Genomic DNA, 57,671 nt, shown 5'->3' with positions numbered 1-57,671 from the left:
GCTTCGTAGTACTTCATCCGTATGTTCTGACAACTTAGGATAAATTAATGAACTAACCAAGTCCGTAATAGGGCGACCGACATCACTAGGAATGAGTTTGAAAATTTTAACCGTTTCAGGGGTAAAACGACGAACATTGAGCTCATTGTCTAAAAAAAGCGTGGCGATACTAGTACTATTAAGTAGATTTTTTAAGTCGTCTCTGGCTAGAGACAACTCATTGACTTTGATATTTAGTTCATGATTAACCGCTCTTAACTCCTCATTCATCGACTGCATTTCTTCTTTGGAGGTTGTAAGCTCTTCGTTAGTGCTTTGAAACTCCTCATTCGTACTTTGTAATTCTTCGTTGGTAGATTTAAGATTCTCTTGTGCAACCTGCATTTCGTTAGTCGTAAGTCGCAGTTCTTCCCTCCCCTGCGACAATACATTTTTTAGTTTTTCTATTTCATTACTATGCTCTTTGGCTAAATTACCTTTGAGCGATGTTTTAATGGGTGCAATGGGCGTTGTAGAAGTCGTAAACAACACTAGAACCATAGGGCCTAATGTTGATGAATCTAATAGTGGTTGTACCCTTACATCGACCAGAATAATATTACCGTTACTGACAACCTCAACGTTCGTTATATCTAACTTTTTCTTCAGGCGCACCGCGCGATTAAATATTTCGTTCAATGGTGCTGCCAAACCTTCACGTGCCATTGAAAAAAGGTTGTAATTCACCTTGCCTACCGCTGGCTCTAAATATTTCCCGGTTTTTCCGTTGATATAAATGACATCCGCTTTTTCAGTGGTTAGTAGAGCCGCCGGAGTAAAATTCTCTTGTAATAAGGATTGGAGTAAATCTTCTAAGTTCATAGTAACTGTATCTTGGGGGTTAACGGGCACATTTTTTTCTGGCTTTAACTCATGAGAATAACTATTCACTTCGTTAACCGGAAATTTCATTACATTAAAAGGCTGTGATGTCTCACGTCGTTTGTAAATACGCTGTTTTCCCTCTAAAAGAGTAAACAGTGACTCTTCGTTTCCAATGGTTTCAGACGTTCCTAAAACAAGCACTCCAGACGGTTTTAAACTGTAATGAAATAAGGGAAACAGTTTCTTTTGTAACTCTGGCTCTAGATAGATGAGCAAGTTACGACAACTGATGATATCAAGTTTGGTAAATGGGGGATCCATCACCAAATTTTGTTGGGCGAAAATAACACTTTCTCGTGCCTGTTGGCCTATTTGATAGCCACCGTCTACTTTCACAAAATATAGGTCTAATAGTTCCTTGGAAATATCGGCGCGAATACTATTGCTGTAAATCCCCATTCTAGCTTTGTTTACGGCATCTATATCGAGGTCAGTAGCAAAAATCTGTAGTTCAAAATGTTTGGTCGAGTTAAATTTTTTAAAAGCTTCTTGAAACACAATTGAGAGGGTATAGGCTTCTTCTCCGGTAGAGCAAGCAGGAACCCAAGCACGCAATGTACCTCCCTCTGGATATTCAGAAAAAAGCGAGGGGATCACCTCATTTTCTAGTTTTTTCCAAACAGTATTGTCGCGAAAAAAGTTAGTAACACCAATCAGTAATTCCTTAAGGAGTAATTCATTTTCTTGGGGATTAGTCCGTAAATAACGTACGTAGTCGGGTATGTTGGAAAGCTGATGCAAGGCCATACGTCTTTCAACACGACGATTAATAGTGGTTTTTTTATAAAGCGAGAAATCTTGTCCGGTATGAGCACGTAGTAATACCATCACCTTTTCAATATCTTCTTTATTTTTATTGTAATCTTCAATCGGCAACGGCACTTTATTTACATAGTTAACGATATAACTCATTAACTCATCTGCTGGTGCTACGGCATCAACTAATCCGGTATCAATGGCATTTTTGGGCATACTGTCAAACTCGGCTGTATCAGGACTTTGCACAAATACCGCACCTGCTTTATCTTTGATCGACTCCAAACCTAACGTACCGTCTGCCCCCATACCTGAGAGAATAACAGCAATACTGTGCTCCTTTCTATCGGCTGCCAGAGAAGTGAAAAAAGAATCAATAGGCAATTGCAAACCATGCGGGTTAACACGAGCGAATAAAATTAATGTTCCATTTAGAATAGTTAGATCGCAGGCAGGTGGTATCACGTAAACATTATTGGGCATAATCACCATATGATCGGTAATTTGATGTACATCTAAGGGAGTCATGCGTTGCAATAAGTCGCACAGGATGTTTTTGTGGTTAGGGTCTAAGTGTTGCACCACAACAAAGGCCATGCCGCAGTCAGCAGGCACATTACTTAAAAATCGTTCGATGGCTTGAAGACCGCCAGCAGAAGCACCAATACCAATGATAGGGAAAACATCAACAGTAGACGACGTTTTATTCTCTGTTTTCTCATCAACCTGTTGTTCAGAAACAACATCTTTAGATTTTTTCATTGTGTGTGGGTATTTTTATTCTTAGGGTGGCGTTTATAGATAATGCGCCGAATATGATGAAAATTCAATAAATTCAGGTTAATCATTGGCTGCGATGAACTAAAAATACTGTCATGGTGATTGATTGAAGAGTTCTTAAACCTCAGATAACAATTAGACTCATATTGAACAAATTTACTACATAAATTCTATTTGGAGCTATTTTCTTTACAATAGAGAAATATAAGATTCATGTCGTCAATATGTTTGCAAAGATGACTTTCAAACACGAAGACCTACTTTGTATTCAGTGCTGATGAAGTAAACCTGTGACTTCAGTAAGTTTACGACCTCGAATTACTGGATAGCTTTCTGAAATAAAATTTCATTGCCGGATTTGAGCTTGAAAACGCCTCACAAGTAGTCAGATAGAGGTCATTCACCCTTACATTATTAATGCTACCTTGATAGTATCAATTGATTTTAGGTGGTCAGCTCGTTAAAAATTGCCGTTGATGCTTAGGTGTTATTACTAACATTTTGTTGAAAGAGCTATCCTGCCCCTAATGACATTACCCTTAAAGGTAACAGACATTATAAAATAGCTTAAAAACGCTTTATGATTATTAGGAAGAGGAAGTTGTTTTAGTCTTTTATAAAAAATTTTCTGCAACCACTATAATATTCATGACCATGTGACCAAAAATGCAATACCATAAATTCCCACTTACATATCTAATCAATCCTAATAAGCATGAAGATAAGAAGAGTAAAATAAATACCTCTGTTTGTTCATATTGAGAATGTATCAAGGTAAACGCTAAACTGGTAATGACAATGATGAACGTTGGATTTAGGGAGATTTGTTCTAACTTGTAAAAGGCGATCCCCCTAAAAATAATTTCTTCAAAAAAAGGACCTACGATTCCAACCGTTAAAATAAGTAATGTAATTTCAAGTCCTGTATCTATTGATTCTAAAAAGTCGAGCATAAAGCTTGGCGTTTCAAAAATGCCCATACGAAATATAAAATATTCAAATAATGAGAAGGTTAACACGGCTAATAAGGTCATTATTAGTCGTGTTAACGTTATAGATCTTAAAGCTAATCGGTTAACTATATTTTCTTTATTTTTTGCGGAAAGATAATACTGAAGAAGGGGTAGCATTAAAAATACTGAAACTATTGATGTTGTAAAATTAAAGCCTAGATTCGTGCTCAGCTGTTCAATAGTATGTACATCATCTAAAAATATTGAGCCAAGACCTGATATAAACACAATAAAGGTTGAAAATATCGGTAGTGCTAGAGCTAACAGTAATATCGATAACATTGACAATACCGATAACATCATCTTATTTAATGCCGCTGATGCGTTATTAACCTTTGATATACTCATAAATATATTAAAATCCAATTGAAAAAAACAAAACGATTGAGAAATTAATCTCAATGCATAATATTAAAACGTAATTGTCGAACCCTACTTACTGGTAAAATTAACCTGTATATCTATTAGGTCCAATAAAACAGGCAGTAAGATCCTGTCATTTAAGTGGAGACCTTAGAAGCTCCCACCATTATATTTGCAAAAGTCAGCGATATTATTAGGGAAGCCGATTTGTCAGCTGATTTATAGTAAGAGAAAGCCTTATTTGTACTTTTAGTGAATGTTAGCATGTGAAATAACAACGGCAGTAATGAGCTAAAACCGACTAGGCAGATTCATTAAATATCTTAATTAACAAATTTGCCATAAAGTTTATTTCGAATAGGTCGTTTAACGAGATAAATAGCCTCATTAGCCCTCATTTCTTTAATTAAACTAAAAGGAATGTAATCGGGTATTAGCTCAAAATAATTATTATTATTTAAATCATCAGACTTAATGCTATTTACCACTGCATTCTGCCATTGATAGAAAACCCTTCCATAAACAATAGCCACATTACTGCCGCTAACACTTACCACTTTAGCTAATCTATATTTATGCTTAGGATTCAATTTATTATTAATCAACCTCATGTCTAAAAAGTAAATATCATTGACTTGAGGAGTTAAAATAAAAACGGATGCTTGTGTTTGCTCAGCGTTATGTAAAGCATATTTTTCATAGCCAAAATAGGCAATCACCACTAGAAAAGTCAATAACACGAGTTTATTTAAGGAGATTGATAACTTTGCTTTTACATTTTTTGATTCGAAGGTATGTGGCACTTTAATAAATCCTTTTAAAGTTAACTCTATTTGATAACACTGTTTAGGTTTAAAATTGAGTAATAAATCATAAATTCAATGATATATCCAATGCTCATCTCCAATATAACACCTCATCAAAAGTTAAAGATGGTTGAATAAAATAGTAAGTTAAATACAAGGTCAGCCACTCTTTAAATGTTGAGTAACTTAGGCGTTTACACTAGATAGCATCATATAAGTAACATAGGTAAATAGACATATTGGAACAACAACATATGCAAAAGCATCAGATTTACACCAACAGCCTTGAGCTATTTTTTCTTTTCTAAATAAGGATATTGAAGAGCCATAAAGAATAATCAAACCAACGGCAACTATCGACATCCAAGAAATATCATTACCCACTAAAAGCAATAATGGCGTTATTGCCGAAAGACACCACAATGAAGCTACAAAACTAGCGCTGTTGTATATAACAATTAGATACTTCATCACATCCAAAATATTACTAAGTCGTTAAAAATTGTTAGTTAAAATAACTAGCCATTGGAAACAACCAACTTTTATTTATTCTACTTTAATCGTTTGTCAGTTTTTAACGTCTTGATGAGCGAGTATAAAAACCAAAAGTGAGCAAATAGTCGTACAAATAAAACGCGAAAAACTGCTCATTACCGCTTCCATAAAAGTATACGAAGAAAAAATACTCTTTTAATTGCTAATTAATGCCTTTACTGTTGATTTTTAAACTAATTGTTTATTTTATAATAATGTTTTGTTAATTACCATTTCATCTAATTGTCCCTATTTAATAGCTTTTTAAAACGGTAATTCCTCTCCCTTAAAATCATAAAATTTCCCAGTGGTATCAATAGATAAATTTAGAATCACTTTCATAATTCCAAGAGCCGAATCTTTAACATTTTCTCTTGCAGAAGAACCGCCCATATCTGTTTGAACCCAACCGGGATGAACAGCCACCACAGCGACATTGTCATTAACAAGTTCATTGGATAAGTTCACGGCTAGCATGTTAGCTGCTGCCTTAGACATTCGGTAACCATACCAATCTACACTTCTTTCTCGTGTTAGGGATCCCATAACAGAAGAAATTATAGCTATTTTACATAGACGATTTTTCTTCATCAAAGATAAAAAACAATGAGTTAAATACAATGGGCCAAGCGAATTCACTTTAAAACTCATTTCAGCATTTGCATAATTAATGTCATGAATACTTTTATTTTCTTGATCTAAATAACCAGCATTATTTATGATTAAATCTATTTTGATACTCTCTTCACTGAGTTTATTTGCTAACCTCTCAATATTTTCTGGACAGGTGATATCCATTAATTCAATCAGCAATTTTTCAGAGAACTCATCCTTCAATGTTATTAAGTCAGCCGATGCCTTTTCATTTCTACAGGTAGCAATTACTGTCCACCCATTTATAAGATATTGTTTTGTTAATTCGAAACCAATGCCTCTATTAGCACCCGTTATTAATACAATTAAATCACTCATGTTGAACCTTTAAATATGACACCCCATTTAGAGGCAAAAATGGTTTACTAAAATGGTAGATATTTTCCAAATATGAGAGCGCAACAGAAAACTGTTTTTGGTCTCTCTTTAATGGCTTATAGTTTGATTAACAGCAAACTAAAATAACACAATTAAAAAACAAGCTAGAATAATTGCCAAATAAAAAAACTGCCTACCTGTACTCGAACGTTTTTCCGCTTGCTTTGATTGTGTCATGTGAATATCACGAATAATTTGTCCCTTGTTTTTACCGACACAATGGGGGCAAACAGAATAAGATATTTTATATCTCAAACCACATTTATTACACTGGGTCGTTGGCTCTCTACTGTAATCTATAATCATGGTTTTTTGTCATAAAGCACTTTATTAAGCTTGTAAAAATAGCTATTTATAAGAACAAGAGAAGCAAATGTTTTGTGGCTGTTTAAGTAACTGCATAGACGCTATTATAATTCAGGCTTAAAACCAGCTGCTTTAATTTCATTAATTAAAAATAGCCCAATATCATCGATATTATCATCAACTTCTTTATATATAAAACCGCTTAAATCAGCAGGTATATCCACATCACCTTTATGAAGAACACAGACATTTTTTCTCCCAAGCTTAGCGACCAAATAACCAAACTCAAAAATGACATTAGGTTTGGCTCTAATGACTTTTTTTCTCTCAGCATCTATAACACTAGATTGATCAATCGTATACGAAACTTCATCAGGGGTAAGTAATATGAATGCATAAGATACATCACTGTTGGCCTCGAGTTTTTCAATGAGACTTTGCTCAGCATCCACTTCTCTGTGCAAAAAAATTGGCTGAATTCCGATTTGTGTAAGAAATAGCGCTAATTCAATTTTTAAAGCATTGTCATGCCCATGAACAATAAGTACTTTATTATTACTTGGTACTAGGGAGTTAGTTGCATTTGTTTTTTCGGTCGAACCTTTGGGTTTATTGGTTTTTTTTGGTGGCCCTGAAACTAATAATTCATTAAATATATCGCCTTCATCTATTAACGAAATTAATGCATTTAATGTTTTAATGTAATTGTCTTTTGCAAACTCAAATTTGTCTTCACTATTACCTGTTACCTTTGAATTATTTGCAGCTTTAAAATAAACAAAAGGTTCTGAATTTGGCTTAACTGTTTGTTTCAAAATATTTTCTATATCATTTACCCATGTATCCCACGTAGGTAAAGGCTCCCCTAAAGTCAGATCAAGAGGATCATGCTTTTTACTACAGTTTTTCCAATTAAACGCTTCACTCATTTCTGCTAGTTTATTGATTTTATTTTTTAACAGCTTCACTACTCGGATCCTTGCACTGCATATAATGCCCGATTAACTGGCGCATAATTGTTGACTAAAGTAAGTACCGAAGAAGCAAATAGCCAACGGTTATTTATTTTATTTAATAGCTTATGTTTCACCATACTCTGACTTTATTAAGCCAAAACATTTAAGGTCGTGAAACTGATTCTTCCAATATCCACTTTAACGGCGAACCCCCTCTTCTTTAAAGCCTACGTTGAGTAAAAGAGACTCTGAGGCTAGATTCCCGGGAACCGTATCACCTTGAATGCGATTCAATGCTCCGCATGGTAACTCACCACAAAATGCTAATTTAACAATTCTATGCACAGCTTCTGTTGTGTAACCACTGCCCCAGAACTTAGGCAGCAAATCGTAACCTATCACAGCATTTTTCATTTTAGGACTCCAAGTATTAAACCCACAAGTCCCTATTAATTGATGTGTTTCTTTTAAGCGTATAGCCCAACGAATACCAGAGTTTTCTGTAAAGCGAGCATTAAAGAATTCTATTAAATTACTCGCTTGTGAATGTTTAGTAAATGCGTCCAGATCATAATATTTGACAACTGAATTGTCTGAGAATAAATCAAATAAGCTCTTTGAATCTTCTGTAGTTAATTTATCTAACCTTAAACGATTAGTTTCTAATACTGGAAATAACAACCTAAATCCTCCATGAACTATAGTATCCTACTTGAGTCGCTTACTATTTTTACCACTCTCGCCATTCTTCTGTAACATCACCTTCAAATTCTACATTGGCTTTAGTTGTTACTTTTTGAATGAAATCACAAATATCTTCACGTTGGTCAGTTTCTATTAAACATTGACCACAGTCATCGTTTAATTCGTTCAAAGATAAAATTAAATATTTAATATGATTTTTAGTACTATCAACAGTTTGAATTTCTGATCCCATTGACGACATGAACTCTAAGAGTAATGTAATGCAATCAGTAACATTATCAGATGTGTAATCAGGTTGATTTTCTCCCTCAATAAAATCTAACATTCCATATTGAATACTTTTAAGTAAACTTTTCACATAAATCTCCGTAAAAAAATTCCCAATTAAGGGTAAAGTTTAGTTAGCTAAAATGTGAAGCTAAACGTAAGCTAGCCAACGGTTAAAAGCCCAGCTTGAATACCTTTGCTATATAACAAATGCAACAATAATTGCCGTTACAGCTAATACACTGTACTCGGGCATCCCTGTTGGTAACTTAGACATAAGTACGAAGCAAACGAAAGCTAAGGCAAATAAAATGGCACTGCCAACAAAAACCCCCATAAATGTATGCCCCATAATTAAACCAACAATAGCTAAGGGAATACTAAACAATAATGCTGAAAAATAAGGTTCCTTTTTCATCAAGTATAATTTATATGAAAGAGCTAACATCAATAGTTTAATAATCAAAAAGAGCATAGAGATACCTTGTAATATAACGCCCATTTAAGGGGGGAATAATGGTTAGTTAAAATAGCGACCATGGAGCAAAAACCAGCGGGTTTTTGTCCTTGTTTAATTTGTTGTTGCTTGCTAATCGGCATAGGTATGCAATATTTCGTTTACAGACGGCCGTTTATCGAAGCTGAAGTTACAAAGTTGAATATACCCAATATTATGACTAGGTGAAAGCCAAAAATAACTCCCCATTGAGTCAATTGATAAACCTCTATGAGAATATATTGTCTCACCTTTAACCTTCCTAATGAACAGCCCATTATTATATGGTACTCCTCCAATTTTAGAAACGGTCTTTAAAGAAGATAATATTTGACTGATAAAATGACCTTTACTGTCGTCAGTATTCTGAAAACTGGAGAGTCCTCCAATGTTGGAAACAGGCTTCATCGGATGCAAGAATGTACTCCAAAATAATTTGTCATCAATAGGGGACATTAAATGACTTATCCATTTGGCAAAATCAGGAAGCGTAGATAAAATTCCGCCATCGCCCTGGGTAATTAGATTTGATGAATTACGTCGATATTTGTATGTAGGCGAATTTACAACACTATACCCCGTAGCACTCCAAGGAATTTCAATAGTCTGTGAACTCACAAGTTCAGTCGAAGACATTCCAAGTGGTTTAAATAGTTGTTTTTTAGCTAAGTCACTAAAAGGTATTCCACTAGCTTTTTCAAGTATATCAGCCAAAAACAAATAACCCGTATTACTGTAACTTGAATTTTCTCCCGGTTTGAATGATGGTTCAGATAACGCCATCATAGTATCAAGAACGTGCATTAGAGTAACATCACGTGCAATCGGCTTCCCTACAACTAGATCTTCAAGTACATGGGGTATGGTAGATACCCTTTTTACAAGTTCCTCCCTAGTTTTTTCATCATTTAAATAGTCTGGCATACCACTTTGGTGATTAATTAAATGACGTAACTTGATATTTTCAAACCAACGGGGGCCTTGGGGATAATATTTCTTCAATGAATCATTTAAAGATAGTTGCCCTTTCATCTCTAATTGTAACGCTAAAACAGCAGTAAAATGTTTAGTAATAGACCCCAAATTAAAAACGGTTTTCTTATCTATTGGAACTTGATAGCGTAAGTTTGCCTGCCCAAAATAGCGCTCATAAACTAATTCACCTTTCTTCACCACACCAACAGCACAACCAGGAGTTTGAGAGTTTAACTCACTAAAACCATCACTAACGTTAGCATCTACGGTTAATGACATAGTGTTTAAAATAGTAAAGAATAACAAAGGTATTTTCATTTAAAATCCATTTTATCAATGCCAAGTTTTGTATTGTAAGCTAACGCAGCCTTAAGCGGACTAAAATAGTGGTTGGCTAAAATAGGCGACGCGCAAAAGCAAGTAGCCAACGGTTAAAAGTCCTGCTTGAATGGCCTGCTATGTGCAAATGCCAGCTAACTTTAACTATTTCGTTAACGTGCACTCTTTTTTTATATTGCCTTCAGGATCTATACAGGTAGCTACATCTGGCTTAACACACGAATTATAAGTCTCGGGGGAGATATTTCTATGGGCACCTTGCACGGTTACGTTAAACAAGCCAACAAAAATATCGCTAATAAAATTAGAGCTCCAAGAGCTTTCTTTATCGTGTTCACTATAAGTAGAACCAGAAGCAAAATTGCAACCAACCTCTTCTGCACCATGAGAAGAGCAACCAGAAATCCCCAAGACTAAAAGTAAAACTAACGTAAATTTAAATGCCATTGTTCATCCTTGTTTAATGGGGCGTTATATTTTGTGACACTGCTTAGTATCGACCTTTATTTCGGTGATCTGTTTATGATTAGTATCATAGTAATTATATGAAATGAAAATATTTAAATCTCTAAATGCTTGCATTTCTTTTGTTGAACAAACAAAGTTCGTCACCTTAGGTGCCATAGTTTCGACAAATTTTTTTAAATCTAAATTGTCTTTTTCATAATTTGGCAATTGATAGTTATATGTAAACGTTTCTTTTGCACCAATAGTAGCTATTAAAACTGTTTCTGAATCTACATTCATTGGTAGATTCTTATTTATTTCGCTAGCTGTACTCATGAGAAATTTAGTTTTATCTTCACCTGCATCACCACTAAATAAACCACTTACTGCCCAATTTCCAATTATTGCCCCACCGATTGCACCAGCAATGGTTAAAACATTCGTCCATGTAATTTTTTTCATTAATACTCCAAACTTGGTAATAATAAAACAGCTTATTAGACGAGCAAAAACCTCCTTCTCTCCAGATAATTAACCGTCTATGATTATAATGAAAACATAAAATACTCATAACCTTCAATTGCATCAAGCCTTTATTAACATTATTTTAACTAAACTTTAAATTATGACTGTTTTATCACGCGTTCTCTGTTGAAAGTGTACAAAGTTACTAGCTTAAAAATTATTTTTCTTACTTAGTCTTATTGTCGAAATATTATCAAGGCTGATGCCTGTTCATTTACATAGGGTAATTAACGATCTGTTTTCCAATTAATAAAGGCGATGTGATTTTTAGCTGTTGATGAATGCAGCAGCAAAGTTATTTGACTAAACCTATGGTACTAAGGTGCCAATTAAAAAGTTAACTGTTTGCATTAATATATAGCATAAGAATAATGCTGAAGATTTTAGAGCAACGGGTTAAATAGCCTTTTCGAGATGGCCAAACTTACTCTTTTACTATTATCTGATGCCCTTTAATAAACCGCCCTATCGCAAGTATTTGCCCAATAATGATCAACGGCGCAGGGGCTCACACGTCTAATTACTTTTTTATTGACGAAAACGGTAAGAAACTAATAACACAATTAAATAGGAAAATAATTATGCTAAAAGGTAAAACAGCTTTGATCACAGGTTCAACCAGTGGTATTGGTTTAGCGGCTGCACATGTCTTAGCTGAGCAAGGCATTAATTTGGTACTACACGGTTTAATGGCTGACGAAGAAGGCCAAGCCTTAGCCGATGAGTTTGCGAAAAAATATAATATCAAGACACTTTTTGATAGTGCAAATTTAATGTTAGCCCAAGATATTTCAGTGTTTATGACTAAGGCTACTCAAGTCATGGGCTCTATCGATATACTGGTCAATAATGCCGGTATTCAACATACCGAAAGTATTGATACTTTCCCTGAAAATAAGTGGGATGCGATAATTGCCATCAATTTGACCGCGGCATTTCACACCATTCAAAAGTCACTTCCGGGTATGAAAGCAAAGGGTTGGGGTCGCATTATTAATATCGCTTCTGTTCATGGACTCGTGGCCTCGCTAAATAAATCGGCTTATGTTGCAGCAAAGCATGGCATTGTTGGCTTAACGAAGGCCGTTGCGCTTGAGTGTGCCGAGCATGGCATTACCGTTAATTCTATTTGCCCAGGTTGGGTGGATACCCCATTAATTAATAATCAAATTAATGATATAGCACAACAGAAAAGTGTTAGCTTCGAACAAGCAAAATATGCCTTAGTAACGGCCAAGCAACCCTTACCTGAAATGATGGACCCTCGCCAAATTGGTGAATTTATTTTATTCTTATGCAGTAATAGTGCGCGTAGTATAACCGGTTCGGCACTTCCCATGGATGGTGCTTGGACCGCCCAATAAATAACAGGATAATATATGACGATAGCTAACAACGAAAAAACAGCAGGTGAAAAAATTCGCCGTCAAGTTATGGGCGATGAATTTGTTGACCGCGCACTTAATAATGCCCATGATTTTAGTCAGCCTATGCAAGACTACATCAATGATCATGGCTGGGGAGCAACCTGGCAGCGAACTGAATTAGATCTTAAAACCCGTAGTTTAGTGACTATCGCTATGCTGGCAGCACTAAGAGCTCCTCAAGAACTTAAAGGGCATATTCGTGGTGCATTAAATAATGGCGCGACTAAAGAGGAAATAAGAGAAGTATTACTGCACAGCGCTGTGTATTGTGGCGCGCCAGCTGCACAAGAGGCTTTTAGAGCCGCTAAAGAAGTTTTATAAATCGTCTATAAATATCGCTTTAAAATTGTAAAGGCTAGACAAAAAATTTGCCTAGCCTGCTTACTTATTTAGTTAAAAATCATCATAAAAACGCGACAAAACTCTAAAAACTTCGAATTTCTACGGTATTACTATTGAAGTTAAATTTGTTGATTTTTCCGCATTCAGCAAAATGATTACTCGATGCATAAGGTGTGTTAGCTTGGTTTATGTCACCTTCCCAACCTTGACCATTTTTAACATAGGCTTTTACTTCAAACTTGTTATTAACCGCTTTACTACAATCCATATCAACATCTAACATCCAGTAATGTTGACCCCAAATATTTAACGGCTCTTCACCATAACCATCATTAGCAACGGTACGCTTTGTTCCCCAACCTGCAGGCCAAGCATTGGTGGTCCAATCAAGCGGAGTTCCTTCAGCGGTGCTACTTTGAGCGGCCTCACTGCCATACCAATCTAAGTAGCTTTCGTTGGTTTTCCATGGTGTTGTCGTTGCACTTTTTAAATTGTTATGGCGAATAGTCATTGCACACTCAAAATTAGTGGTTTGACAATTTCTACCAAGATTATTATTGGCGTAGTTATGATCAATGCCGCCGCGAATAAACATATCTTGACCACTTTGCGTTTGTGCTTGAATAAATATCACCGTACGTTTCAATGTTGCTGGGCCTGTTACTTCACCATTAATTTTTGCGCCTTGATGAATGGCAAATGCATCCCAAACACCCACATTGGCATTAATACTTCCACCGTTGTTTACTGTAATCGTTTCACCGCTACACGATTTAGCATCAGCAGATAATTGCCCTTTTAAAACGTTACAATAAGTACCTGCACTCATTTGTGTACTTAGCGTAGACGTTAAATTAACATCTTCTTTATTAATTGCGACAAAACCCGAACCATCTCGACCAAAAGCAATTTGGTTATTGCCATTATCCCACCAGTTTGTGGTGCTCCAATTATCTGCAGTATTATTTCTAAAGTCGACACCACCAGCAATATATGACCATCGATGCTCACACTTCCAACTACTGCCAAAGCATTCTAGATCACCATTGTTATGGACCGGAACACTTGGAGCACCCGCATCAGTATCACCCTGGAAATCATAGCTCGACATAACTTTTGGGTAACCATACGGATAAGCCAACATAAATACATTCGCTAAGTCGTATAAACGGCCATCTTCAAAAGTAATCACATTACCACCGCCACCATGACCACGTTGATTATCATGGTTATCGACAAAAACCACCGCGGAACTACTCGGTAAAAATCCCCAAGCTTCACCAAAACTACTCAGTGATGCTAGGCTGCCATTTTTGAAGGTGTTACCTAGCTGTGTGGTATATTTAAATTCAGTTACTAAACCTGTGCTTTGGTATTCACTGGAGGTGATGGGTTCACCGCCTTGATCAATCACTTCCTGAAACACCAAAGGTGAGCCATTAACTTTCGACAATACTCCTTGAATATCGCCTAATGACATGTGCTTAGAGGCGTCAAATCGAAAACCTGTAACACCAATATCTTGCAAGTCGTTTAAATAACCTGCGAGCGTTTCTTGTACATAAGCGGCACCAGTATTGAGGTCAGCTAAGCCCACTAGCTCACAGTTTTGTACTTGCCAACGATTGTTATAATCGGTAATGGCACAAGTATCATGAAAGTCTTGTGGCCCATAATTAGGGAAGCTTTTGTTACCATAATTACTCCCTGCAGTACCTGTACCACTGCCAGATGCCATATGATTTAAAACTGCATCAACATATATTTCTACGCCAACGGCCTTACAACGATTCACCATATCGACAAACTGGGCACGGTTACCGCTTCGACTCTCTATTTTATAGCTTACCGGTTGATATCGAGTCCACCAATGTCCCCCTTGAATATGCTCATTAGGTGGTGACACCTGAACTGCGACATAACCTTTAGGGCCTAAATAATCTTCACATTCTTGGGCAACATCTTGCCAGCTCCATTCAAAGAGATGAACAAAAGTAGTCGGTTGAGCAGCAGCTTGAACCTGACAAACAATGCCTAATGCCAGACCTGTTGTTAATAACGATTTTATTACTTTAGTTTTCATTTTTATTGTTATTCCTAATGTAAAATTAATGTTTATATTTGCTCATTAAATAGCCAAGACAGGTTGCGTTAAATTTAAACAAAGCGCTATATCAAAGAAGATGAATACGTATTCAACCATTTTTTGTAGGTGTTTTACCGAACAAGAAACTATATTGAAATTATGATGACCTAGATGAATATGAAACGTGTTAACAACGTCGGTAACGGGATCACTGACATTATGATAAAGAGATCTTGCTCTCTGGTAACAAGACCTTGCGATAATTAATGCTTTTGCCACAGAAATATGTGGCAAGCTTAGCTATTTATTAATAAAGTTAGCGATCAGCTGAAAAGTTTGCTGACACTCTTCTGCAACCAATGCATCAAGTAACATATAGGCATGCGTTAACCCATCAAACTGATGATGATGCACCGCTACCCCAACCGCTTTTAGCGCTTTAGCATAAGCTAAACCTTCATCTCTTAACGGGTCGCATCCGGCGGTAATAACTAAGGTTTCGGGTAAAGTCTTGCTTATTTCACCATACAAAGGTGATGCAGCTTTACTGTTATCACTCGCTTTAAAATACTGATTAAAGTACCAAGTTATTTTATCTTGCTCAAGTAAAAAACCTGAACCATTCTCGGTAAAAGAAGGCTGCTGGCCGGTGTAATCAACACTTGGGTAAATTAAAATCTGCTTATCGATTCTTAAGCGTTTATCTTGCTGGCTTTGCATAGCAAGCGTAGTACAAATAGCGCCGCCAGCACTATCACCGATAATATAAAGTGCATTAGAAAAGTTGAGCCCAGCTAAACAGGCTTGGTAATTAATTAACACCTCTCGACAATCATCGATACCTGCTGGATAAGGATGCTCTGGTGCTAAACGGTATTCGACACTGATAACAATACAATGACTTTGTGCGGCAATTTTACGACAAATGGGATCGTATAATTCAACACTGCCACACATATGACCACCGCCATGATAATGAATAACTACGGGTAATGCTTTCTCTGGCGCTGGGCTATAAACTCGCACGGCAATAGCGCGTTCTTCTGCTTGCACTGCACGGTCTTGCACAAAACTGAGTGCTGGCCCCTCGCCTATCAAAGGCGCCAATTTATCTAAATTTGAGCGAACCAGTGCAGGAGAAAATTGCACACCTTGTTTTTTTGACTCGGCTAAAGCTTCATTTGCCTGCGCTAAAAAGGGCGCTAATTTTTCTGAAATTACACCTCGCATAATTCATCTTCCTTGTTTTTTTGTTGACCCGTTTCAGTTAAGAAAAAACTACCTATAAAGAAAGTACCACTGACCAAGGTGGTTAGAGCAAATGCCCATGTATAGTCACCTTGGTGAATATCAACTAACTTGCCAAACAGCCATAAAACCAAGGTACCCACCATATAACTTATCGAATAGAACAAACTAAAAACAACGGTTATTTTTTGGCTGGTCATTTTTGACAACTCATGAGGTATTGCCACTAATGCCGTTATTGGAAAGAATATAGAAAAACCTAACACCATAGCACTAAGTGTTTGTACTACTTCTGACGGGCTAAAAGATAAGGTAAACACAGTGATCACAATCAGTAAACCTGACCAACGGATCACAGGCACCCGTAAAGGGAATTTTTTACTGTAAATAATACCGGCTAACGTTCCTATAATTCCAAAACCTATCAATAACGCACTTTGACTGATACCCGCTTTAGGATAGAAAGTGAACAAACATAAATAAAAGGCAAGAATACCTGAATAGGTTAACGCATAGACCCAAGAAAATTTATCTTTTAAGCCATCTGTGTACGAATAATGCGTGTTAATTTCGCTAGTATCTTTGGCTTGGTTATGAGGTTTTGCCTCGTCAACAAATAACCAAGCAATACTTAATGCCAAACTTGCTAATGAAAAAATAATCAAGGTATTTTGCCAGCTACCGGTTAACGAATTAAAGTTACTCATTTGCCATAAAATAATGCCTGTGCCTAAATTAAAAGCAACGGCATTGATCCCGTTTATCGTGGCACGCTCTTCTGGAGGGAACCAAGACATAACGATGGGGTTAAAATATACAATCATAAACGCCCCGCCCAATCCCATTAAAAATCGGCTCACTAATAGCAATTCATAATTGGGCGCAAAAGGTGTTAATAGCCCCACTGAAATTAAAATACCTGATGCAAAAAAAGCATACTTACCCCCTAGTTTTAGGGCTAACCAAGCAGCGGCAAAGGTCCCAACAATTTTAGCTAAGGTAACCGCACCACTAATAAAGCTAGCTGAAGCTAAACTATTAATATTCATTGCCGCCATGATTTGATTCATGCTTGCGGTGCCGCCAACCCATGCCATTGCAAATAAGGTGTAACTAATAAAAACAATGGCTTCTACTAAATACTTGTTACTTATCTTAAGAGTTCTCATATAGATTAATTTCTAATATAGTAATGTCAAAATTCAGCTTAACTAAATAAATTATCTATTGATGTACTACCTTCGTGCACTGTGCTGAAATTTAAGCCATGTTATGATGTCTGCCGCCATTTTATTTGCAGACGTAAAGTTGATATGGGATCGGTACTTAGTAAAGTGTTGCTATTTATAAGGTGTTTTCAGTGTTAATTTGGCTTTCTCTTAATACCTGGTTGGTGTCTTTTCTTGCCATAGGTTATTTATTACTGTTGTTTGTTGTTGCCTATTGGGGACAAAAGCAAACCACTAAGCAGTGGCATTCTCGCCCTTGGGTTTACAGTTTAGCTTTAGGGGTAAGCTGCACCTCTTGGGCTTTTTATGGCACGGTTGGGCAAGCAGCAACAACCGGCGCTTGGCTTGCTCCCATCTATATTGGCTCAATTTTATGCTTTGTTTTGGCTTGGCCGATGTTGCTGCGAATATTACGTATTACCAAGCAACAAAACCTAACCTCTATTGCTGATTTTATTGCTTGTCGCTATGACAGATCGCCAAAAATAGCAGCGACAGTAACCTTAGTCGCCCTTCTGGGCACCATTCCCTATATCGCACTGCAATTAAGAGCTATCAGCAAAAGTTTTGATTTACTCACCGGCACTTACCGCTCAGGAATAAGCACGACCTTTGTTGTGACCTTAGTATTAATTATTTTCAGTATATTATTTGGTGCCCGCCAAGTGGCCGCCAATAAACAAAATCAAGGCTTAGTTCTAGCCATAGCTTTTAGTTCGTTAGTTAAATTATTTGCCTTAACCGCGATAGGCATTTTTGCGACATTCTTTGTTTTTGATGGTATTGGCGATTTAATCAGCCAAGCCGAAACGTCAACTAATTATCAACCGGTAAAAAATACTTATTTTGCAGTATCACAAGCGATACTTGGCGTAATTACTATTTTTATTTTGCCACAGCAATATCACATGTTGATGATAGAGAATCATCAGCAAAAAGAATTGAAAATGGCACGTTGGCTCTACCCCGTTTATTTAATTGCCATTAATTTATTTATCTTACCTATTGCCTTAGCTGGCCAAAGTTTATTTCCGGGTGGTGGTGTTGATGCCGATACGTATGTTATTACTATCCCACTCTTTTTTCAGCAAGCATGGCTTGGTGGCCTCGCTTTTATTGGTGGTTTAGCCGCAGCAACCAGCATGGTCATAGTCGCCACAATAGTACTCAGCACTATGGTAACAACAGAAATCGTTAACCCCTTGCTACTGCACTACAACAGTTATATTAATACCCAGAAAAAACAACTGTCAGGGCTGTTATTAAATATTCGCCGCATAGCAATTGCTTTACTGCTGCTATTGGCTTTTGGCTTTGAGCGGATCGTTAATCAACAAAATCACCTTGCCACCATTGGCCTATTATCATTCGTACTTCTATCACAATTAGCCCCTTTAGTTGTTGGCGCATTATATTGGCGAAGAGCAACCAGTAACGCCGCTTTTATTGGCTTAATTGTCGGCAGTCTTTGCTGGTTTTATACCTTATTGCTACCCAGTTTATTGCCGAACGCTCCGTGGATAACTACAGGATTATTTGGTATAAGCAGCTTACGGCCTTATGCACTTTTTGGTGTCGACTTTCTCGATAATATTAGTCACGGTTTATTATTTAGTTTATTAGCCAATACTTGCTGTTTTATTGGTTTTTCATTATTTGGTCAGCGCAGTGTTGGCGAAAGATTACAAGCAGAGCTCTTTATCAGTAAAAAGCAGGGGGCGATTCAACAAAACTTATCAAGTAAAGACCTTTATCACTTATTGCAACGCTTCGTTAATGATACAAGCGCCGATGATTTTCATCATAATCATGCAAAACAACTTAGTAATACCGCCGCGAGTCAAAAGCTGGTCGAGTATACCCGCTTGCAGTTATCAAGCGTATTAGGCTCAGCCTCAACGCGCATGGTAATGAAAGCCGCAAGTAAACAACAAGCCTTACCTTTGGAATATGTCGTTAATATTGTTGATGAAGCCAGCAAGTTGTTTCAATTTAATCGCGAATTATTACAAGCCGGTGTAGAAAATATAGAACAAGGTATAAGTGTTGTTGACGCCGACATGCGCTTAGTTGCTTGGAATAAACGCTATATAGAATTACTAGATTACCCAAGCAGTTTAGTTTGTGTCGGTAAACCAATCTCCGAGCTTATTCAATACAATGCCGATCGCGGAGTCATTATTGCTGATAAAGGTAACTCTACAAAAAATAGTGCCGAGCATACCGATGATTTTATAACACGCAGAATTGACTATATGCGTAAAGGGAACAGTCATTATTTTCAGCGAGAAATGCCAAGCGGTATTGTCTTAGAAATTAGAGGCCAAGCGATGCCTGGCGGTGGTTTTGTTAGTACTTTCTCAGATATAACCGCACATATAGAAGCTGAAAAAGCTTTACAAAGGGCGAACGAGACCCTTGAACAAAGAGTGATTGAACGAACCCGTGAACTAAACCATGCAAAGGCAGAAGCCGAAACAGCTAATAAAAGTAAAACTAAGTTTTTAGCGGCTGCCAGCCATGATTTAATGCAACCTTTCAATGCTTTATCTTTATTTACCAGTATGCTTAATAAAAAAGTAACCGGTACTCATTTAGAAGAATTAGCCAGCAACATTCGTCATTCACTAAATGCTGCAGAAAGTTTACTCTCAGATCTCGTTGAAATATCTCGCTTAGATGGTAAGTCGCAACACATTGCGATCACCTCTTTTTATGTTGACGAATTATTAGCCCCCTTGAGTAAAGAGTTTTTCTTACTGACAGAGCAAGCTAATCTAACGTTTAGCTATGTAAAATCTAACTGTATTATTGAAACCGACCAAAGATTGTTACGCCGTGTGGTGCAAAACTTTCTCTCCAATGCTATTAACTATTGCCCACAAACCGACCGCCAAGGCAAAGTATTACTTGGCGTTAGGCGACAACAAGACAAGATCGTTATTGAAGTTTGGGATAATGGACCGGGTATTGCGAAAAACAAACAGCAAACTATCTTCAAAGAGTTTGAGCGCTTAAATGAAACTCAAGACCAACCGGGTTTGGGGCTAGGTTTAGCCATATCAGATCGTATAGCTAAACTTTTAGGGTTAACCATTTCAGTAAAATCTACGGTTGGTAGAGGTTCATGCTTTAGCATTACTCTACCTCGTAGTAAGTTATTACCGGTCAGAGCCTCGGTTGTTAATACTCAAAATAGCATTAGCGCCTCTGCTGAATTTAATCAGTTACCTATTTTACTTATTGATAATGAGCCCTTAATGCTAAAAGCGATGCAATCGCAACTCGCTGAATGGGGGTGTAATGTTATTGCCGTGAGAAATGAAAAACACTTAGCAGAAGTACTAGTTGATAAAGAGTTCAAACCCAAATTAATTATTTCAGACTACCACTTAGATGATGACAAAAATGGCGTTGATTTAGTGCAAAAAACGCTTACTAACCATAAGTGGCAAGCTCCTTGTATTATCTGCTCTGCCGACCCCTCTGAACAAGTGCGAGAACATACCAGCGGTGCCGATTTCTCGTTTATGCGTAAACCAATTAAAGCGTTAGCGTTAAAAAAATTGATGCGACAGTTATTATCGCTTTAGTCATACTAGCAGTGACAGCAAAGTTAGTGGCGCTGCTATTATTTTAAATATATTCCAAAGTCTTTAACAATAATAAAACTACGAATAAAACGTCAAGTATTCCTATCTTTACTGGCTTTAAAATATCTTTGAAAAAAACCTCAAAAATCTGATAAAAGTGTCCGCCACAACAGACACTTTAATTAAGCGAGAATTATTTAATTTATTTCGCATTATGCTTCTACTACTAAAGAGTCACTTCTTTTGCTACCAATATTCGTTAATGTTGTTGAGTTCAAATTTTAAACAGTTTGGATACAAAAATGGAGAGGCCCCCTCAGAACAAGTCAAAAATAAATGACAATAAATAATAGGCTTTTTATGAAACAGGTCCTAATTACACTTTTTTACATACATTTTAACAACCGTGACGTCCCTCACTCGAACTTATCTAACCGCTTTATGACTAGTGTTTTAGTTGGTAATACGACCGATAGTTCGCCGTAAAGGTCAACATTGGCGGCTAATAAAATACCTAGATACAACACTTGCAGTTACTTCCTAATGTTTACTTTATCTTTTGATAAAACTAACCAATAGACCAAGTAGAAAATATTGAAATAACACTCAAATAATAATAAAACAAAAAGAGATTCATTATGAAAATAAATATCCAATTAAAAGCAATATTAACCGTTACTAGCTTGTTACTCGCCAGTGCAACCGTGCAAGCCAGTTGTCTCGATAACGTGGTACTGGTGCATGGCAATACTGGCACGCCGTCAGATTGGGATAATACCTACGACGCTTTACTCGCGAAAGGCTACAGCAGCAGTCAAATATACCGCCCAGCATGGGGTGGTAGTAATGCCGCTTATAATAATCACAGCGGCTCAGAAGAAACACCTGTTCGAAATGCTATCAATTCAGCGCTTAGTGCGTCATGCACAGGAAAAATTGATGTAATTGGCCACTCTATGGGGGTTACTTTAGCAGCACAACAAATTATTAAACTCAATAAAAGTAGCCAAGTGGATGCCTTTGTCGGCGTTGCAGGTGCTTATCGCGGTTTATGGACTTGTGGCGCATATCCATGGAATGTTTGGATCCCTACCTGTGCCAGTAATGGCTTATCGGTATCAAGTCCATTTCTTGATTGGCTAGGTAATAAAGTCATTGCTAATCGTGTTTATTCTATTAAAAGTTGGGATGATCAAATAGTTTGCGGTAGCGGAACATGTACGGTAAGCGGAGTTCATTCGAGTCAAATACCTAATGAACTAGCCAGCTATACTTATTCACTTGACCATTTTGGTTTACAAACCAATACAGCCAGTAAACAAGTAAGCTTAGTGACAGCACAATAACTCCTTATGAGTTATACAAACCAATACGGCCAGTAAACAAGTAAGCTTAGTGACAGCACAATAACTCCGTATGGGTTATACAAACCAATACGACCAGTAAACAAGTAAGCTTAGTGACAGCACAATAACTCCGTATGAGTTATACAAACCAATACGGCCAGTAAACAAGTAAGCTTAGTGACAGCACAATAACTCCGTATGAGTTATACAAACCAATACGGCCAGTAAACAAGTAAGCTTAGTGACAGCACAATAACTCCGTATAGGTTATACAAACCAATACGGCCAGTAAACAAGTAAGCTTAGTGACAGCACAATAACTCCGTATGGGTTATACAAACCAATACGGCCAGTAAACAAGTAAGCTTAGTAACAGCACAATAACTCCGTATGGGTTATACAGAAAAGGATGGCTAAACAGCCATCCTTTTTTATCTTTCTTTTTTATCTTTATAGTTTTGTTTAGGTGCCTTTACAGACCATTGCGCCCTGCTCGCCCGATAACATAGCTAAGCACGATAAACTACTGACATAATGTCTTCGAGCGGTTCTAACAACATTGACAATAATCACTTAGCTTGATTAATTTTCACTCTTTTCTAGTCAAAAATATATGACTAAAACTGCATTTCAGGAACATCATCAGGAATGACTAATTCACCTGCGGTTAGTTTAACAATCTCTGCAACACTTACCCCTGGGGCACGTTCGAGTAGATGAAAACGACCGCCTTTAATCTCAATAAAAGCCAAATCGGTTAACACTTTTTTTATACAGCCTTTACCGGTTAACGGCAGTGTACAATTTGCCAGTAATTTAGAATCACCATGTTTTGACGCATGGGTCATGGTTACTATGATATTGTCTGCGCCAGCAACCAAGTCCATTGCACCGCCCATACCTTTAATTAGCTTACCGGGAATCATATACGAAGCAATATTACCGTTAACATCGACTTCAAAAGCGCCCAGCACCGTTAAATCAACATGACCGCCACGGATCATGGCAAACGACTGTGCAGAATCAAATATTGATGCACCGGTCGCCATAGTCACAGTTTGTTTACCGGCATTAATTAAGTCGGCATCGACTTCAGCTTCACTGGGAAATTGTCCCATACCTAATAAGCCATTTTCAGATTGCAACATTACTTCTATCCCCTCAGGAACATAGTTAGCTACTAAGGTAGGAATACCAATACCAAGATTAACATAGAAGCCATCTTGTAATTCTTGCGCGACACGCTGAGCGATTTGATTTCGATCTAAAGCCATGATTATTCTCCTGTTGTCGTGCGAATAGTGCGTTGTTCAATACGTTTTTCAAAAGTGTCTTGTATAACACGGTTAACATAAATGCCCGGTGTATGAATTTCATCTGGGTCTAGTTCACCTGGCTCCACAATTTCTTCAACTTCTACCACAGTAATTTTTCCTGCGGTCGCGGCTAATGGATTAAAGTTACGTGCTGTTTTTCTGTAAACTAAATTACCAAACTTATCAGCCTTCCAGGCTTTAATAATGGCAAAATCACCGGTAATAGCTTCTTCAAGAATATAATCTCGTCCATTAAATTGGCGTTGATCTTTACCTGCTGCCACTAAAGTGCCAACACCGGTTGCGGTATAAAAAGCGGGGATACCAGCACCACCTGCGCGCATTTTTTCGGCTAAAGTACCTTGTGGTGTTAATTCCACATCTAATTCTCCCGACATCATTTGTCGTTCAAATTCAGCATTCTCTCCAACATAAGAAGCAATAATTTTTTTAATTTGCCGCTTAGGTAGCAACAGCCCTAAACCAAAATCATCAACACCACAGTTATTAGAAACTAGCGTTAGCCCTTTAATGCCTTGACGCTCGATTTCTTTGATTAAATTCTCAGGAATACCACATAAACCAAAGCCGCCAGCGACCACCGTCATATTGTCGGTTAACCCTGCCATTGCTTCTTCATAGGTATTCACTACTTTATTAAATCCTGCCATTATTTTTATCCAGTTATTAAGGAAGTTGACTTAACACCAGCATTATACAATTGCATAAATATGTAAAATTAATTAATATTAACTATTGATAAATAAAACTTATAACTGGATATTTTAGGATAATTGCATGAATATTACTCTCAAGCAACTACGCACTTTTATCACTATTGCCCAATCTAAAAGCTTTGCCGAAGCCAGTGAAATTTTACATTTATCACAGCCAGCATTAAGTATTAGTATCAAAAATTTAGAAGAGACCGTTGGCGGTAAGTTACTGGCGCGTTCAACAAGAACCTTATCATTAACGCCTGAAGGGCAAATTTTCTTACCAACAGCAAAACGTTTGTTAGCAGACTTTGATGATGCTTTTATTGAGCTTGCTGAGCTGTTTTCTCTCAAACGTGGAAATTTATCTTTAGCCGCAATGCCATCATTTGCGAGTACCCACTTGCCGCAACATTTACTGGCTTTTACAACCCAATATCAAGAAATTAAAGTAAGAGTGCATGATGTTATCGCCGAAGAAGCTGTTGCTATGGTGCAAAATGCTAAGGTAGAGTTTGCGATTACCTTTGATCCTGGTGAATTTGATGATTTACATTTTGAAACACTGTTTAGTGATGAATTACTGGCGGTATTCCCAGATAACCATGAACTAGAACAAGCTGAAGAGTTAACCTGGCAGCAACTCAGCCATTATCCTTTTATTGCCTTGCAACGACCTTCGAGTATTCGCTTACTTATGGAGGAGACATTAGCCGAACAGGCTTTATTTTTAAAGGTAAAGTATGAAAGTAATCAGTTGGCTACTGTCGTTCAAATGGTCGCTAATAAATTAGGCGTTAGTGCAATACCGTCTTTGTACAAACAACAAATACAAGCACTTAACATTCAGCATCGCCCATTAGCTTCTCCAACCATTAGTCGTCGTGTAGGAATTGTTACTCGAAAACGTTATCCGTTATCTCAGTCAGCACAGTTTTTTGTTAAATTATTACGTCAGCACTATCACTGATCACGCAAAGCCTTGATAAATTATCAAAGAATAAAACAGAATTAACCGCTGTATTATTACACATTATAGACTTTCATTTTCTTGTGGCGCTAACATCAATTGCTGATAAGCTAAACCCGCTTGAGTGCGGTTATAAACGCCCAGTTGCAGCAAGATTGCTGAAACATGCTTCTTTACCGTATTTTCTTTAATATCTAAAATACCGGCAATTTGCTTGTTTAATTGCCCATCGGCAACATAAGATAAGACCTTGTATTGCTGCGGAGTTAATTTTGCTAATTGCTGAGCCAATAACTTATTTGCAGTAACTTGTTCACTGTCTAATGAAATATCAAAGTTATCAGGTAACCAAGTTCCGCCAGCGAGTACACAATTTATCGCTTGTGCTATGACCGATAAATCAACAGACTTGGGAATAAAGGCCGCCGCACCAAAATTAATCGCTTTTTGCATAATATTAGGTGTTTCATCAGAAGACACCATAATAACAATAAGGTCTGGGTGATTGTTTTGTAGCTGAGTAAGTCCCGTAAAACCATTATTACCTGGCATATGTAAATCAAGAAAAATTATTTCTAAGCCTGGTGATTGTTCTATTTGCTGCAATAAATCACTAAAACTAGACGCTTCAATAATGCTACAGGCAGGCATACATTCGACCACAGCTTGTTTTAACGCCGTACGAAACAACGGATGATCATCAGCAATTACTACTTGCGCTGTACTCATGCTTTATCCTCTATCGGTATATCACAATGTCATTTAATTAATAACAGTTTAAGGGATGTTTTTCTACTACGCACACTTTTAATTTTCAGCTAAAGTAGTGACTTAACCAAAATTATATCAACAAAAAAGAGCGAGTAATAACTCGCCCTTTTACAGTTAAAATAACAAACTACACCTAGAAACTATAACCAACACTAAAGGCAACAGTTGATGGATCACCATAATAACCAATTAACGTAGTATCGCCACCTAAACCGGGTGCGTAGCTACCATCATTATTTTGCTCACCCAGAAAAGCATAATTACCCACTAAATACTCTTCATCGGTGATGTTTTTCCAATGTAACGAAGCGGTCCAATCACCATCATTGCTATACCAATTAACGCCAACGTTTAATAAACCGTAACCGTCTTGTGTTAATAAGTTATCTGTTGGTGTTAAGTCATAGTCGCTGCGATAATAGTAATTACCATTAACAACAAAATCACCCATAGTACTTTCGATATTGTAAGCAAAGCCTATATTAGCAGTAGTGTCTGGCGTATTGGTAATAGTGAAAGTATCACTAATATCAATAGACTTACCTTCACCATCAAAAGAATTTACTTTTTTAAACGATGCATCAATTAGACCTAAGGTTGCAAATAAATTTAAGTTGTCGGTAACAGAATATTGAACTTCTAGTTCTAAACCGGAAGCCGTTGATTGCCCAATGTTACCTAAACGTTGACTTAATTCACTACCATCACCACCTTCTACCGGTAATACCGTTACAAATTGACGGTCGGTATGGTCAAGGTAAAATACTGTCGCATTAATTCTTAAATTGTCATTCCATTCACTTTTTACACCCATTTCATATGAATCAACCACTTCTGGGTCTACTGCTGGCTCAGGGCCACTGGCTCTAGGGTTAAACGTTCCTGATTTAAAGCCTTGTGAATAGCTAGCAAAAAACATCATGTCTGTGGTGTATTGATATTCAACACCAACTCGAGGCGTAAAGCGAGACCAGCTTTCGCTGTCATTCAGCACTTCAGGGAAAGTAATATCACTTCGAACATAACCTGGTACCCAATCACTTTCTGGATAAATAGTTTCATATGCTAAGCCATTATTAACGTTTGCCACTTTTTCTTCATCGGTATAACGAGCACCTAAGGTCATAGAAAGCTTATCGGTAATATTGTACGAGCCTTGTGCATAAACCGCATAACTTTCGCTATTATTACAACCAGCAACTTCACGAGTGAGCCCTGGTAAGCTAAGCGATTGGCCTAAATGCTCTAAAATCGCATCAAAGGTCCCACAAGACTCACCGTCAAAGTAATAAAGACCAGAAACAAAAGTTAGGTTGTCTGAGTCATAATTTACTTGAAACTCTTGCGTAAATTGTTCGTCATCATAAATAGCGGGTACATCAAAAATGCGCTCTGGTGTATTATCAAAATCAATATTGGTCTTAGAATAATTTTCTCGACTCGCTGTAATTGACTTAATTGACCAGGTATCATTAACATAATATTCTGCGGTTAGACTATAGCCTTCTGACTCAACACTGTTCCAGGTAGGCATACTGGTATAGGAATCGTAGACGCTGTCTGGTACAGGTGCGTCAGTAACAATGCTTGGTAAAAGTCTGTAACCTCCCTTCGCATTTGAGTCATCAATTGTTTTATCGTAATTAAAACGAAAGAAAAGATCATCTGTCGGTGTGAATTCAACGGTAAGACGACCGGCAAAAACATCTTTATTGTAGTTCTCTAAATCTTGATCAGGTAATTCAGACTGTAAAAATTCACCGTAGCCGTCACGAGTTAAATTGGCTAAAGCAAAACCCACATAAAGTTTATCTTCGATAACAGGAATTTTTCCTGCTAGTTTATAATCTTGGCGGCCATAATTACCAAAGGTTGCTTTGAGGTCGACTTCAACGTCACCTGACATTTTTTTAGTGACGTACTTAATAGCACCGCCTATAGTATTTTTACCATATAAGCTTCCTTGTGGGCCACGTAATACTTCAATACGTTCTACATCAAGAATATCAAGAACCGCGCCTTGTGGACGAGCAATATATACATCGTCAACATAAATACCTACGCCAGGTTCATAACCCCATAATGGATCGTCTTGACCCACACCGCGAATGAATGCGGTTAAGGTTGAGTTAGTGCCACGGCTGCTTTGCAACGTTGTATTTGGCGAAAATTGTTGAACTTCTGTCATGGCACTAATACCATTTTGTGCGAGTTGTTCTGCTCCTACCGATGTAACAGCTACAGGTACATTTTGTAAACTTTCAACTTTTTTACGCGCAGTAACCTCAATACGTTCAAGACCTGAGTCTTTTGCTGCAGCCGATGTGTCTTCTGCTGCTGCAAAAGTTATATTACTGGTTAATGCTGCGGCAATAGCCAAAGCGAGGTAACTTCTATTTTTGTTGTACTGTTTCATGGAGGAAGCCTTATTATAATTTTTATGTTTTATAGTTTATGTTTTATATTTTGTATTTTGTATTTTGTTGTCTTACTTGTTCTTTTGAACCCCAATTTTAGTCACGTTGTTATTACAACTATTTACACTCTACTTGATAATTTAACAAAAATAATTAGCACTATAGTACCACAACCAAGTTGTTGTTTATTAAGGGTTATATTAAAGGCGCGTTGTTTTTTGTTGAAGCCAAGTGCCAAAAGTCAACAATGTGTTTAGCGGTACTAACAGGAGATTCAAGTAAGTAGTTGGCTGTTTCTCCACCATTAACTTCTTTCGGATTAACCATAATGCCATGACCTACATTAGCGATAGTCATTAACTCTACCTGAACTTTTTCTTGCTTATCTCCCCAGGATTTACGGGTGTAACCTGCTTTAGTTTTTACTTGGGGTATTAACGTTATTCCTGATAACGTAGCCCAATGATCAGCTAAGGTAATCGCATTCAACGGATTAACAATCGCATCATTATCTCCTGTCCATATAGATAATTTTGGCCATACCTTTTGATTCGGATTTAATTTTTGAACTAATAATGTAAGTTCATCTGCCGTTTGTGATGGGCCGTTTTTCATACAAGAAATAGCGGTAATTAAACCATCGGCACAAGGAAATGGAATGCCTGCAACGATTGCTCCTGCAGTAAACAGTTCAGGATAATTAACTAACAAACTGCTTGCCATAGCGCCACCAGCAGATAAGCCTAAAATATAGATATTTTGCCCAACCAGCTGTTTTTTTAAGGCCAATATCATATTTTTTATTGATAAATTTTCACCGGTTGCTTTAGCGTAATCACTAGCAGAATACCAATTAAAACAACCCTTAATATTATTTTCTAGGCTTTGCTGAGGGATTAACAAGGCAAAATTATGCTGTTGTGCTAAACCAAGCAAACCACTTTGTCTCGCTAATTCTTTGCCCTCTTGCGCGCAGCCATGAAGTAATACAACGATATTAGGTTTAGCGATTACCGGTGAAAAATAACTTGCCGTTAGGTTGCCTGGATTATCACTGAAATCTTTTAACTCAGTTAATTGAGCATAAGAATTTTGACTAAACAAGCTAAATACTAGCGTCAGTGATATCGATAATGAAGTTAAAAATTTGAGAGTAGACATAATATTAACCAAAATAAATAGTGGGTTAGATAATGAATGAAAGTACCTTAAACAAGCAATAGCACTTTAGTGCACAGCCGACTAAAGGTCTGTGGCAGAGGTATATCAGTATCATAAAGACACTTACGAATGCGTAAACTAACACCCATGACGATAAGCAAATAAATGAGAAAATAAATGAGAAAATAAATGAGGAAATAATAACTTGAATTCAATAGAATATTGAATAGATAGATAAATAAAAATAGCTAACTAGTGATGCTAAAAATCGACAAGTAATAGTGTTATTGTGAAGAGCATTTTCAATACGATAAAAAGCCAATATTTAAATATCGGCGCTATAAAAGCTATGACTATGGTGGATTATCAGCAGCTATATAAAATAGGCTTATGCAAATAGTGTGGTATCAATTAGTAATAGCAATCTATTGCTCATCTATCACTACTTCTTCAAAAAACGTGTCGATACAATCGTTGAAACTGATTTGATAGTCCAATACGAAATTGAAAAATCAGGTAAAACAACCAATGTAGACATACCGGCTACCCTATTAATTATCGAGATTTTTGTCTTTAGGGTTTAAAAAAAGGGGCGTTAGGTAAAGTTTCTGTATATTTAGCTTCTTTCACTAAAGCCTCTAAATCTTTAATAATCAATTGATTACGTTTTTTGTCAAGCGTACCTTCTTTTTTCCAGTGTTGTAACTGCTTATTAATCACTTGCCTAACTGAGCCAGTCATCCGCGCTAAGGTTTCATCGTTTAAACCGTTAACTAAATGATGTTGATGCTCTGCTTCTATTGTGCCGTTATAAAACTTAATTTTATTAATATGTTCTAAAATAATACGGCTTAAACGCGTGGTAACATCGTGTAAAACTAGGCTACTGGCTTGTTGTTCTTTTTCACGCATTTTTTTCGCTAAGTAAGGCATAAATTGCTGGTTAAACTCTGGATACGTCCACAACCAATGCCGCATGGTGGAAAGTTTCACTGACAATAACTTTACCGTTGTTAAAGGTGAAACAATAACCTCATGTGGTTGATCGTCTAACAGCACCATTAAGTCAAAACAGTCGCCCGCATAAAGCATATCTAAAGTGGCTTCTCTGCCCGTTTCTGGATTACTTTGTTTAATTTCTAAACTACCGCTAATCACCACAAAAAATCGCTGAGTAAGTAAGGCCGGATTAAAGTAATCGCCTTTGTACCATTCATCAAGCTGAAACTCTTGTTGAAAATCTTCAATTAACTTCGCCGGTAAATCTGCAAAAATATTAGCTTGCTTTACTAAAACTGGGCTGGCTTTTTGAGGTAGATGAGTAGCGTCTTTATTCATAAGAGTAGTATTTAAGCCATAGCGGGCAAGAATAGTTTTATTCTACTCTTTGTATCTATAGAGCAAAAGACAATGTTGCTTTTTAAATTTACAGACTATTTCTCACATTAATCTGCTGACTTTTAACTTATAAAGCCGAGATAATATAAAAATTATAAAATGATCGATACTGTCATATTTGTGACAGAAGCATTTTATGACCTTAGGTATTATAGCGCCACTAACCAAACGCCTAACGTTAAAACATCACGTTAGTTTGTTTATACGGTCAAACTGCTTGCTGGATAATGACCATAAAGCATTAGACCTTTTTTAATAAATAATAGGTAATTATTATGTCTAAGATTATTGGTATAGATTTAGGTACAACAAATTCATGTGTAGCAGTTATGGAAGGTGGCGTTGCTAAAATTATTGAAAATGCTGAGGGTAGCCGCACCACTCCGTCAATTGTTGCTTATGCAAACGAGGAAACATTAGCGGGCCAACCGGCAAAAAGACAAGCCGTTACCAACTCTAAAAATACATTATTTGCGATTAAACGTTTAATCGGTCGTAAATTTGATGATAAAGAAGTACAAAAAGATATTAAGTTAGCCCCTTATAAAATTGTCAAAGCAGACAATGGTGATGCTTGGGTTGAAGTTAATGGTAAAAAATTATCACCACAAGAAGTATCAGCGCAAATTTTACGTAAATTGAAAAAAGATGCTGAAGCCTATTTAGGTGAAACGGTTACCGAAGCGGTTATTACTGTCCCCGCTTATTTTAATGATTCACAACGCCAAGCAACCAAAGATGCCGGTAAAATTGCTGGACTTAATGTCAAGCGTATTATTAATGAGCCAACAGCGGCGGCATTAGCCTACGGCGTTGATAAAAATAACAAAGCTGACCAGAAAGTGGTGGTTTATGATTTAGGTGGCGGTACCTTCGATATTTCAATTATTGAAATTTCTAATGTAGACGGCGAAAAACAATTCGAAGTATTAGCAACCAATGGTGATACCTTTTTAGGTGGCGAAGACTTTGATTTACGCCTAATTAACTACCTTGCTGATGAATTTAAAAAAGAAAGTGGTATTGATATTCACCAAGACCCATTAGCGTTACAGCGTATTAAAGAAGCGGCTGAAAAAGCAAAAATAGAGTTGTCATCAGCATTACAAACTGACGTAAACTTACCGTATGTTACTGCTGATGCTAGTGGTCCTAAACATTTAAACGTACAAATTACCCGAGCAAAATTAGAGTCTTTGGTTGATGACTTAGTGAAAAAGACTATCGCTCCATGTGACCAAGCACTTAAAGATGCTGGCTTAAGTAAAGGTGATATTGATGAAATTATTTTGGTAGGTGGTCAATCACGTATGCCAAAAGTACAAGAAGCAGTTAAAACCTTCTTTGGTAAAGAGCCGCGTAAAGATGTTAACCCCGATGAAGCAGTGGCTATTGGTGCAGCGATTCAAGCAGGTGTGTTATCAGGAACGGTCGGTGATGTGTTATTACTTGATGTAACGCCATTATCACTAGGTATTGAAACTTTAGGCGGTGTAATGACTAAGCTTATCGATAAAAATACTACGATACCAACACGTGCTTCTGAAACATTCTCTACAGCCGAAGATAATCAAGCGGCGGTAACTGTGCATGTATTGCAAGGTCAGCGTGAAATGGCAACAGATAATAAATCGTTAGGTCAATTTAACTTAACAGATATTAACCCCGGCCCTCGTGGCTCGGTGCAAGTTGAAGTCACTTTTGATATTGATGCAGATGGTATTTTAAATGTCTCAGCAAAAGATAAAGCAACCGGTAAAGAGCAAAGTATTAAAATTACGGCATCAAGTGGTTTAACTGAAGATGAAGTTAATCGCATGGTCGACGATGCCCAGAAGCACGCTACTGAAGATAAGCAAAAACGTGAGTTAGTTGAACAACGCAACCAAGCCGATCAATTGATTCATACGGTACAAACGTCAATGACTAGCTTGAATGAAGATCAACAAGCCGAGCTTAAAACATTAATTGAGCAATTAAAAATGGCCGTTAATGGTAATGATAAAGCGGCGATAGAAATGCGACAAAAAGCATTACAAGAAGCGCACAGTAAAATAATGCAAGCTTCACAATCACAAGCAGAGCAGCCTCAAGGTGATGCGGCTAATGATAGTGCTAAAAACGAAGATGTTATTGACGCAGACTTTGAAGAAGTGAGTAATGGTTAATCAATGAGTGGTGGCTGATAAGGTAAGTTAACCGCTTATTTATCATAATACTGTATAAAAACAAAACCCCTAATATTAATTATTAGGGGTTTTTTATTATGATAAAATAAACAGTTAACTATTTTAAGAGGTATAGAGCTTTTCTGTTCTTTCGTCGATACATTCGTATGAACCCATCTCAAATTCTCGACAAACCCAAGGTCTATTTTCGTAAATAGAACACAATAATGTATCTCTGTTTAACGCTGAGCACAGACCATCATCAAGTCGTAACATTGATTCGTGTCCATGGTCATCAATATAGATATGCCGATGAGGCACACCAGTATCTGAAATAATTCTAACTTCTAAACTACAGCAACATGCCTGGCAATTTGCACAGGTGACTTCGGGAACGGGAATATTTTTTACTTCAATGTTCATAATAAATAATAAATAACAATAAACTTAATGGTGAGTAGGATACGCTAAACCGCTCAGCTTCTCGAGCAAATAGAAGCTGATGGGGAAAATAGCAGACATAAAAAGAACTGATTAAAGCACTGCACTGCAAAACAGCCACAATATTTTGTACAACTTGGAGACGCTATTGCCTCTCAATACTAACGTTAGAAATCAAAATGTTTAAAGAAAACATCATAAATGACCTTTTCTACTTCAGTTCCATAACAACGCGTATGCTTAAATTCGCCATCTTCTTCGTAAACACTAGAGTTGTAGATAATATATTTAATTTCATCTTTGCCTTGAACTCTTGCAGGATAATTTTTCAATATATCAAAATCGCTCAAACGTGTCATCATGTCCGCTAAACAGCTTTCATCTATCTGAAACTCTGAGATGTGATGCCCTATATATTCATTTTTTGTATAACCTAACACTTCAAGCTCACACTCATTGGCATAAACAATAATACCTTCTGGCGATACAGCATGAATACCAATCGATGAATTATAGATAAAGTCTTCTGGATTCTCTGTAAACATAAAATCACCTAACGCCTTACTCGCGTCAAAATAGATAGTTAAAAAATAGACGATAGACAACAGTAAACTATTTCTGCCAGCTTAAGTCACTCATAAAAAATAATTGGTCGCTAAACATTAGTCGATAAACGCAGAAACACAACAAGTGCTCATTTTAACTTAGCCGCAAACTAATAAGTTTAAGAGTAGTTCAGTTCAGCTCAAATAAATATCCAGAAAAGTATATATTCAAGAGAACACTAAAATAACAATACTTTGGCTTTCAAAATGCGCAAAAAACGCTTTAATAGCACACTATTTTTAAAAACAATTATAAGGAAACTAATTCTTTCTCTAACCATTGTTTAGCCGTTGGTGTGTCACTAAAAAATTTATTTTTAATGCCAGCCTTCTTATACACAGCCTCAAATTCAAGTTGAGTGGTTAATGCAAATGAACTATGTATCATATTAATGGCAATTGCATTAGCGGTTCCGTGCTTCACTTTATACAAGTGATAATCTAAACCTTCCTGTGTTGCTAATGTTTCTCCTTTAAGTATCACGATGATCCCGTAATTTATATTGATAAAATTTTCTAGGACGACTTGTTGTAGATTAGCGTGCATTTGTTTGAAAAACTCGACATTCCATGGACCCTCTGCATCGATAATAATAATATTATTATCGAGTGTGAATTGGCATTGGCCATGCGAAGCAAATTTTTGAATCAATGAAATCTACCTATGTTATCTAATGTTAATTAATCGAGAAGCTCGTTTTATAATCATTTATCATTAAGCATAATCTATAAAATTAATGTAATAAAGTTAATGTAATAAAATATTGATTAGCTGTTATTACCCCATTGAAATCATCAGCTGTTTTTTTTATAAAAAATTTAGTCTATTCAAATAGCTCAATTTAAAAATTAATACCAATAATAAGTGTTGCTTTACTCTTTTAGCTTTATTGCCTTTAAGTCGAGGGTATTGGTAAATAACCTTGGGTTTTCAATCTTATCTAGCATCGAAAATTCGGGTAAACAATCGTCATCAACGTAGTCAGCAAAATCGCCAGCGGGATCAAAAACTAAAATATCTAATGCTAATCGATCAAGTCCATACAAACCACGGTGGATCATATCCGCCGAAAAAACTAATAAATCACCGGCCGTTAACTTTATTTCTTTACCGGTAGAAAGGTTTTCGCTGCTCACTCTGCCCTTTTCTTCTTGTCGAACATTAAATTCTTCTTCGTTATCCCAGCGTTTATGTGTTCCTGGCACTAATTCCATACCGCGCTCATCAAATAATGGCACACGTAAGTGAACAACTTGTGTCTCTTGAATAGCTTTTTTCTGTTCTTCAACCTCGTGATCATATTGACAATCTCGATGCCAAAAATCTTTTTGTGCTGGATTAACCGGGTTAAAAAACAATTGAGTATTCATAAAGGCTGGTTTTGCCGCTATAACAGACTCGACAACAGCCATTATTTTTTTTGAACTAATAAAATTGAAAAGCTTAACGCGATCGTCAAATGCTAAGTACTGACTGCCGGTGATCAAAGAAGAGTTGAACGCTTCTTCTTGATAAAATTTTGCGTGATCTTTTTTCCAAAGATCGTGAAATTTCAATACCACTTGTCTTAGGGCTGAAATTTCAGTGTCATTAAAATAATTTCTAATAACAAAGTAACCTTGGGCATCATAATGCCCCTGCAACTGACTTTGATTTTCTAACATTAACGGCTTTTACCTTGGCTTGACTGTTTAGGATTATATTTTGACGATTGATTAACGCTCATATCTCATCCACAGTTTGTAATAAACCGCATTACACTTAGCATTATCATCCATAATGCCGTCTCTATCACAATCGGAACCCGTCAAAGATTTAACAACATCAGTGCCATATTCGGCGATATCTTCTGGCTCAGGTTTAACTTCAATGGTGACTTTAGGGGAATGTTCGATGAATTCGCCAACGTCTTTGTATCGTGAGAATTGTTCTTTTGAAATAATATCACCGACATCAACTTTTTTCGCTTCGAAAGCGTAGACATCTGTTGCACTAAACAACAAGAATACAACAATAAAGACAGCTATAAATTTCATCAAATATGCCTAAAAGTTATTAAAATTAACATGCTGATTCACCTGAAAAGGCCACGCTATTATTTCACGCAAGTATTATAAAACACAATGTCACCGTTGTACCTTAGTGAAATTTATTAATCGTTAATAATTTCACTAATAGTTGGTTTAATTGAACATTTATTTTCAAAAAAATAAAAACCAAAAACAATAAACCATTGAATTAAAACAACTTATTCTTGGCGTAAACTTTGCTAAATAGATAACATCTTAATGTCGAAGGGAAATACAATGTTATTGGATATTCAATCACTTAGCCATCAATACCAAAGTGGCAAGCACACACAACTAGCAATCAAATCATTATCACTACAAGTTAGACCAGGGATTTTAGGCTTACTAGGCGCTAATGGCGCAGGAAAATCTAGCTTAATGCGTATTCTTGCTACGATAACAAAACCTAGCCAAGGAAAAATTTTATGGCAAGGACAAAACATTGTTAAATCACCACAATTATTGCGTAACGAACTCGGTTACCTGCCTCAATATTTTGGCGTCTATGACCAATTGTCGGCTATTGAATTTTTACAATACATGGCTGGCTTAAAAGGGTTAAATCAATCTTTAGCGACTCAAAGAATCGAGGATTTACTTGCTAAGCTCAACCTTACCCATGCTGCTCATATGCCATTGAAAGGTTATTCGGGGGGGATGAAACAGCGCATTGGCATTGCACAGGCTTTACTTAATGACCCTAAATTATTGATTATTGATGAACCAACTGTGGGTCTAGATCCACAAGAACGTGCCAATTTTCGCCAGTTATTAACTGAATTAGCCGATGATCGTTGCATTATTTTATCAACTCACATAGTCGCAGATGTTGAATCTATTGCTGACCAAATTGCGATTATGCAAACTGGGCAATTAATTCAATCAGCAACTCCAAAGGCACTACAAGAAAAAGTTGCCGATAAATGCTGGCAACTCACCACTAACTTGAATGAATTAAAACAAATTCAGCACGACTTTATTGTCAGCCACAGTGTGCGAAAAGACAACAAGGTCGAGTTAAATATTGTCGCTGAACACTGCCCTGATGCACGAGCAATACCAAGAGCGCCAACATTAGAAGATACGTATCTCTACTTTACCAGTAATAAGCGTGCTCGAACTGTTCTTGCGAGGGCATGTTAATGAATCAATTATGGCAATGTACGGTCGCTGATTTTAAACAACGAACACGCCAGCAAAGCTTTGTGGTTACTTTACTGGCGATGTCGGTATTAACCTTACTTTTTTTCCCTTCACTCGATGCTCAATATCAAACACTTATTATCAATGGTTATAGAGGTCTTTATAACAGTGCCTGGTTAGGTGTTTGTTTAGCGATGTTAAATGTTTTATTTTTACCTATTATTTGTTTTTATCTCATTAAGAATGGTCTTGAATTAGATCGAAAATCGATGACCTGTGAACTTATTGCTGCCACTCCTATGAGTAAGTTAACTTTTATATTCGCCAAATGGTGCACCAATGTTTTAATTTTGTTTACTATCGTATTGGTTATGCTGATCAGTTGTATTTTACTGCAACTTTATTATGGGGAAAATTATCAGATAGACCTTTGGGCGTTAGCTTGGCCCCAATTAGTCTTTGTTCTACCTGTGTTATTAGTTGTTGCTTCACTGGCGATAATGTTTGAATCAATAAAGTGGCTTAAGGGGGGCTTTGGCAATGTTGTTTATTTTTTCTTGTGGACCGGCTCTATTGTTCAAACCATTGAAAGCGTTTCAGGGGTTGGCGCAATACTTTCTGCTATAGAAACCGAGGTTGCAGAACGTTTTCCGTCACAAGCAGGCTCAACACATATTGGCGTAACGGTTGTTGATGAAGAAAATGCAGTAAACACTTTTCTTTGGCAAGGAATAGAGCCAACAGCACAGTATTTATCGAGTATTCTGCCGTTACTGATCATTTGCTTAAGCTGTTTTATTATTGCAGTAATCTTTTTTGATCGCTTTAGTCGAAACCCCGTACCTGAAACCAAACAAACCTCATGGCTAATAAACACCTTAACCCGTCAAGTGTTCAATCGACTCGATGCACTATTTACCATGCTAACCAAGCACTTTGCTTTTACTCGCTTATTACGTTTAGAACTAAAATTATTATTAAAAAGCCATTCGATTTACTGGCTGTTAGGTCTTTTAACGTTAAATATTATTCAACTATTTATTAGTCAGCAATTACTGGTTAGCATATTTTTACCGCTGTCATGGTTATGGTGTGTTTTAGTGCTTTCACAGCTCGGCCAAGTAGAAAAACAAGCAAATACGGTTGAGTTAATCACCTACAGTAAAAAGTCAGCGCTATTGCAAAGTTTAGCGAGCTACTCTGCTGCATGGATATTATTAGCATTGGCAAGTTTGGGTAGTGTACTTAGATTTGCGGCGATAGCCGAGTGGCTGTTAATCATACAATTAATTATAGCCATTTCATTTACCGTATCCCTAGCTTATTTTTGTGGGGTATTGACCGGCACAAAGCGAATGTTTGAAGTGCTATACCCGGCAATTTGGTATATGGGACCGATTCAAACAGCACTATATCTAGACTTTTTTGGCGTTAATAGCACCATGAGTTGGCAAGCAGGCATGCCTTATTATTATGCTGCTCTCGCAATTGGCTTAATGTTGTTAACAGTACGCGCTAAAAGTAGCCGTTAATTTATTAACGGTTGTTTACACTAAGATATCGATTTAAAAAGGATAACGATTGAACTCATCAGCCGTTAGCCTTAACATTCGATTATTGTTTCCCGGTCTATTTAAATAAAGGCCGATTGAACCATGCTTATTTAAGCTAATTTTCCTCAAAAATATCGACTTAATAATCCAGGGAGCCTTTTGTGCCATCTTCTTTTACCAGTAAACTGCCCAATCTAGATACCAGTATTTTCACAGAAATGTCGATGATGGCAAATCAATATCAGGCAATTAATTTGTCGCAAGGTTTTCCTGAATTTGATACTCCAGAATTTTTAAAAGATAAAATAAACTTAGCCATTAGTGAAGGTAAAAATCAATACTCACCCTCAAACGGTTTACCTGAGTTATTAACGCAAGTTGCCGCTATGGTGCATCGACAGTATCAAACAGATTTAACCACTGCACAAAAACTTAATGGCTTAAAAAACGTTACAATAACCTCCGGGGCTACCGAAGCACTATGGGTTGCAATACAAACGCTGGTTCGCCCAAATGATGAAGTTATTATTTTTGATCCCGCTTATGATTCTTATGAGACAGCCATTGAACTTGCTGGTGGAGTTTGTCGCCATGTCGCACTAGATGCGCCTAACTATGCAATAAACTGGTCCTTAGTTGAGCAAACAATTAATGAAAATACACGTGCCATTATTATCAACAGCCCACACAACCCAACGGGTTCAATACTGAGTGCTGCAGATCTTACTAGCTTACAAGTTTTGCTTGAGAAATATGATTTATATGTAATAAGCGATGAAGTATACGAACACATGACGTTTGACGGCTTACGTCATGAAAGTATTTTACGTTACCCTGATTTGTTTAAACGCGCCTTTGTCGTCTCTAGTTTTGGTAAAACCTTTCATTGCACCGGCTGGAAAATGGGTTATTGCGCCGCACCTGATGCGCTTACGGTCGAGTTTAGAAAAATTCATCAGTACGTTACCTTTTGTTCATTTACCCCGGCACAAATAGCTATAGCGCAAATGCTAAAACAGCACCCCGAGCATATCACCGAGTTATCAAATTTCTATCAGCAAAAAAGAGACTTACTGATCAATGCACTAAAAGACTCTCGCTTTAAAATGCTACCGTCAAAAGGTACTTATTTTTTATTGCTTGATTACTCTGCAATCTCAGCACTTAATGATCGTGAATTTTGTCATTGGTTAACCCAAGAAGTTGGTGTTGCCGCCATTCCATTGAGCCCCCTGTATCCCGCTGACAAAAGGGAGTCTTATCATCAAAACAATAAAGTAATCAGACTTTGTTTCGCAAAAAACGACGATACCCTACTTAAGGCCGCAGGAATATTATGTCAACTTTAACCATAGCCGCAGTGCAGTTCGATATTAGTTGGTTAGACAAACAAAGCAATTTTGATCGTTTAGAGCAACTTTTCAAAGATCACTTTACTGACCATGCGGCTGCCGATTTATTATTGCTACCAGAAACATTTTCAACCGGTTTTTGTATTAATAGAAAAGATGTGCAAGAGCCAGAAGATGGTGGCTCTGCTCTACATTGGTTAAAAAAAATAGCAAAGCAATATAACTGTGTAGTGGCTGGCACGGTTTTAGTGAGCCAAAATGATAAAAAAGTGAATCGTTTTTATTGGGTCTTTGCTGATGGTAGGGTTGAACATTATGACAAGCGCCATTTGTTTCGTTTAGGTAAAGAGCAAGACTTTGTTGAGCAAGGCCAGCACAGAAAAACAATCAACATTAGGGGTATAAAAATACTGCCTTTGGTTTGTTATGATTTGCGCTTTCCTGTTTGGTCGAGAAACCGCCAAGATTATGATCTTATGGTCAACGTTGCTAATTGGCCTGCTCCACGTCGTCATATATGGGATACCTTATTAAAAGCCAGGGCAATGGAAAATCAAAGTTTTGTCGTTGGAGTTAATCGTATCGGACCAGATGGTAACGATATGCCTCACTCTGGTGGCACAACTTTCATTAATTTTGATGGTGAAAACATACTTTCTGCCACTGATCACCAACAACAAATCATCACAACCCAACTCGACTTCAGCAAACTTGATAAATTTAAAAATCAATTCCCCGCCTTTTTAGATGCAGATAAATTTGAGTTGTATTAAAAACCAGTCGATTTATTCTCGTAACCCAAAGCCGTTTATTGTTATAAACAAGACAAACCTAAAACAACATTATAAGTGGTTAAGTTGTTTTAGGTTTTTATACATTTTGATCATCTAACCTGAATTACTAGCAAACCAGCTCATTTAATTCACTTTTCTTTGAATTAACTGAATAAAATATATACTCTTTATGGCTAATTAAAGTTCGCCTATAAAACAAATTATAATAATTAAGCGTTTTTATAACTGGAGCATATAAGTAAATGAAGCGACTACTCGCGTTATTCCTCATCTCTGGCAGTTGTCTTGGTCAAGACTATATTAACCAATACACCAGCCATGCAGAAATGTTAAAACAATTAAAACAACTGGGTGTTCAAACTCAGCAAATTGGTACTTCACGATCAGGAAAGTCAATAATCGTGGCTCAATTTGGTGATAAAAGCTCACCAGCAATTTTGGTTACTGGCAACGTTGATGGCGATTATTTAGTCGGTACTGAACTTGCGATGCGCCTAATCGAGGATCTAAAGTCAGGTAAAGTCACCCGAAATGGTAAAAGTATATTTATCGTACCTATGCCAAACCCTGATGCAACAAGTTTTATACTGGGTAAAAATGGTTATTCAACGACCTTTAATCACTTAAAAACAGATGACGATAACGACCTAAAAATAAATGAAGACGGTCCTAATGATCTCAACAACGATGGTTTTATTTCTCAGTTAAGGATCTCAGACAGTTCTGGCCCATACAAAGCTAGTGAACAAGATGCCAGTTTATTAGTAAAAGTTGATCGCCTCAAAAACGAAGCAGGTCAATACCGTTTACTCAATGAAGGAAAAGATGACGACGGTGATGGTAAATTAGATGAAGATGGCTATGGCGGAACAGCAATAAATAAAAACTTTACCTATAACTATGACTATTTTGGTATTGGCTCTGGTGTTAATCAAGCATCTGAACCTGAAACGCGTGCCTTAATAGATTTTGTTATCGATCATCAAAATATTTTAATGACCGTTAATTTTTCTAAATACGACAACCTCCATGAAAACTGGTCGGCTAATAAAGTACTGGTAAGTGAATATAAACGTCCACTGGAAGCCTTTGATAAAATGCCTAAAGAAGATGTTGACGGTTATAAATTATTTACTCACCTATGGCAGCAAGCCCATAAAGACTGGCAGGTAAAAGCAGAAAACCGTGGTCGAGGTACTTTTCACGACTGGGCCTATTTTCACGGTGGTCGTTGGTCAATAGCCACCAATGGCTGGAATTTTAAGCAAATAACCATTGCCCAATCAGCTGACGTAGAAAAAAACAAAGAGGCTGATGTTGAAAAAAACAAAAACACATCAGCAAGCGAAGATACCAAAGAAGCTCGTTTGGTTACTAACGCCAAGGAAAAAAATCTACAAGGGGCGATTATACCGTGGACAAATATTTCACACCCAGACTTTGTAAATGAAAAGGTGGAAGTGGGTGGTTTTCGACTTGCCTATTTAAATAATCCTGATATTAGCGTATTTGCTGAAACTAAAAGTTCGGAATATATTACTTCCTTAACCACACTTTTTCCTGAGCTTAACGTGAGCCAGAGCGTAAAAAAAATAGGTAAAGATCTTTATCGAGTGACCTTAAAAATAAAAAACATCGGTAAACTTCCAACACAAAGCGCCATGGGTAAACTCACCCGTTGGATGCTTCCCGTAAGAGTTCAGTGGAATTTACCCAAAGAACAATTTATTGGTGGTAGCAAGCGGACATTATTAGCGCCTATCGCCGCTCATGGCGGTCAACAAGAAATCAAGTGGCTGATCAATACCAAAGGCTTCAATGATGCCTCATTTGAAGTATCTTCACCTGTCATCGATGCGGTGACACAAACCGTTAATTTTGGAGCTTAATCATGAAAAAAATATTGCTCACCTGCATTTTAACGGCCACAGCTTTGTTAACTATAACGGCACAAGCCGCAGACAAACTCACTGGATTACAGGCATTAGGTGCGCCTTTAGACCCAAAAGTAGATATTCGCTGGAATCGTTTTTATGACTCAGAAAGTACTATAACGATACTCAAAAAAATAAATAAAGCTTACCCTAAACTTACTCGACTGGAATCTATTGGTCAGTCTTACGAAGGTCGTGATATTTTTGTTATTAAAATTACCAATTATAACAACGGTGATGATACGACAAAACCGGCGATGTATATTGATGGCAATATTCACTCTAATGAGATTCAAGGTACAGAGGTTTCTCTTTATACCGCTTGGTATTTAACTGAAAGCTACGGAAAAGTGAAGTGGATCACCGAGCTACTTAACGATAAAGCTTTCTATATTGTCCCTACAATTAATCCTGACGGGCGTGACTGGTTTATGAAGCAGGCTAATACTGCGCACTCTCCTCGTTCGGGCATGGTACCTACTGACAACGATCTTGACGGTGAAATCGATGAAGATGGTCCAGAAGATCTCAATAATGATGGCCATATTACTCGCATGCGCATTAAAGATAAGGTACGTGGTACTCATAAAGAAGACGAGAAATACCCAGGTTTAATGGTACCTGTTGCAGAAGGTCAAACTGGCGATTACCGCATGTTAGGAGCTGAAGGATACGACAACGATGGTGACGGTCTTGTCAACGAAGATGGTAAAGGGGTTTACGAATATGATCCTAATCGTGATTGGGCCCATGAATGGGAGCCAGCTTATATTCAAAGAGGTGCACGCCGTTACCCTTTTTCATTAAAAGAAACCAGTGCAGTGGCTAAATTTGTTAAAGCTCATCGTAATATTGCTGCCGCGCAAAGTTACCATAATACCGGTGGTATGATTTTACGTGGTCCGGGTAAAGCCAATAACAAATATACCCGTTCTGATATTAGCGTCTATGATTTTATCGCCAACCAAGGTGAGCAAATACTACCCAATTATCGCTACCTCGTCGCTTGGAAAGATCTTTATCAAGTCTACGGTGGAGAATTTGATTGGTTTTATGGCAACAACGGTATTATGGCATTTACGAATGAACTTTGGACATCGGCTAATATGTTTCGCCCAAACGATAAAACAAGCGATAAATTAGGCAATCAAAATCACAATTTCAACAAGCATATTTTATTTGGTGATGCTTTTGTTCCTTGGACTAAAGTAAAGCATCCAATTTATGGCGATATAGAAGTTGGCGGTTTTAAGAAGAATTTTGGTAGAACGCCCCCTTCTTTCCTATTAGAAGAAGAAGCACACCGAAATATGGCCTTTACCTTATTTCACGCCTACCATATGCCACAGTTAGAAGTAACTCGTTCATCAACGCGCAAGCTCAGTAATGGTTTGTATGAAATAACGGTTAATATTGCTAATGAGCGAGCAATTCCGACAAGATTATCACAAGACATTAATAATAATTTGTCGTTTGAAGACCGCATATCGATTCTCTCGGATGACTTTTCAATATTAAGTGGGTTAACCGTTATTAGCGAAGGTGCCAACACACATACTGACCACGACTTAAACCCAGCAACGATTAAGGTCGCCACGCTTGCGGGTCACTCAACAACCATAGTGAAATGGATTGTCGATGGCAAAGGGACTTATAAAGTGACAGTAGACTCAGAAAAAGGCGGCAAGCACAGTAAAACGTTTAAGTTTTAACAAAGAATATAAAGGTAATATTCTGCTAATAACATAGTAATGTAAAACCGGCCTCTGTCGGTTTTTTATTAGCCGTTATTTAACACTTCTCCCCTCTAGTGAAGTGCTAAAAATATTATAATACGCCTTACATACGAAACAGCATTGTTGGCATCAAAGCTTAGTCATCTTAAGCTGCTGACTTAATGATTGATCAGTTAATAAAAATTATTATTTCTTAGTCGTTAATACCTGATAATATTTGATAACTTAGTCTATTTTCAAAAAATTAAAATAAAATAAGAAGTCTTTTATGAATAATATGAAAAACATCATCACCAGTCTTTTGTTAATAATGATACTGGCCGCATGTTGCGGAATAGATCCCGCATTAAACACTATTGATAGATTTATTACTAAACAAGCGGTTGATAAAACAAACCCTGCTTGGAAAACGACGTTAAGTAAACCGCCATTACTGACCTTCACCCAAGGGAAAGATTACTTTTGGGAGCTGCAAACAAACCAAGGTAATCTGACCATCAAGCTATTCACTGACTCTGCGCCTATGCATGCTTCTAGTACTATTTACTTAACTAAATTGGGTTTCTATGATGAGCTAAATTTTCATCGTGTTATTCCTGGCTTTATGGCACAAGGTGGCGATCCATTGGGTAATGGCACGGGCAACCCAGGTTATAAATACGATGGCGAATTTAATAGTGACATAGGCCACAGTGAACCGGGTATGTTAAGTATGGCAAATTCAGGTCCAAGCACTGATGGCAGTCAATTTTTCATTACTTTTAACGCGACACCTCATTTAGACGGTAATCATACTGTTTTTGGTAAAGTAGTGACTGATTTAGAAGATAGCTTAACTAAAATTGAAGCCTTAGGTAGCCGAAGAGGTAAAACTAGAGAAGCGGTCAACATCATTAAAGCGTCAATCCGTATCGCCGACAAAGAATAACTTAATATTAATTCTTGCTGATCACATCAGATTGACCGGTGAGTAATAATCGCTTATTGGTGTTATCGGCAGATCAAAAAATTAATGTTCAAGATATGCATTCACGCTTAAAAGCCATGAATAAAACAGTCTTCACCTTGATATAAGTAAACATTATTATGTCTCAAGAAAAATAACTCACCTTTACTAAATGGCTATTATTTATTAACAAATTAAGATAGCCATTAACGTTTCTTTCTGACCATTTATTGTTCTACATCATATTTTTATTAAAGTTGAGTACTATAATATTTTTTACAATGTATTAACGTAAAGAAAGGTCACTAATGAAAGCAGCTGTTATTCATCAATTCAAAGACAAGCTCGAGATTAAACAACTTGATAAGCCTACAATTTCGAGTCATGAAGTTTTAGTAAAGGTTCATGCTTGTGGTGTATGTCATACCGACTTACATGCGTGTCATGGTGACTGGCCAGTAAAACCTAAGATGCCACTTGTTCCAGGCCATGAAGGTGTTGGAGAAATCGTTGAAGTAGGCGAGCAAGTTAAGCACCTTAATCTTGGTGACCGTGTAGGTATTCCATGGTTATATAGTGCTTGTGGATATTGTGATTACTGCTTATCTGGTAATGAAAACCTCTGTTTGTTACAGCAAAATGCAGGGTACTCTGTTGATGGGAGTTATGCTGAATACTGTAAAGCAGATGGCAACTATGTTGTAAAAATACCAGACGAGATTAGCTATGTAGATGCTGCCCCCTTGTTTTGCGCAGGTGTTACAACTTATAAAGCATTAAAAGTATCTACGGCTAAACCAGGTGAATGGGTAGCTATTTTTGGTATTGGTGGCTTAGGGCATTTAGCTGTGCAATATGCTGTAGCAATGGGCTTAAATGTCATCGCTATTGATACTGGCACTGAAAAATTGAAATTGGCTAAAGATTTGGGTGCCTCTTTTTGTTTAGATTTCAAGTGTGATGATGTTGTAGCAAGAGTTTTAGCTGAAACAGGCGGCGTTCATGCCAGTATTTGTACCGCTGTTAGTAAAAGTGGCTTTGAACAAAGTTACCAAGTTATTCGTCGTGGGGGTAAGTGTGTACTAGTTGGCTTACCCGCCGAAGATATGCCGTTACCTATATTTGATACTGTTTTAAATGGTGTTAGCGTTGTCGGCTCTATTGTGGGTACGCGTAAAGATTTAGTTGAATGCTTAGATTTTGCCGCTAGAGGAAAAGTTAAAGCGATCACCATTGAAAAGTCACTAGAAGATATTAATGATATCTTTGAAGATATGATCAACGGCGAAATTACCGGTCGAGTGGTTATGAAGTTTTAATCATTTCTATCTAGCTATTGGCATTTGCAACTAACGCAGCAATATCTTTGGTAATTTGAGTTGGAAAATTACAATCACCGTTTATTAGCCCAATAACCGATATATCTAAACTCGATGCATAAAGCACAATTAATCGTTATTAATAAATAAAAAAACCGGCAGATGCCGGTTTTTTATTTTTAACTACATGCGTTATTCTTATTAAGTTATTTGTAATATTCAATAAGATAATAACGAATATTTATTAAAGTGAGCTTAAACGCAATTTATTGAAAAACCTCATCTATTGCAATCACTTCAACATTTTTAGACGGCAGTGTTAGCTTGTAACTTTCAATGATTTTATCTGTCGCTAAAAGCTCTGCTGGCTTATCACTGTTATATGTTAACGGTGATACTTGTTCAGACAACAAACGTTGCTTCATGTCTTTACCATCGCCTGAAATGAAAACATAATGAATATCATCTGTTTGTAAGTTTTCTTTGATAACACGATTAACATCATCTAATGATAGTTTTGCAAATTGATCGCGAACGTACTTAACAAACTCTTCTGTTTGATAAAACTCACTATCAAGTGCATAACCTAACTGTTGATCTTGGCTGGCCACTAATTGCGGTGCATAGTTCGTTAAGTAATTACGTGTTGCTTGAAAGTCTTTTTCGCTCATGCCCTTTTCAATCAAGTTGTCCAATTCATACAAAGCGGCACGCGTTGCGAAATGAGCATCATTATTTGAACGTAAAGGACGTAACCACACTTGAAAAATTTGACTAGAACGACCTAAATTTGCATCAGGTTTAGTTTGGTACATCCCTCGTGGAAAATATTCAATATAAGAATAATCTCCATAGTTCATACCACGCGCTTGACGAATTTGTTGATACAAGTAGCTGTTAGAACTACGATGTTCACCAAAGTATGAACGCACTAACCAAAGTGCCGCCCAGTCTTTATCACTGCGTATAGTATCAATGGGAAAACCAAAAGATACCGCTGTAGATTGCGCACTTTTTTCTATAATTGTCGCATGATGACCTTTTAAAACGGGTGCTTTAGCAATTGTTAAGCGCTTTTCATCACCGACGGGTAAAGTCGCTAAATCTGTCATTAATTGTGCTTTTAAAGCACTAGGCATAGCGCCAGTTATACCTAAGTTTAATTTTGCTTGGGTAAGTTGGGTGTTGTAGAATGCTTTAACATCTTCAAGAGTAATTGCGGCTAAGTCAGACAAATCACCACTATTGTAGTTTTCGTAAACATGCCCTTGATAAAGTTCGCTATAAAGCACCTCTTTACCTAATTCTTCATCATTAGAAGATTTAAGACCTGATTTAATACCGTCAACAAGCTCTTTTTTCAGACGCTTAAAATCGTCTTCACGCCATCCTGGATTCAATAATTGATCGCTAATAAGTTCGTACCACTGAGTAGCATTATCTTTATGCACCCGGCCAGTAAATGACATCATTTCTTTATCAAGCTGCGACGAAAAACGTCCAGCTAAAGGGTATAAACCTTTCTTAATATCTTGATAGCTTTTTGTTGCCGAGCCGCCTTGAGTTAACATACGAGCGGTTAAAGCCGCTACCCCTTTTTTACCGGCTGGATCTGCTGCAGCACCGGTATAAAATAAGAAGTTAACATCAATCAACGGTGAGTCATTGGTCTTATCTAATACCGCAAACTGTGGAGTACTCGGCTGCGAATTTTTCATGACTATTTTTGCAACGGCGCCATTTAAGTCAACTTCTTGTTCGAAGTCGGCAATCTCATCTAATGCTGATAAAGTCACTGTTGTGCGGTTTTCATCAATAAAGTATTCATTAGCAATACGTTGAATATCTTCAGCTGTAATATTGTCAAAGCTATTATAGAGGTGATTAATCGTTTCGGGATCGCGGTCAAAATGCATATAACTCGCCAATGTTGAAGCGATAGACTCTGATGAATCTAAACTATTAACAAAACTATATTTTAAGTTAGACTTTAAGTTATCAAGTTTTTCTGAAGAAACGAGCTCAGTTCTTACTTGTGCGTAAGTACGGTTTACTGCATCACGAACCGTTGCTAGGTCTTTTTCATCATTCACTTTGATAAATACGTGACGTAAGCCAGCATCTTTTGTTTCAGGGTTGTAGTTAAACATTTGGCTAGCCAACTGCTTATCAACAACGAGTTCTTGATACAATGCTGAGTTATTGGAAAAATACAATTCAGAAATTAAATCTAAAGCCGCGCGATCTTTTTTCTTGGGTTGCCAATCAGCACCTTTATAAGAAACGAGTAACCAGTGACCCGGTAAGCCATCGAATTTTTCATGAACATATTTCGCAGCTTCCTGTTTTGGCTCAGGTGCTATAGTGCTAACAAAATCACCTTTTTGCCAATTTCCCCAATGCTTCTCGACCATGGCCATTGTTGCTTCTGGTTCAACATCACCGACAATTACTAAAGAAACGTATTCTGGCTTATAGAATTGTTTAAAGAACTGTTCACCATATGCAACTTGATCAGGCATTGCTTCTACATCTTCAAAGAAGCCCATAGTGGTATGCTTATAAGTATGAGTATCGAATGCTTCTTTTCGCACCGCCGCTAACAACTTTCGAGTTGGACTAGCATTATTTTTTAAATACTCACCTTTTACCGTTAAGGCTTCTGTTTTAAATTGTGCTTCGGTGTACTTTAGGTTTTTAAAGTGATCCGCTTGAATCTCTAATACTTTATCTAAATGATCTTTAGAAAAATCTAAATGATAGTTAGTATAATCGTTGGTGGTGTAAGCACCGTTATCAACACCGGCATTTTTAAATAAATCGGCATAAACAGCTTGTGGAAATTTTTCTGAACCTTTAAACATCATATGTTCAAAGAAGTGGGCAAAACCTGTTTTACCTACTTCATTTTCATCACGAGAACCTACAGAAACGGGGATTTGTACTGAAACAAGATCTGGATAGTCTGTTTTTACCACTAAGACACGTAAACCATTAGCCAACTCTTTGAACAAGTATTTTTGGCTAAAGACTTTGTTTGCACTCTCTTGGCTTGATTGCTGTGACATACTATTGCCAGAGTCGTTGCTGGTTGCCATACAGGCGGATAACGTTAAACTTGCAGCTATGACAGCCGCTAAATATTTCTTTTTCATCATAGTTCCCTTTATTTTTATTGCTGTATTTTATGTAACTCTGAGAAATTTTTCATTAAATTTTTGAGGATAAGCCACGACATCATGTAACAAAATAAGTACGGGTCATAAATAAAGAAATAAAATGGGAAGGCAATTATTTTATAACCAATTAACGTTTCTAAAATATCTTCTCAAGTCGGCTCAAATAACAAACCCAATAATATTATCGGGTTTGTCTCCATAAATAGGTATGGAGTAAAACATTTTTTCTTGTGCTTATGAAAAAACTCTCTGATTCGACGTTCACGCATACTATAGATATATGAGCGATAGTGTCATTAGTAGATATTAGCTCTCACCTCCATGACGAGAATGTAAATACAGATTAATCGTTAATAAAGATAAAAGAACCAACCAAATATGGGAATAGCTATAGGTAAAACAATCAAGATGCCCACACTTCGATAGACTTTAGCTTTAAAAAACACACGACTCACCGATGGCATATCTTTCCTTGAAATAGTTAAGCCAAAAAATGGCTTTAACAATGGTAGCCGACGAATAGCTTCATAACTAATAACACATATAGATAATGTTCCTACCAAAACCAGCACTGCTTCTACAGCTCCGCCAAGCTCGAATGGGCTGAGTAATGAACCAATACAGATAATCAACGTTTGATGTAAAATATATACGGGATATACCGCAGGATTAAGGTATTGAATCACCTTGTTTTCTTTATTTAGGTAAGTATAGGCATAGCCAAATATACTCACTAACCACAACCACTTATTCGCTGCTGACGCTAAACTAAAAATAATTTCCATTTGACTATTTATAGCAACACTTTCATCCAAATAAATAGTTTGATAGCGATAAATAAGAAGCATATAACTAATAGCAGCAAGCCCTAATGCTAGCTTTCTTACTTTCTGCATTGCTAACCACCAGCCTTTCTGATTTGCAATTAAGAAACCCGTAATAAAGAAGGTAAAGCCTGTGGCCTGGCGTAATCTATCACCTTCGAGTTGTTTAAAAACAAAATAGTCAAGTGCAAACAGTATAAGCAAAGGGATAATTAACACACTGTACTGGCCAACTGCATCGCTATACTTTTTAACCGCTTTTGATATTACAGGTAAATACAGTAAGGGTTGAAGAACTATCAGCACCAAAGTAAAAGCCCATAACTCTCTTAAATACCATAAATGATTAACATCGATATGTGGCAATATTCCCGATTTATATTTATCAAAAATGGGGTTGTCTAAATCGAAAAAGATTTGCCAAAATTGCCAGAAAGTTAATTCCATATCGCCATTAAATTTCATTTCAAAATACAGTTGTGGCGGTACTATAAATAGAATACCAAAGGTTAAAGGTAGTAATAAACGTATGGTTCTACTTGTTAAGAAATTACCTATGGATAGTTTTTGCAGGAGAAAATAAGATGCAATACCTGAAATCATCCATATTAATGCCATACGCCATGGTTGAACCACTAGCATAAGGTTTGCCAAAAAATTGCTTTGGTAATTACTTTTGATATGCCACTCCCACCCAGCAACATAAAGCATGCATGTGTGATATAAAATTAATAGTCCAAACGCAAAAACTCTAAGGTGATCTATATCGAATCGTCGGTTATTATTGCTCTCTAAATTTATGTTCATAAGTCAGCCTTTGCGATTTTAAGAAGACTATTTAATCAATTCACAGTAAACTCATCAACACCTAAGTAATTGAATCTACTGTTTTTGTGATAAGAGGCAAGCTGATGTGATAAGATTTTACGCATCACTTTTAAGGAATTTTTAATTTGCTACACCCGTTATATGAAAAGTATCAAAAACAGCTTGAAGTATCATATTGGTTACTTATTGGTACGATTACCGCACTGGTCAATAGCTTCTCAGTCCTTGACGATTATCAGCGCCGAGGGTTGTCTATTGAGCGATGGCAGCCATTTGTTTGGGAATTTTCTAGCCAAATTTCAATCTTTATTTTGATTCCTATACTGTTTTATATAGACAAAAAACATCCAATTAATATTAGTAAAATTAAACAGAGTCTTTTATTACACCTTCCGCTTTCTATAGTCTTCTCTGTATTACATGTTTATCTAATGATAGCTTTACGACACTTTTATTATTATTTCAGTCAAAGCACTTATGATTTTGGAGACTGGTCAGTAGAACTGATTTATGAATATCGCAAGGATTTAGGCAGCTATATTTCAATCTTAGCTACATTTTATATCTATAGATTCATTATCAGCCGACTACATAATGAAGCAAGAGAAATAGAGGTTGGTGAAGGTCCACAAGGCTCAATTTATGTAGAAAGATTAATTGTAAAAAAAATAGGTAAAGAATTTATTATTAGGGTGAGCGATATTACTTGGGTCGAAGCATCAGGCAACTATATGAATTTGCATATTGGTGAGAGTTGTTATCCAATTAGAACGACAATGGCTGATTTGGAAAAAAGGTTAGATCCACATCAATTTGTAAGAATTCATCGTTCTACAATGGTAAATTTGGACTTAGTTAAAGAAATTATCGCGTTAGAAACAGGTGATTTTTTATTAACGCTAAATAATGGGCGTCAACTGAAGTTATCACGGCGTTATCGTGATGAGGTAAATACTCGGCTCGCTGGGTAGTGGGATTAACTATGCCACCCATAAGATGAGTAACTATGCCACCCATGATTAACTCTGCCACCCATAATAGTGATTAACTATGCCACCCATAATAATGGCCAAGTTCTTTGCACACTTAAATAGGTATTATGTTTATTATGTGGAGTAAAACTAATCTGAGTTAATCAACTTCTCTATTTCAATCATATTGTCTAATATGAGGTCAACGACCTAAAGGCTCACGCTGTGCGTAAAATAACTTGATGCGTTCTACTTGTATCTAGATTAACTCTTTTGGTCGTTTTGTAAGAGCTTTGAAATGGTTCGATATAATAGATTCATATCTACAGGCTTAGGGATAAAATCATTCATTCCGTTTGCTAGGTAGTGTTCTATATCACCTTTCATTACGTTTGCGGTGAATGCAATTATGGGCTTATTAAATTGCTTATTTCTGAGTTCAATACTTGCTGTAACACCATCCATTTCTGGCATTTGAATATCCATTAATATAATGTCAGGGGTAAAATCAAAGGCTAAGTCTACGGCTTCTCTACCATTATTTACACAGTGCAATAATGCATGAGTCGGCTTTAACATGGCACAAATTATTTTTTGATTAATTCTATTATCTTCTGCAATTAATATTCTTTTATTTGACCAGTCTGGTGCTAAGTCGTTACCAATAAATTTTGGATCTTTAGCTGCCACTAAAGGTGAGATAATAGATCTAGATTTAGATTTAATTGTAAAAATGAATGTTGACCCTTCCCCTTTTTTACTGGTGACAGTTAAGTTACCTCCCATTAATGTTGCTAAGCGTTTTGCAATTGATAGACCTAGCCCAGTTCCACCAAACTTCCTAGTGATCGATGCGTCTGCTTGGCTAAAATTTTGAAAAAGGTTGTTGATTTCTTCTGTGCTCATACCTATACCTGTATCCACCACTTCTGAAGTTAGGTACGACACTCCACTGATGCTCTTTTGAGTGATATAAACATTAATAGCGCCAGTATCAGTAAACTTAGTTGCATTGGTTACAAGATTAAGTAATACCTGATAAAAACGAGTAGGATCACCTGTCCACAACGTATTTTCACTGGTTTTATTGATGAAATTGAGCGATATACCTTTCATATCTATATCTAACTCTACGTTTGAGTAGATTGAATCTAGAATAGGCTGTAGTTCAAATTCAATATTTTCAATATCTAATTTATTTGCTTCGATTTTTGAAAAATCTAAAATATCATTCAAAATTCTTAATAAATTTTTGGCTGAAAAAATGGCGGTGTCGATCAGGGTGTTTTGTTTTTCGTTGGGATGTTCTAAACGCAATAACTGCATCACTCCCAATACACCATTCATAGGGGTTCTTATTTCATGAGACATATTAGCTAGAAACTGCGATTTTATTTCACTAGCTTCTTCTGCTTTAATTTTTTCAGCTTCGTAAGCCTTTGTTCTTAATTTAACTTGTTTATCTAACTCAGTTAATGATTGTTGATACTGAGAAGACATAAATGTCAGCACAATATATAAATTTGTCGCGACAAAAATAGTAGTACCCAACATGAGTAACCATGCATTAACAGAAGTGTGATACTCCTCAGCATTGACTATATAAGTAAGATGGCCGGTAATATAAGCAATGCCAATAGACGTAATAATGATAAATCCAACAGCAATACTAATTAATGCCGAAATACGATTAAAAAGCAGACTGCATAAAGCAGTGTACATAATCATCAGTAATATCCCTGCACCAAATAAGCCAAATTGAATCATGCCGCCAATTGCTAATAATAGAAAACAACTAGTAATGAAATAAGCTTTTATTTTGTAGAAGACTTGCTGACGAAAAAATAATATAGCTGCTGAAATAAGGTACATACTAATTTGAATGCCCATGATGGGCTGGAAACCAATATTAAAAATTCTAAGAAGAGAGCCAATTAAGGCCGGAGTGGAAAATATTATAATCACTAATAGTAATCGATTAGCCAGATGATTATTAATTTCCATACTCGGTGTGTTTAACATTAATTGACGGCCTTAAAAAAGAATCTTTTATATGTGAACAATATTAACTTAATTGTATTTGTGTATAGCCATTTAAGCAAAATTTGAAGTAATGTTTAAATTACTATGCCACCCATAATAACAATAAATAATGATGATAAGCCATTTCTTGTCTTTTTAGCTTATAACAATACCTATTGATAAGGTAAAGCGAGTTTCTATAGTCCTTTATCGCAACTACCTTCTTAAAACATCAAATGATAGCCGAGTTAAACCCACCACTCTAAAATAGTAGTAAGGTTACGTCTTATTCATAAAGAGCGTTATGCGCTATTCAAGCAAGCCTGAGCATTCGCTATACCATGTGTTCGCTGCAAACCAACATGCTCACTAAATTCACATAAATGCTCAGCAGAACCAACAGCACCTGTGAAGATAGTTTCAAAATCCGTCGTAAGCTTTAGCCAACTTTCATCATTGATGTGTAACCTCGCGAGGATAGTTGCGCTAGTAGTGTCGATGGCGCCTCTTTTATCATCACGCAGGAGGCGTCCTGTTTCATCAACCAGAGTTAAGTAATCTTGTAAGCTAAAATAAATACCCGCGCCAGTTGATTCTTGATGGGGTTCATTACCCATAAAAGGTAATAAACAGGTCGGTTGCTCACCGGTTATAGCCGCTTTAATGCGTCGTTGAATACTGGTGAAGTCAGAATGCTCTGGGGTAACTGAAATACCTGCTCGTATAGGGTTTAAATCAACATATGCCATACACGACAGTAACGCCCCTTCATCAAGCAGTGCTTGTGATTTAAAGCGCCCTTCCCAAAAGTGTCCGGTACATTGGTCTTCTCGGTTAGCTTGTCGGGCTATCGGCTCGTTCAATGAGCGCATAAACCAACTGATATCAATTAAACGCTGCTTATATATCTCAGCCGTACTTTCAACCGTCGCTAATTGAAACTTATCAAGCGGTTGTTTGTTCGAATATTTTTGAGTTAATAAGGTCCCTTTGAATAATTGATGCCAACGTTGCAATACCTCATCGGTTGACCAGCGCTCTATTAGCTCACTATCGACATGCAAGACAATATGTAAATGATTATGCATGACACCATAAGCACAGATATCTATCGAAAATACCTCAGATAATGTAAATAATCGCTTTTCAATCCATCTGCGTCGATGCTCAAAACTGACACCCGTCTCCTTATCTACGCCACACAAAAAAAGCCTTGTGTACCGTTCGACTGCAAATGTGATAATAAGGTGTATCCAATAAACTAATTTGTTGTGAACGAGGCTTAGGCATAACAATCACCCGACTGAATAAAGGTAACTTAAGTCTAGTTTATTGAACGAAACCTGCATAAGTTATTATGGGTGGCCTATTAGGAAGGAATAAGCGTCTCGAACAAAAACTGCATAAGTTATTATGGGGGTCTATTAAGAGATTTTGTGACTATTTTGTCAGTGAACGCTATTCGAAAAAGCAAACATTTAAATGTTTCGTCTTGCACAACAGCAAGCCAGTCAGAGGAAAAATAGATACCCTAACTGGCATTTAAAGCAACCAATAGTAATGCATTTTGGGCTATTTTACTTCAATTAACACTTCGTTGTGGCGAAGCCATGGGATAGTGAAAGGACCATTGTAGGCTGCGTTAATAGGCTCGCTAACTGCGGTATAGCCGTTTTTCGCAATCCAGTTATTAAGGATTTGGGTTTGTGTTTCAACATTACTATCACTGAGCAGCCCGCTGAACTTTATCACCACGACTTTGTAATCCTTTACTTCTGTTATCCATACGTCTGGATTGGTTGGCTTAGGGGTACTTTGTATTGTAAAGTCGGCAGGCATTACAAATGACATTACTTGTTGTTCTGATCGCTCTTTCATAAACACCGGAGCGGTCATAGTGATTTTGGTCCCCTTAGATACTGCCTCTGATTCATCCATCAGTACAGGTGCTGTCATGGCTATTTCTGTGGAGCCTTCATTCTCACCAGTAATATATCTGAACAGATTCCTGAAAGCACCGTTCATTCCGTCGGCTGACATGTCGGAGGACACTAGCACTAACGATTCATAGTTACGCACTTCAATTTTCTGTACCTGATCAGATTTCAATAGTGTATAAGGCGCGTTTTCAACTCCACTTTCTCCAAACACGGAGCAACCGGCCAAAATCAGTGGAACAAGAAGTGCGAAAAGTAATTTCATAGAGTTTCCTTGAGGTCTTATAAAACAGTGTATATCACTGTTTTCATTTTTTATTAAGACTAAATACGTAAAACTGGGAAATTAGTTCAATTCAACATTAAATTTTATCTTCAATAGAACCTGTTGATTGCAGTTGACTAGTGCTGAATTACAAGAAAGCCGATATCGGCTCACTTTTCTAACCGTAATAAATAAAAAGGCGAATCATTGCTGATTATTAGGCGACAATTAGCTTGGCCGGGTCGCGACAATTAGGTTGACCGGTTTTGGTACACTTTAGATATATCAAATTCAATAGAGAAAGATATGTCTGGAAAACCCATAACCAAGCAACAGGTTA

At 36.9% G+C, this 57,671-nt stretch carries 44 protein-coding genes and 2 pseudogenes (1 of these 46 running past the window's edge); 15 read left to right on the top strand and 31 right to left on the bottom strand.

What is annotated here, in order from left to right; translation table 11 throughout:
* The 12 genes and pseudogenes from H4J56_RS03705 to H4J56_RS03650 form a co-directional block, all read right to left on the bottom strand.
* Positions 1-2,442 carry the 5' portion of a chemotaxis protein CheB gene (locus H4J56_RS03705; protein WP_182258902.1) on the bottom strand. Its footprint begins 639 nt before the window's first position, so the window shows 2,442 of its 3,081 coding nt (coding positions 1-2,442); the start codon lies at positions 2,440-2,442; the stop codon falls past the left edge of the window.
* Positions 2,443-3,074: 632 nt separating this feature from the next.
* Positions 3,075-3,821 (bottom strand): CPBP family intramembrane glutamic endopeptidase, encoded by a 747-nt coding sequence (locus H4J56_RS03700; protein WP_182245075.1) that lies wholly within the window; start codon positions 3,819-3,821, stop codon positions 3,075-3,077.
* 338 nt (positions 3,822-4,159) lie between these two features.
* Positions 4,160-4,639 carry a hypothetical protein gene (locus H4J56_RS03695; RefSeq protein WP_182258901.1) on the bottom strand — a complete coding sequence of 160 codons (480 nt, stop codon included), beginning with the start codon at positions 4,637-4,639 and terminating at the stop codon, positions 4,160-4,162.
* A 189-nt stretch (positions 4,640-4,828) separates the two neighbouring features.
* Complete coding sequence (locus tag H4J56_RS03690) at positions 4,829-5,113, bottom strand: hypothetical protein (RefSeq protein WP_182217809.1); 285 nt, start codon at positions 5,111-5,113, stop codon at positions 4,829-4,831.
* A gap of 327 nt (positions 5,114-5,440) precedes the next feature.
* On the bottom strand, positions 5,441-6,148 hold the full coding sequence (locus H4J56_RS03685) for an SDR family oxidoreductase (RefSeq protein ID WP_182258900.1): 708 nt from the start codon (positions 6,146-6,148) through the stop codon (positions 5,441-5,443).
* Positions 6,149-6,618: 470 nt separating this feature from the next.
* Positions 6,619-7,482, bottom strand: coding sequence for a TIR domain-containing protein (locus tag H4J56_RS03680; protein ID WP_182258899.1), 864 nt, complete (start codon positions 7,480-7,482; stop codon positions 6,619-6,621).
* Between the two features lie 111 nt (positions 7,483-7,593).
* Positions 7,594-8,151: pseudogene (locus tag H4J56_RS03675) on the bottom strand (GNAT family N-acetyltransferase).
* Between the two features lie 49 nt (positions 8,152-8,200).
* Positions 8,201-8,533 carry a hypothetical protein gene (locus tag H4J56_RS03670; RefSeq protein ID WP_070374205.1) on the bottom strand — a complete coding sequence of 111 codons (333 nt, stop codon included), beginning with the start codon at positions 8,531-8,533 and terminating at the stop codon, positions 8,201-8,203.
* Between the two features lie 108 nt (positions 8,534-8,641).
* A complete protein-coding gene (locus H4J56_RS03665) occupies positions 8,642-8,917 on the bottom strand; it encodes a hypothetical protein (RefSeq protein ID WP_070374206.1) in 276 nt (91 codons plus the stop codon).
* A 114-nt stretch (positions 8,918-9,031) separates the two neighbouring features.
* A complete protein-coding gene (locus H4J56_RS03660) occupies positions 9,032-10,231 on the bottom strand; it encodes a serine hydrolase (protein ID WP_182258898.1) in 1,200 nt (399 codons plus the stop codon).
* Between the two features lie 165 nt (positions 10,232-10,396).
* Positions 10,397-10,699, bottom strand: coding sequence for a hypothetical protein (locus tag H4J56_RS03655; protein ID WP_182245077.1), 303 nt, complete (start codon positions 10,697-10,699; stop codon positions 10,397-10,399).
* 24 nt (positions 10,700-10,723) lie between these two features.
* Positions 10,724-11,161, bottom strand: a complete 438-nt coding sequence (locus H4J56_RS03650; protein WP_182258897.1) for a hypothetical protein — start codon at positions 11,159-11,161, stop codon at positions 10,724-10,726.
* Between the two features lie 644 nt (positions 11,162-11,805).
* Between H4J56_RS03650 and H4J56_RS03645 the strand changes: the two genes are divergently transcribed.
* Together H4J56_RS03645 and H4J56_RS03640 are read left to right on the top strand one after the other, a co-directional pair.
* Positions 11,806-12,588 carry a 3-hydroxybutyrate dehydrogenase gene (locus H4J56_RS03645; protein WP_182217798.1) on the top strand — a complete coding sequence of 261 codons (783 nt, stop codon included), beginning with the start codon at positions 11,806-11,808 and terminating at the stop codon, positions 12,586-12,588.
* 15 nt (positions 12,589-12,603) lie between these two features.
* Complete coding sequence (locus H4J56_RS03640; protein WP_182258896.1) at positions 12,604-12,972, top strand: carboxymuconolactone decarboxylase family protein; 369 nt, start codon at positions 12,604-12,606, stop codon at positions 12,970-12,972.
* A gap of 103 nt (positions 12,973-13,075) precedes the next feature.
* Here the strand turns inward: H4J56_RS03640 and H4J56_RS03635 are convergent, their stop codons facing one another.
* The 3 genes from H4J56_RS03635 to H4J56_RS03625 form a co-directional block, all read right to left on the bottom strand.
* Positions 13,076-15,076 carry an alpha-amylase family protein gene (locus tag H4J56_RS03635; RefSeq protein ID WP_182258895.1) on the bottom strand — a complete coding sequence of 667 codons (2,001 nt, stop codon included), beginning with the start codon at positions 15,074-15,076 and terminating at the stop codon, positions 13,076-13,078.
* 303 nt (positions 15,077-15,379) lie between these two features.
* Positions 15,380-16,309: an alpha/beta hydrolase gene (locus H4J56_RS03630; RefSeq protein ID WP_182258894.1), complete on the bottom strand. Its 930-nt coding sequence runs from the start codon at positions 16,307-16,309 to the stop codon at positions 15,380-15,382.
* The gene (locus tag H4J56_RS03625) at positions 16,297-17,496 is read right to left on the bottom strand and encodes a CynX/NimT family MFS transporter (protein WP_182230147.1); all 1,200 of its coding nucleotides are present in this window, start codon (positions 17,494-17,496) and stop codon (positions 16,297-16,299) included. The genes H4J56_RS03630 and H4J56_RS03625 overlap by 13 nt, the downstream gene beginning before the upstream one ends.
* A 191-nt stretch (positions 17,497-17,687) precedes the next feature.
* On the opposite strand from H4J56_RS03625, the gene H4J56_RS03620 reads away from it, so the two are divergent.
* Together H4J56_RS03620 and H4J56_RS03615 are read left to right on the top strand one after the other, a co-directional pair.
* Positions 17,688-21,149 carry a PAS domain-containing hybrid sensor histidine kinase/response regulator gene (locus tag H4J56_RS03620; protein WP_182258893.1) on the top strand — a complete coding sequence of 1,154 codons (3,462 nt, stop codon included), beginning with the start codon at positions 17,688-17,690 and terminating at the stop codon, positions 21,147-21,149.
* 638 nt (positions 21,150-21,787) lie between these two features.
* Complete coding sequence (locus H4J56_RS03615; protein WP_182243816.1) at positions 21,788-22,495, top strand: alpha/beta fold hydrolase; 708 nt, start codon at positions 21,788-21,790, stop codon at positions 22,493-22,495.
* A gap of 617 nt (positions 22,496-23,112) precedes the next feature.
* On the opposite strand, the gene H4J56_RS03610 is transcribed toward H4J56_RS03615, so the two are convergent.
* Positions 23,113-23,769, bottom strand: a complete 657-nt coding sequence (locus tag H4J56_RS03610) for a 3-oxoacid CoA-transferase subunit B (RefSeq protein ID WP_182258892.1) — start codon at positions 23,767-23,769, stop codon at positions 23,113-23,115.
* Positions 23,770-23,771: 2 nt separating this feature from the next.
* Positions 23,772-24,482 (bottom strand): CoA transferase subunit A, encoded by a 711-nt coding sequence (locus H4J56_RS03605; RefSeq protein WP_182258891.1) that lies wholly within the window; start codon positions 24,480-24,482, stop codon positions 23,772-23,774.
* A 127-nt stretch (positions 24,483-24,609) separates the two neighbouring features.
* Here H4J56_RS03605 and H4J56_RS03600 point away from each other — a divergent pair, with 127 nt between their 5' ends.
* Positions 24,610-25,497: a LysR family transcriptional regulator gene (locus H4J56_RS03600; RefSeq protein ID WP_182258890.1), complete on the top strand. Its 888-nt coding sequence runs from the start codon at positions 24,610-24,612 to the stop codon at positions 25,495-25,497.
* 63 nt (positions 25,498-25,560) lie between these two features.
* On the opposite strand, the gene H4J56_RS03595 is transcribed toward H4J56_RS03600, so the two are convergent.
* The 4 genes from H4J56_RS03595 to H4J56_RS03580 all read right to left on the bottom strand — a co-directional run bounded on the left by H4J56_RS03595 (position 25,561) and on the right by H4J56_RS03580 (position 31,184).
* Complete coding sequence (locus tag H4J56_RS03595) at positions 25,561-26,226, bottom strand: response regulator transcription factor (RefSeq protein ID WP_182217780.1); 666 nt, start codon at positions 26,224-26,226, stop codon at positions 25,561-25,563.
* Positions 26,227-26,401: 175 nt separating this feature from the next.
* Positions 26,402-28,684 carry a TonB-dependent receptor gene (locus H4J56_RS03590; protein ID WP_182230150.1) on the bottom strand — a complete coding sequence of 761 codons (2,283 nt, stop codon included), beginning with the start codon at positions 28,682-28,684 and terminating at the stop codon, positions 26,402-26,404.
* A 196-nt stretch (positions 28,685-28,880) separates the two neighbouring features.
* Positions 28,881-29,846 (bottom strand): PHB depolymerase family esterase, encoded by a 966-nt coding sequence (locus tag H4J56_RS03585; RefSeq protein ID WP_182258889.1) that lies wholly within the window; start codon positions 29,844-29,846, stop codon positions 28,881-28,883.
* A 573-nt stretch (positions 29,847-30,419) separates the two neighbouring features.
* The gene (locus tag H4J56_RS03580) at positions 30,420-31,184 is read right to left on the bottom strand and encodes a Crp/Fnr family transcriptional regulator (protein ID WP_070374211.1); all 765 of its coding nucleotides are present in this window, start codon (positions 31,182-31,184) and stop codon (positions 30,420-30,422) included.
* 335 nt (positions 31,185-31,519) lie between these two features.
* On the opposite strand from H4J56_RS03580, the gene dnaK reads away from it, so the two are divergent.
* Positions 31,520-33,412: a molecular chaperone DnaK gene (gene dnaK / locus H4J56_RS03575; RefSeq protein ID WP_182213900.1), complete on the top strand. Its 1,893-nt coding sequence runs from the start codon at positions 31,520-31,522 to the stop codon at positions 33,410-33,412.
* 123 nt (positions 33,413-33,535) lie between these two features.
* On the opposite strand, the gene H4J56_RS03570 is transcribed toward dnaK, so the two are convergent.
* The 5 genes from H4J56_RS03570 to H4J56_RS03550 form a co-directional block, all read right to left on the bottom strand.
* Positions 33,536-33,835: a YkgJ family cysteine cluster protein gene (locus H4J56_RS03570; RefSeq protein ID WP_182176625.1), complete on the bottom strand. Its 300-nt coding sequence runs from the start codon at positions 33,833-33,835 to the stop codon at positions 33,536-33,538.
* A 185-nt stretch (positions 33,836-34,020) separates the two neighbouring features.
* Complete coding sequence (locus tag H4J56_RS03565) at positions 34,021-34,398, bottom strand: PAS domain-containing protein (RefSeq protein WP_182213902.1); 378 nt, start codon at positions 34,396-34,398, stop codon at positions 34,021-34,023.
* Between the two features lie 310 nt (positions 34,399-34,708).
* Positions 34,709-35,110: a hypothetical protein gene (locus tag H4J56_RS03560; RefSeq protein ID WP_182213903.1), complete on the bottom strand. Its 402-nt coding sequence runs from the start codon at positions 35,108-35,110 to the stop codon at positions 34,709-34,711.
* Positions 35,111-35,331: 221 nt separating this feature from the next.
* Positions 35,332-36,123 carry a phytanoyl-CoA dioxygenase family protein gene (locus H4J56_RS03555; RefSeq protein ID WP_182213905.1) on the bottom strand — a complete coding sequence of 264 codons (792 nt, stop codon included), beginning with the start codon at positions 36,121-36,123 and terminating at the stop codon, positions 35,332-35,334.
* Positions 36,124-36,174: 51 nt separating this feature from the next.
* Complete coding sequence (locus H4J56_RS03550) at positions 36,175-36,495, bottom strand: hypothetical protein (protein WP_182213907.1); 321 nt, start codon at positions 36,493-36,495, stop codon at positions 36,175-36,177.
* A gap of 270 nt (positions 36,496-36,765) precedes the next feature.
* Between H4J56_RS03550 and H4J56_RS03545 the strand changes: the two genes are divergently transcribed.
* The 8 genes from H4J56_RS03545 (at position 36,766) to adhP (ending at position 47,305) form a co-directional block, all read left to right on the top strand.
* Positions 36,766-37,671, top strand: a complete 906-nt coding sequence (locus H4J56_RS03545; RefSeq protein WP_182258888.1) for an ABC transporter ATP-binding protein — start codon at positions 36,766-36,768, stop codon at positions 37,669-37,671.
* Positions 37,671-39,203 carry a hypothetical protein gene (locus tag H4J56_RS03540; protein WP_182213910.1) on the top strand — a complete coding sequence of 511 codons (1,533 nt, stop codon included), beginning with the start codon at positions 37,671-37,673 and terminating at the stop codon, positions 39,201-39,203. Before H4J56_RS03545 ends, H4J56_RS03540 begins: the two co-directional genes overlap by 1 nt.
* Before the next feature lie 239 nt (positions 39,204-39,442).
* Positions 39,443-40,573 (top strand): methionine aminotransferase, encoded by a 1,131-nt coding sequence (locus H4J56_RS03535; protein ID WP_259364862.1) that lies wholly within the window; start codon positions 39,443-39,445, stop codon positions 40,571-40,573.
* The gene (locus H4J56_RS03530; RefSeq protein ID WP_070374218.1) at positions 40,561-41,349 is read left to right on the top strand and encodes an amidohydrolase; all 789 of its coding nucleotides are present in this window, start codon (positions 40,561-40,563) and stop codon (positions 41,347-41,349) included. Before H4J56_RS03535 ends, H4J56_RS03530 begins: the two co-directional genes overlap by 13 nt.
* Before the next feature lie 263 nt (positions 41,350-41,612).
* Positions 41,613-43,259, top strand: a complete 1,647-nt coding sequence (locus H4J56_RS03525) for a M14 family zinc carboxypeptidase (protein ID WP_182213913.1) — start codon at positions 41,613-41,615, stop codon at positions 43,257-43,259.
* Positions 43,260-43,261: 2 nt separating this feature from the next.
* Complete coding sequence (locus H4J56_RS03520; RefSeq protein WP_182213915.1) at positions 43,262-45,016, top strand: M14 family metallopeptidase; 1,755 nt, start codon at positions 43,262-43,264, stop codon at positions 45,014-45,016.
* Positions 45,017-45,308: 292 nt separating this feature from the next.
* Positions 45,309-45,968 (top strand): peptidylprolyl isomerase, encoded by a 660-nt coding sequence (locus H4J56_RS03515; protein ID WP_182222207.1) that lies wholly within the window; start codon positions 45,309-45,311, stop codon positions 45,966-45,968.
* Between the two features lie 326 nt (positions 45,969-46,294).
* A complete protein-coding gene (gene adhP, locus H4J56_RS03510; RefSeq protein WP_182213919.1) occupies positions 46,295-47,305 on the top strand; it encodes an alcohol dehydrogenase AdhP in 1,011 nt (336 codons plus the stop codon).
* 266 nt (positions 47,306-47,571) lie between these two features.
* Here adhP and H4J56_RS03505 read toward each other — a convergent pair whose 3' ends face one another.
* Both H4J56_RS03505 and H4J56_RS03500 read right to left on the bottom strand, forming a co-directional pair.
* The gene (locus H4J56_RS03505) at positions 47,572-50,460 is read right to left on the bottom strand and encodes a pitrilysin family protein (RefSeq protein WP_182258887.1); all 2,889 of its coding nucleotides are present in this window, start codon (positions 50,458-50,460) and stop codon (positions 47,572-47,574) included.
* A 374-nt stretch (positions 50,461-50,834) separates the two neighbouring features.
* Positions 50,835-52,115 (bottom strand): acyltransferase family protein, encoded by a 1,281-nt coding sequence (locus H4J56_RS03500; RefSeq protein WP_182251334.1) that lies wholly within the window; start codon positions 52,113-52,115, stop codon positions 50,835-50,837.
* 146 nt (positions 52,116-52,261) lie between these two features.
* Between H4J56_RS03500 and H4J56_RS03495 the strand changes: the two genes are divergently transcribed.
* The gene (locus H4J56_RS03495) at positions 52,262-53,107 is read left to right on the top strand and encodes a LytTR family DNA-binding domain-containing protein (RefSeq protein ID WP_182222205.1); all 846 of its coding nucleotides are present in this window, start codon (positions 52,262-52,264) and stop codon (positions 53,105-53,107) included.
* Between the two features lie 264 nt (positions 53,108-53,371).
* On the opposite strand, the gene H4J56_RS03490 is transcribed toward H4J56_RS03495, so the two are convergent.
* The 3 genes and pseudogenes from H4J56_RS03490 to H4J56_RS03480 all read right to left on the bottom strand — a co-directional run bounded on the left by H4J56_RS03490 (position 53,372) and on the right by H4J56_RS03480 (position 57,331).
* A complete protein-coding gene (locus tag H4J56_RS03490; RefSeq protein ID WP_182258886.1) occupies positions 53,372-55,129 on the bottom strand; it encodes an ATP-binding protein in 1,758 nt (585 codons plus the stop codon).
* A gap of 302 nt (positions 55,130-55,431) precedes the next feature.
* A pseudogene (locus H4J56_RS03485) lies at positions 55,432-56,419 on the bottom strand (transposase).
* A gap of 282 nt (positions 56,420-56,701) precedes the next feature.
* Positions 56,702-57,331: a heme-binding protein gene (locus H4J56_RS03480; RefSeq protein WP_182242760.1), complete on the bottom strand. Its 630-nt coding sequence runs from the start codon at positions 57,329-57,331 to the stop codon at positions 56,702-56,704.
* Between the last annotated feature and the right edge of the window lie 340 nt (positions 57,332-57,671).

This window comes from Colwellia sp. BRX8-4 (assembly GCF_014077345.1).
Taxonomy (GTDB): domain Bacteria; phylum Pseudomonadota; class Gammaproteobacteria; order Enterobacterales; family Alteromonadaceae; genus Colwellia_A.
This window is presented reverse-complemented; position numbering and strand designations above follow the sequence as displayed.

Coding starts and splice junctions, on each gene's coding strand:
- H4J56_RS03700 (WP_182245075.1), bottom strand. CDS start 3,821: ATGAGTATATCAAAGGTTAATAACGCATCAGCGGCATTAAATAAGATG.
- H4J56_RS03690 (WP_182217809.1), bottom strand. CDS start 5,113: ATGAAGTATCTAATTGTTATATACAACAGCGCTAGTTTTGTAGCTTCA.
- H4J56_RS03685 (WP_182258900.1), bottom strand. CDS start 6,148: ATGAGTGATTTAATTGTATTAATAACGGGTGCTAATAGAGGCATTGGT.
- H4J56_RS03665 (WP_070374206.1), bottom strand. CDS start 8,917: ATGCTCTTTTTGATTATTAAACTATTGATGTTAGCTCTTTCATATAAA.
- H4J56_RS03660 (WP_182258898.1), bottom strand. CDS start 10,231: ATGAAAATACCTTTGTTATTCTTTACTATTTTAAACACTATGTCATTA.
- H4J56_RS03655 (WP_182245077.1), bottom strand. CDS start 10,699: ATGGCATTTAAATTTACGTTAGTTTTACTTTTAGTCTTGGGGATTTCT.
- H4J56_RS03650 (WP_182258897.1), bottom strand. CDS start 11,161: ATGAAAAAAATTACATGGACGAATGTTTTAACCATTGCTGGTGCAATC.
- H4J56_RS03645 (WP_182217798.1), top strand. CDS start 11,806: ATGCTAAAAGGTAAAACAGCTTTGATCACAGGTTCAACCAGTGGTATT.
- H4J56_RS03640 (WP_182258896.1), top strand. CDS start 12,604: ATGACGATAGCTAACAACGAAAAAACAGCAGGTGAAAAAATTCGCCGT.
- H4J56_RS03635 (WP_182258895.1), bottom strand. CDS start 15,076: ATGAAAACTAAAGTAATAAAATCGTTATTAACAACAGGTCTGGCATTA.
- H4J56_RS03630 (WP_182258894.1), bottom strand. CDS start 16,309: ATGCGAGGTGTAATTTCAGAAAAATTAGCGCCCTTTTTAGCGCAGGCA.
- H4J56_RS03625 (WP_182230147.1), bottom strand. CDS start 17,496: ATGAGAACTCTTAAGATAAGTAACAAGTATTTAGTAGAAGCCATTGTT.
- H4J56_RS03615 (WP_182243816.1), top strand. CDS start 21,788: ATGAAAATAAATATCCAATTAAAAGCAATATTAACCGTTACTAGCTTG.
- H4J56_RS03610 (WP_182258892.1), bottom strand. CDS start 23,769: ATGGCTTTAGATCGAAATCAAATCGCTCAGCGTGTCGCGCAAGAATTA.
- H4J56_RS03605 (WP_182258891.1), bottom strand. CDS start 24,482: ATGGCAGGATTTAATAAAGTAGTGAATACCTATGAAGAAGCAATGGCA.
- H4J56_RS03600 (WP_182258890.1), top strand. CDS start 24,610: ATGAATATTACTCTCAAGCAACTACGCACTTTTATCACTATTGCCCAA.
- H4J56_RS03595 (WP_182217780.1), bottom strand. CDS start 26,226: ATGAGTACAGCGCAAGTAGTAATTGCTGATGATCATCCGTTGTTTCGT.
- H4J56_RS03590 (WP_182230150.1), bottom strand. CDS start 28,684: ATGAAACAGTACAACAAAAATAGAAGTTACCTCGCTTTGGCTATTGCC.
- H4J56_RS03585 (WP_182258889.1), bottom strand. CDS start 29,846: ATGTCTACTCTCAAATTTTTAACTTCATTATCGATATCACTGACGCTA.
- H4J56_RS03580 (WP_070374211.1), bottom strand. CDS start 31,184: ATGAATAAAGACGCTACTCATCTACCTCAAAAAGCCAGCCCAGTTTTA.
- dnaK (WP_182213900.1), top strand. CDS start 31,520: ATGTCTAAGATTATTGGTATAGATTTAGGTACAACAAATTCATGTGTA.
- H4J56_RS03570 (WP_182176625.1), bottom strand. CDS start 33,835: ATGAACATTGAAGTAAAAAATATTCCCGTTCCCGAAGTCACCTGTGCA.
- H4J56_RS03565 (WP_182213902.1), bottom strand. CDS start 34,398: ATGTTTACAGAGAATCCAGAAGACTTTATCTATAATTCATCGATTGGT.
- H4J56_RS03555 (WP_182213905.1), bottom strand. CDS start 36,123: ATGTTAGAAAATCAAAGTCAGTTGCAGGGGCATTATGATGCCCAAGGT.
- H4J56_RS03550 (WP_182213907.1), bottom strand. CDS start 36,495: ATGAAATTTATAGCTGTCTTTATTGTTGTATTCTTGTTGTTTAGTGCA.
- H4J56_RS03545 (WP_182258888.1), top strand. CDS start 36,766: ATGTTATTGGATATTCAATCACTTAGCCATCAATACCAAAGTGGCAAG.
- H4J56_RS03540 (WP_182213910.1), top strand. CDS start 37,671: ATGAATCAATTATGGCAATGTACGGTCGCTGATTTTAAACAACGAACA.
- H4J56_RS03535 (WP_259364862.1), top strand. CDS start 39,443: ATGTCGATGATGGCAAATCAATATCAGGCAATTAATTTGTCGCAAGGT.
- H4J56_RS03530 (WP_070374218.1), top strand. CDS start 40,561: ATGTCAACTTTAACCATAGCCGCAGTGCAGTTCGATATTAGTTGGTTA.
- H4J56_RS03525 (WP_182213913.1), top strand. CDS start 41,613: ATGAAGCGACTACTCGCGTTATTCCTCATCTCTGGCAGTTGTCTTGGT.
- H4J56_RS03520 (WP_182213915.1), top strand. CDS start 43,262: ATGAAAAAAATATTGCTCACCTGCATTTTAACGGCCACAGCTTTGTTA.
- H4J56_RS03515 (WP_182222207.1), top strand. CDS start 45,309: ATGAATAATATGAAAAACATCATCACCAGTCTTTTGTTAATAATGATA.
- adhP (WP_182213919.1), top strand. CDS start 46,295: ATGAAAGCAGCTGTTATTCATCAATTCAAAGACAAGCTCGAGATTAAA.
- H4J56_RS03505 (WP_182258887.1), bottom strand. CDS start 50,460: ATGAAAAAGAAATATTTAGCGGCTGTCATAGCTGCAAGTTTAACGTTA.
- H4J56_RS03500 (WP_182251334.1), bottom strand. CDS start 52,115: ATGAACATAAATTTAGAGAGCAATAATAACCGACGATTCGATATAGAT.
- H4J56_RS03490 (WP_182258886.1), bottom strand. CDS start 55,129: ATGTTAAACACACCGAGTATGGAAATTAATAATCATCTGGCTAATCGA.
- H4J56_RS03480 (WP_182242760.1), bottom strand. CDS start 57,331: ATGAAATTACTTTTCGCACTTCTTGTTCCACTGATTTTGGCCGGTTGC.